38 protein-coding genes and 1 other RNA gene are annotated in these 42,272 nt (G+C 41.4%); 19 read left to right on the plus strand and 20 right to left on the minus strand.

All coding sequences use genetic code 11. The features are described 5' to 3' along the window. Positions 1–57: 57 nt before the first annotated feature. The 8 genes from scpB to mrdA all read right to left on the minus strand — a co-directional run bounded on the left by scpB (position 58) and on the right by mrdA (position 7,936). Positions 58–603 carry an SMC-Scp complex subunit ScpB gene (gene scpB / locus ACT3QP_RS06410; RefSeq protein ID WP_444524920.1) on the minus strand — a complete coding sequence of 182 codons (546 nt, stop codon included), beginning with the start codon at positions 601–603 and terminating at the stop codon, positions 58–60. Positions 604–721: 118 nt separating this feature from the next. Next, entirely contained in the window at positions 722–1,528 is an 807-nt protein-coding gene (locus ACT3QP_RS06415) for a segregation and condensation protein A (RefSeq protein WP_444524921.1), read from the minus strand. 61 nt (positions 1,529–1,589) lie between these two features. Continuing rightward, on the minus strand, positions 1,590–2,675 hold the full coding sequence (locus ACT3QP_RS06420) for a tryptophan--tRNA ligase (protein ID WP_444524888.1): 1,086 nt from the start codon (positions 2,673–2,675) through the stop codon (positions 1,590–1,592). Between the two features lie 125 nt (positions 2,676–2,800). Then, positions 2,801–3,892, minus strand: a complete 1,092-nt coding sequence (locus ACT3QP_RS06425; RefSeq protein WP_444524889.1) for a lysophospholipid acyltransferase family protein — start codon at positions 3,890–3,892, stop codon at positions 2,801–2,803. 289 nt (positions 3,893–4,181) lie between these two features. Then, positions 4,182–4,568: a 30S ribosomal protein S9 gene (gene rpsI / locus ACT3QP_RS06430; RefSeq protein ID WP_192518280.1), complete on the minus strand. Its 387-nt coding sequence runs from the start codon at positions 4,566–4,568 to the stop codon at positions 4,182–4,184. A 10-nt stretch (positions 4,569–4,578) separates the two neighbouring features. Next, positions 4,579–5,007, minus strand: coding sequence for a 50S ribosomal protein L13 (rplM, locus tag ACT3QP_RS06435; protein ID WP_192518281.1), 429 nt, complete (start codon positions 5,005–5,007; stop codon positions 4,579–4,581). Positions 5,008–5,260: 253 nt separating this feature from the next. Next, positions 5,261–5,938, minus strand: coding sequence for a 16S rRNA (guanine(966)-N(2))-methyltransferase RsmD (gene rsmD / locus ACT3QP_RS06440; RefSeq protein ID WP_444524890.1), 678 nt, complete (start codon positions 5,936–5,938; stop codon positions 5,261–5,263). Positions 5,939–5,974: 36 nt separating this feature from the next. After that, entirely contained in the window at positions 5,975–7,936 is a 1,962-nt protein-coding gene (mrdA, locus tag ACT3QP_RS06445; RefSeq protein WP_444524891.1) for a penicillin-binding protein 2, read from the minus strand. Between the two features lie 494 nt (positions 7,937–8,430). On the opposite strand from mrdA, the gene ACT3QP_RS06450 reads away from it, so the two are divergent. From ACT3QP_RS06450 to adk, 6 genes are all read left to right on the plus strand, one after another. Further along, a complete protein-coding gene (locus ACT3QP_RS06450; protein ID WP_444524892.1) occupies positions 8,431–9,765 on the plus strand; it encodes a hypothetical protein in 1,335 nt (444 codons plus the stop codon). Positions 9,766–10,004: 239 nt separating this feature from the next. Further along, complete coding sequence (locus tag ACT3QP_RS06455; RefSeq protein ID WP_444524893.1) at positions 10,005–12,035, plus strand: heme lyase CcmF/NrfE family subunit; 2,031 nt, start codon at positions 10,005–10,007, stop codon at positions 12,033–12,035. 5 nt (positions 12,036–12,040) lie between these two features. Continuing rightward, positions 12,041–12,691, plus strand: a complete 651-nt coding sequence (locus ACT3QP_RS06460) for a DsbE family thiol:disulfide interchange protein (protein WP_444524894.1) — start codon at positions 12,041–12,043, stop codon at positions 12,689–12,691. A gap of 11 nt (positions 12,692–12,702) precedes the next feature. Next, positions 12,703–13,251 carry a cytochrome c-type biogenesis protein gene (locus tag ACT3QP_RS06465; protein ID WP_444524922.1) on the plus strand — a complete coding sequence of 183 codons (549 nt, stop codon included), beginning with the start codon at positions 12,703–12,705 and terminating at the stop codon, positions 13,249–13,251. Beyond that, complete coding sequence (ccmI, locus tag ACT3QP_RS06470) at positions 13,248–14,528, plus strand: c-type cytochrome biogenesis protein CcmI (protein WP_444524895.1); 1,281 nt, start codon at positions 13,248–13,250, stop codon at positions 14,526–14,528. The genes ACT3QP_RS06465 and ccmI overlap by 4 nt, the downstream gene beginning before the upstream one ends. A 236-nt stretch (positions 14,529–14,764) precedes the next feature. Then, positions 14,765–15,421, plus strand: coding sequence for an adenylate kinase (adk, locus tag ACT3QP_RS06475; RefSeq protein ID WP_444524896.1), 657 nt, complete (start codon positions 14,765–14,767; stop codon positions 15,419–15,421). Between the two features lie 231 nt (positions 15,422–15,652). On the opposite strand, the gene secB is transcribed toward adk, so the two are convergent. From secB to rsgA, 4 genes are all read right to left on the minus strand, one after another. Beyond that, positions 15,653–16,108, minus strand: a complete 456-nt coding sequence (gene secB, locus ACT3QP_RS06480) for a protein-export chaperone SecB (RefSeq protein WP_192518317.1) — start codon at positions 16,106–16,108, stop codon at positions 15,653–15,655. Between the two features lie 143 nt (positions 16,109–16,251). Continuing rightward, positions 16,252–16,515 carry a glutaredoxin 3 gene (gene grxC / locus ACT3QP_RS06485; RefSeq protein WP_444524897.1) on the minus strand — a complete coding sequence of 88 codons (264 nt, stop codon included), beginning with the start codon at positions 16,513–16,515 and terminating at the stop codon, positions 16,252–16,254. A 395-nt stretch (positions 16,516–16,910) separates the two neighbouring features. Beyond that, positions 16,911–17,366: a rhodanese-like domain-containing protein gene (locus ACT3QP_RS06490; RefSeq protein ID WP_444524898.1), complete on the minus strand. Its 456-nt coding sequence runs from the start codon at positions 17,364–17,366 to the stop codon at positions 16,911–16,913. A gap of 139 nt (positions 17,367–17,505) precedes the next feature. Beyond that, a complete protein-coding gene (gene rsgA, locus ACT3QP_RS06495; protein WP_444524899.1) occupies positions 17,506–18,609 on the minus strand; it encodes a ribosome small subunit-dependent GTPase A in 1,104 nt (367 codons plus the stop codon). 344 nt (positions 18,610–18,953) lie between these two features. Here rsgA and orn point away from each other — a divergent pair, with 344 nt between their 5' ends. Further along, positions 18,954–19,541 carry an oligoribonuclease gene (orn, locus tag ACT3QP_RS06500; protein WP_444524900.1) on the plus strand — a complete coding sequence of 196 codons (588 nt, stop codon included), beginning with the start codon at positions 18,954–18,956 and terminating at the stop codon, positions 19,539–19,541. Positions 19,542–19,645: 104 nt separating this feature from the next. On the opposite strand, the gene ACT3QP_RS06505 is transcribed toward orn, so the two are convergent. Further along, entirely contained in the window at positions 19,646–20,500 is an 855-nt protein-coding gene (locus ACT3QP_RS06505; protein WP_444524901.1) for a UDP-2,3-diacylglucosamine diphosphatase, read from the minus strand. 102 nt (positions 20,501–20,602) lie between these two features. Beyond that, positions 20,603–21,118: a peptidylprolyl isomerase gene (locus ACT3QP_RS06510; RefSeq protein WP_444524902.1), complete on the minus strand. Its 516-nt coding sequence runs from the start codon at positions 21,116–21,118 to the stop codon at positions 20,603–20,605. A 275-nt stretch (positions 21,119–21,393) separates the two neighbouring features. Here ACT3QP_RS06510 and ACT3QP_RS06515 point away from each other — a divergent pair, with 275 nt between their 5' ends. The 5 genes from ACT3QP_RS06515 to ACT3QP_RS06535 all read left to right on the plus strand — a co-directional run bounded on the left by ACT3QP_RS06515 (position 21,394) and on the right by ACT3QP_RS06535 (position 27,032). Further along, positions 21,394–23,133, plus strand: coding sequence for a glutamine--tRNA ligase/YqeY domain fusion protein (locus ACT3QP_RS06515; protein WP_444524903.1), 1,740 nt, complete (start codon positions 21,394–21,396; stop codon positions 23,131–23,133). Positions 23,134–23,277: 144 nt separating this feature from the next. Further along, a complete protein-coding gene (locus ACT3QP_RS06520) occupies positions 23,278–24,036 on the plus strand; it encodes a phospholipase D family protein (protein WP_444524904.1) in 759 nt (252 codons plus the stop codon). A gap of 233 nt (positions 24,037–24,269) precedes the next feature. Continuing rightward, positions 24,270–24,908 (plus strand): peroxiredoxin, encoded by a 639-nt coding sequence (locus ACT3QP_RS06525; RefSeq protein WP_444524905.1) that lies wholly within the window; start codon positions 24,270–24,272, stop codon positions 24,906–24,908. 225 nt (positions 24,909–25,133) lie between these two features. Then, entirely contained in the window at positions 25,134–25,796 is a 663-nt protein-coding gene (locus ACT3QP_RS06530; RefSeq protein ID WP_444524906.1) for a glutathione S-transferase family protein, read from the plus strand. A 267-nt stretch (positions 25,797–26,063) separates the two neighbouring features. After that, the gene (locus tag ACT3QP_RS06535) at positions 26,064–27,032 is read left to right on the plus strand and encodes an META domain-containing protein (RefSeq protein WP_444524907.1); all 969 of its coding nucleotides are present in this window, start codon (positions 26,064–26,066) and stop codon (positions 27,030–27,032) included. Between the two features lie 353 nt (positions 27,033–27,385). Here the strand turns inward: ACT3QP_RS06535 and ruvC are convergent, their stop codons facing one another. Further along, complete coding sequence (ruvC, locus tag ACT3QP_RS06540) at positions 27,386–27,970, minus strand: crossover junction endodeoxyribonuclease RuvC (RefSeq protein WP_444524908.1); 585 nt, start codon at positions 27,968–27,970, stop codon at positions 27,386–27,388. A 259-nt stretch (positions 27,971–28,229) separates the two neighbouring features. Between ruvC and ACT3QP_RS06545 the strand changes: the two genes are divergently transcribed. After that, a complete protein-coding gene (locus tag ACT3QP_RS06545; RefSeq protein ID WP_444524909.1) occupies positions 28,230–28,853 on the plus strand; it encodes an FxsA family protein in 624 nt (207 codons plus the stop codon). A gap of 117 nt (positions 28,854–28,970) precedes the next feature. Here the strand turns inward: ACT3QP_RS06545 and ssrS are convergent. Further along, a non-coding RNA gene (gene ssrS, locus ACT3QP_RS06550) (6S RNA) lies at positions 28,971–29,166 on the minus strand. A 247-nt stretch (positions 29,167–29,413) separates the two neighbouring features. Between ssrS and gpmI the strand changes: the two genes are divergently transcribed. Further along, positions 29,414–31,051 carry a 2,3-bisphosphoglycerate-independent phosphoglycerate mutase gene (gene gpmI, locus ACT3QP_RS06555; RefSeq protein WP_444524910.1) on the plus strand — a complete coding sequence of 546 codons (1,638 nt, stop codon included), beginning with the start codon at positions 29,414–29,416 and terminating at the stop codon, positions 31,049–31,051. A gap of 236 nt (positions 31,052–31,287) precedes the next feature. Continuing rightward, positions 31,288–32,787: a S41 family peptidase gene (locus ACT3QP_RS06560; RefSeq protein ID WP_444524911.1), complete on the plus strand. Its 1,500-nt coding sequence runs from the start codon at positions 31,288–31,290 to the stop codon at positions 32,785–32,787. A gap of 78 nt (positions 32,788–32,865) precedes the next feature. On the opposite strand, the gene ACT3QP_RS06565 is transcribed toward ACT3QP_RS06560, so the two are convergent. The 3 genes from ACT3QP_RS06565 to ACT3QP_RS06575 all read right to left on the minus strand — a co-directional run bounded on the left by ACT3QP_RS06565 (position 32,866) and on the right by ACT3QP_RS06575 (position 37,228). Then, positions 32,866–34,560 (minus strand): sigma-54-dependent transcriptional regulator, encoded by a 1,695-nt coding sequence (locus ACT3QP_RS06565; protein ID WP_444524912.1) that lies wholly within the window; start codon positions 34,558–34,560, stop codon positions 32,866–32,868. Between the two features lie 208 nt (positions 34,561–34,768). Then, a complete protein-coding gene (locus ACT3QP_RS06570) occupies positions 34,769–36,496 on the minus strand; it encodes a sensor histidine kinase (protein WP_444524913.1) in 1,728 nt (575 codons plus the stop codon). A 96-nt stretch (positions 36,497–36,592) separates the two neighbouring features. Next, on the minus strand, positions 36,593–37,228 hold the full coding sequence (locus tag ACT3QP_RS06575) for a response regulator (protein WP_444524914.1): 636 nt from the start codon (positions 37,226–37,228) through the stop codon (positions 36,593–36,595). Between the two features lie 408 nt (positions 37,229–37,636). On the opposite strand from ACT3QP_RS06575, the gene ACT3QP_RS06580 reads away from it, so the two are divergent. Beyond that, positions 37,637–38,698, plus strand: a complete 1,062-nt coding sequence (locus ACT3QP_RS06580) for a serine hydrolase (RefSeq protein ID WP_444524915.1) — start codon at positions 37,637–37,639, stop codon at positions 38,696–38,698. 99 nt (positions 38,699–38,797) lie between these two features. Further along, positions 38,798–39,466 carry a thiamine phosphate synthase gene (locus ACT3QP_RS06585; RefSeq protein WP_444524916.1) on the plus strand — a complete coding sequence of 223 codons (669 nt, stop codon included), beginning with the start codon at positions 38,798–38,800 and terminating at the stop codon, positions 39,464–39,466. Positions 39,467–39,494: 28 nt separating this feature from the next. Here ACT3QP_RS06585 and ACT3QP_RS06590 read toward each other — a convergent pair whose 3' ends face one another. Beyond that, on the minus strand, positions 39,495–39,824 hold the full coding sequence (locus tag ACT3QP_RS06590) for a TraR/DksA family transcriptional regulator (RefSeq protein ID WP_444524917.1): 330 nt from the start codon (positions 39,822–39,824) through the stop codon (positions 39,495–39,497). Between the two features lie 454 nt (positions 39,825–40,278). On the opposite strand from ACT3QP_RS06590, the gene ACT3QP_RS06595 reads away from it, so the two are divergent. Together ACT3QP_RS06595 and ACT3QP_RS06600 are read left to right on the plus strand one after the other, a co-directional pair. Beyond that, positions 40,279–41,481: a phosphoglycerate kinase gene (locus ACT3QP_RS06595; RefSeq protein WP_444524918.1), complete on the plus strand. Its 1,203-nt coding sequence runs from the start codon at positions 40,279–40,281 to the stop codon at positions 41,479–41,481. Between the two features lie 256 nt (positions 41,482–41,737). Further along, positions 41,738–42,103, plus strand: coding sequence for a hypothetical protein (locus ACT3QP_RS06600; RefSeq protein ID WP_444524919.1), 366 nt, complete (start codon positions 41,738–41,740; stop codon positions 42,101–42,103). Positions 42,104–42,272 lie beyond the last annotated feature (169 nt).

Below are 42,272 nucleotides of genomic sequence, written 5' to 3' on the forward strand. Positions count from 1 at the left end.
TAAGATTGTATGGCTATCCCGATATTGTGCATTGAGTACTTTCAAAGCGTTGAAGTTCTAAGACATGGCTTTGATGGTCTCCATATCTGGCATCGGTGGTAGTTCATCTAAATCAGTGAGTCCAAAGGCATCCAAAAATTGTGGCGTCGTGTGTAGTAATGCAGGGCGACCTAAAGTTTCTTTATAGCCGTTTTCCTTGATCCAACCTTTATCAAACAGTTGACGCAAGATATTGCTCGATAACGTCACGCCGCGTACATACTCGATGTCGCTACGTGTAACCGGTTGCTTATAAGCGATGACACTCAATGTCTCTAGTAACGCTTGGCTGAGGCGCTCCTGACGCTGTGGAAAGATGCTTTGAATTAAGGTGCTATAGTTATCTGATATTTGTAGTCGATACCCACTAGCGGTCTCGTGCAAGCTTAGTACACCGCTATCTAATCGTATCTGCAATAAAGACAACGCTTGATTCAGTTCTTTGGTAGATAAAGACAGATGCTTCTTTAACGCGTGAGCAGTTAGCGGCGCTTCTGAGGCATGTAATAGCACCTCAATATCCTTACTGATACTCTCTAAGTGCTGACGTTGCTCATCGGTCAATGACAGTAGTGCTACTGATGATTGTTTCTCATGGCCTTGCTTTGAGTTGGAGGTATCTGTCATTACAAAGCTACTCTTTTTAAATGATGGTATGTATTAATAGTTAGGTAGATGATGGTTAGGCCAACCACTGCAACGTTAATAATTCCATTTGACGGCCTTGAACAGGGTCAAGCTCAGCAGTAGAAGTGTTTTTTAACTCAGTGTTTACCACACCAACCAACTGCCGTTTCATCAGCTCTAATATTGCGACAAAACTGACCACGACGCCTATTTTACCTTGGGCTTTATCTAATAACTCATAAAAAGGTCGTGCACCATCTGTGCTTAATTGCCGACTGATACTGGCTATACGGTCAGCGAGTGGAACGGTGTCGACCTTAATATTATGCATCTGATAATCTGGCTGTAGCTGCATCTTAAACAGACTATCAATCAATAAATTTGGCGAGTAGTTAGGCAGTTCACTATTCATAACATCTTGACTGGGCAGGCTCACCATCGCTAAAAACACATCACGTTCAAGACGAATCAAGTTGTCTAAGCGCTGACTGGCGACTTTGATTTGTGCATACGCCTCTAACCGTTCAATTAACTCTGCCTTTGGGTCTCGCTCATCGGTGGGTGCTTCTGGCCTAGGCAATAGCAATTCTGTTTTAATGGCAATCAATGTCGATGCCATCAGCAAATAGTCACCAGCCAACTCAAAGTGATCGGTATCCAACTCGTTGATGTAAGCCAAATACTGCTCAGTGATGGGCAGTATTGGCATTTGGGTCAAGTCAACGTTGTTTTTTTTGACCAAGTACAACAGAAAATCCAATGGCCCGGCAAATTGTTCTAACCAAATCGCAAATGCTTGCGGTGGCACGTACAAGTCTTCTGGCAAATGCTGCACTGGCGTCTGATAAATACGCAATGACATATCATGAGCGCTGGCAGCAGTCGCTGGAGCTTCTTTTAACAACTGACTTGTATCCAATGGATTATTTAAGCTTGGCAAGTGGTTTGATGCCAATGGCTCGGCGTGTTTTATCCAGTTGCTTGCGGCTATGACGACGTGCTTTTTCTGCGCCCATTTGCAAGATTTCTTCTAGCTCTTTCGGATTGGCCATCAGTTCTTGATAACGCGCACGGAAAGGCGCGATTTCATCATTTATTTTTTCAAATAAGGCTTTTTTTGCATCTCCCCAGCCTATACCAGTGGCAAAACTCTCACGCATGTCCGCTATTTCTTTAGGGGTTGCAAAGGCTTTATAAATCTCAAAAATAGCCGAGTCGTCAGGATTTTTCGGCTCATCAGGCAGTTGCGAGTTAGTAACGATTTTCATGATGGCTTTTTGCATTTGCTTTTCGGCACTTACTTGCGGATTAGAATCACCAAATAGAGGAATGGTGTTGTTATAGCTTTTACTCATTTTACGGCCATCAAGACCTGTTAATAATGGAATATCATCATCTACAACCGCCGATGGTAGTGTAAAGAGGGGTTTGTATCGATGATTAAAAGTACCTGCGATATCACGTGCCATTTCGATATGTTGTACTTGATCACGACCTACCGGTACATGAGTGGCATTAAACATCAATATATCAGCGGCCATCAGTACCGGATAACCGAATAGTCCCATGTTGATACCTTGATCTGGATCGACGTCTTCCTTTTCCATATTGATATCGACAGCTGCTTTATAAGCGTGAGCACGGTTCATCAAACCTTTGGCACATGAGCAGCTCAATACCCATGCTAGCTCTTGAATTTCAGGCACGTCTGACTGACGATAGAAAGTAACACGCTCTGGATCTAAGCCACAAGCAATCCAAGTTGCGGCAATCGCTTTGGTTGACTCATGGATGATAGCGGGATCGTAACAGCCAATAATACCGTGATAGTCTGCCAAAAAGAAAAACGCTTCATCGTCACTGTTTTGAATCGCTTGGATGGCTGGACGAATCGCACCAACGTAGTTACCTAAATGTAGGGTGCCAGTAGGTTTAATACCAGTCAGAACACGCTTTACAGCTGGTGCTTCGGTAGAGGTTTGGTTGTTAGGTGTACTATTACTAGTCATAGGAAATCCGTTATTTCGTTTATCAAATTATTATAAAAGTATTGTTATCTGTGTGCTGCTTACAATAAAAATATTAGCTGCAAAGTATAACAAATTTTGCCATCGCTTATTCTTTGGAATAAAAACTACTTATAGATACCTGTGCGACCTGTCGGCCCATGCTTAAAGCGCCGATGAAACCACATCCATTGCGTTGGATCAATACGAATGAGTCCTTCTAAGATTTCATTAATTTGAGTGGCATCAGCGACTTCATCATTACTGGGATAGTTATTTATCTCAGGCGTAATCGTCAGATGATAATGCGGACGTTTGCCCCTAGGTAAGTTATCAGGCGTTTGACGATAGGTATGTAGCGCCATAAACGCTGGTGGATGAGTCTTGTCACCCAATTTGGCCATACGTCGTGAGGCAGTAATGGTGGCTGCTGGCACACCAAAAAATGGCGCCATGACACCTTGCTTAAGACCATAGTCTTGATCAGGAGAGTACCAAATAACGTGTTTGGCCTTGATGGAGCTGACCAAGCTACGCATATCTCGACTGGAGATTTGTTTACCGAAGATATTGGTACGACCGTTATAAATGAACCAGTCAAGGAGTGGGTTATTTTGCGTACGATACATACAGTCTAAGGCAAAAAACTGGGCACAAAATAAGCCGCCTAAATCAAGCATGGTGTAATGCGCACCGAGTAAGATAACAGGGCGACCTTCATTCTGTGCGTTAACTAAATGCTGCAAGCCTGAGATAGAAACCGTGCGAGTAAATATATTTGGTCGAAACCAAGCGCACAAGGTTTCAAACACCCCGATTCCTTGATTGACAAAGACTTGCTTGGCCATTAATTCTCGTTCAATTTCTGGCTTTTCTGGAAAGGCTAGCTTGAGGTTGATCAAGGTATCACGTCGGCGTGAGCCCGCTATTTTATACAGTAAAGTACCCAGTTTACGACCTAGCCAAAACTGATAGCGTAACGGTAAATAAATCAGTGGCAAAACCAAAGCGAGTAATAACCATATACCCCAGTATTTAGGCAATAAAAACTGCCATTGAAAAGGTTTTTTATCAGCTTGCGCTGTACGCTTATGGGTTTGTCTAATAGTTGGCGTACCATCAGGTAGGGCAGGCGACTTCGCTGACGGCTGTATGCTTGGTGAGGGCATGCTGTCTTTTGAAGGTGGCTTACTGGGATCATACTGTTCGGGCGCTTTCATAATATCCTTTTGCAGCACTTATTATGGCATCGAATCATTGCTATTTTATCGCATTGAAGCTAATGATGAAAAGTTATTACGATAATGGGGTAGTGCTTACTGGTTTACAAGTTAGGTTTTGATACAGTGAGTCTGTGGTGAGTTATTGATATTGAAAGTTAGGCATAAAAAAACCTCACAAGCTGCGAACAGCTTGTAAGGTTTTGCAAATCTATTCTTATTATTTAATGCGATGACTGCCGCTCCGAGAAAAAGACAACAGCTGCAAAACAGTAAGAAATAGCTTTGATTAACGTTTTGAGAATTGTGGACGTTTACGTGCTTTACGTAGACCCAATTTCTTACGTTCAACTTGACGTGAGTCACGAGTAACAAAGCCAGCTGCTTTTAGAGCAGGTTTTAGAGCTTCGTCAGCTTCGATTAGCGCACGAGTGATGCCGTGGCGGATTGCGCCAGCTTGACCACTAATACCACCGCCTGCAACAGTTACATATAGATCATATGCGTTAACAGAGTCTAGTAGTTCTAGTGGTTGACGTACAACCATGCGTGAAGTTTCACGGCTGAAGTATTCGTCAAGTGGTTTACCGTTAACAACGATGCTACCAGTACCTTTTGATAAAAAGACACGAGCAGTAGAAGTCTTACGACGACCAGTTCCGTAATTGCGTTCCATAAGTGTATCCTTAGATGTCTAGTGCTTTAGGTTGCTGTGCTTCATGTGGATGTTCAGTACCCGCATATAGTTTCAGCTTCTTGATCATCGCGTAGCCGAGAGGGCCTTTTGGAAGCATACCCTTAACTGCTTTGTGTAGAACATCTTCAGGCTTATGTGCAAGCAATTTACTGAAGTTAGTTTCTTTGATACCACCTGGGTAGCCACTGTGACGATAGTACTTTTTATCTTGCGCTTTTTTACCCGTTACCGTGATTTTGTCAGCATTGATGACAACAATAAAGTCACCAGTATCAACGTGCGGCGTAAAAGACGGCTTGTGCTTGCCACGTAAGCGACTAGCGATTTCAGTGGCTAAGCGACCAAGGGTTTTGCCGTCAGCATCTACGACATACCAGTCATGGGTCACTTCAGCTGGTTTTGCACTAAGTGTTTTCATGATAAAACCTTAAAATTAGAATTCGTTGAGAGTTTAGCTGGGAACGGGGCTCTCAAAAAACAGACTGCACATTATAAGCAGTAGAGCCTACGCTTGCAAGCTGCATTAGGGTTTATTTTTGCCTTATATACATTTAACTGCAGCGTTTGGCCAGTTTTAAGCGGTTTTAGACATTTTTTAGTGATGTTAAATGATTTATCAAATGTGACAAATGACACAATCGTCAATGTTACGTTTGGTAATCACCGTGCAATTATGACGATGATAGACGATAAAGTCCAGCAACAACTTGTCCAACTTTGGTTTGTTTCAAGCATTCAAAGTCAATATTTTTTAGTGTTGCTTGTGGTTGAGACGTTAAATTTTCATTAAAAGTATCTGCTAGTTGCTGCAGTTGACTCTCTAGGTCTTTGTCAGCCTCTAAATAGATCAACGTTTCGGTATCAATTAATGATTGAGTTATGAGTGCCATCAAAATCGGCTGCCACAAGTCTTGAGCATACGGAGGATCAATGAACACAATATCGAAAGTATGAGGAGTAAACGATTCTTGTGTTAAGACTTGTTCTGCTGTGCCTGTGATGATTTGATGGTTGTCAGTATTGAGGCGTAATTGCTCAGCACTTTGCTGCAACATAGCGCTTTGAGCACGATTCATTTCAATAAAAGTACAGTGTGCAGCTCCGCGAGACAGCGCCTCAAATCCTAAGACACCACTGCCTGCGCAGCTATCAAGCACATAGGCACCATGAATGTCAGCGAGCAGCCAATTAAATAACGTCTCACGCAGTCGGTCAGGGGTTGGACGTAAACCTTCTGCATCGATGAAACTTACAATACGACGTTTAAATTGACCTCCAATGATACGCACATCGCCTGCTGCACAGACTTTTTTGGTTTGGGTGTTTTTCTTAGGTTTATGGCGGCTCATAGGTTTATTCATTATCTTATCTCACGGGCAGTCTTTTTACTCGGAGGTAGCGACTGCTGCTTCTTGTGCAGCCTCTTCTTTATCACGTAAGGCGTCACTCATGGCTTTTTCAAAGGCTTTTTGGCGTTTAATGACTTTTAATTCATCAGCAGTCGGTGGCAAAATAGGATTGCTCTTGCGTTGTAGTACCCAATAGTCAAATAATGCGCGGCCGATAGGAGCGGCAACCGTACTACCGCCACCACCATTTTCGACCAGTACTGCAAGGGCAATCTGAGGGTCTTCGACTGGCGCAAAACCATTGAACCAAGCATGATCCCAATGGCGTTTATCTATTGCGGATTTATCATAACGTTTGCCCTGTGCAATAGACTTTACTTGAGCAGTACCCGTTTTGCCGGCAATACGGTAACGAGGGGTGTAAATACCACGAGCAGTGCCGCTTTTCACGGTATTTTCCATAGCATCATGCATACGTAACCAGTCTGAAGGCTGACCATTATAATCAATTTTACCATCAGGTTTGGTGATGACGTCAACCTTGGCTTCACCGTTACTATTTTTGAGTAAGTGCGGGGTAATATGGTAGCCTTTATTGGCCGTCATGGCTGTGGCGTTAGCTACTTGTAGCGGGGTAGCCAAAAAATATCCTTGACCAATACTGACTGAAATGGTCTCGCCCGGTAACCAGTTTTTATCGTAGGTATCTTTTTTCCACTTTGGAGAAGGCATAATGCCTGGTTTTTCATTGGGTAAGTCAATACCAGTTTTTTCGCCAAACCCAAAGCGTACCATCCAGTCATGCAAACGTTGGATACCCATCTCGTAGGCCAGTTTGTAATAATAGGTATCTACCGACATCATAATTGATTTTTTTAAGTCGACGGTACCGTGTCCTCCTCGTTTCCAGTCACGAAAACGGTGTGAATCACCAGGTAAACTGAAATAACCGGGGTCGTAGATAGTGCTATCCCAATTACGTAGGCCGTAGTGGATACCGCCCAAGCCCTCAAAAGGTTTGATAGTAGATCCGGGTGGATACATGCCTTGGAGCGCACGATTATATAATGGTTGATCAGGACTATCTCGCAAGTCGCCATAGTCTCGGAAAGAGATACCTGAAATAAACGGGTTAGGGTCATAGCTTGGATTACTGACAAAGGCCAAGACATCGCCGTTCTTGGGATCGATCGCTACGATTGCGCCGCGTCGGCCATCAAGTTGTTGTTGAGCGATTGTTTGTAAGCCATAGTCCAGAGACAAGGTGATGTCATTACCAGCGATAGGTGGCTTGGTATCTAGTTGACGAATGATATTACCAAGAGCATCCGTTTCAACTGATTGATAACCTGGTTGCCCGAGCAATACATCTTCATAATAGTCTTCGATACCGATTTTGCCGATTAGATCTGTACCAGCGTAACGGTCTTTATCAATACGTTTGCTTTCTTTGTCGTTAATACGCCCTACATAGCCAATGACGTGTGCAAATAGTTCACCATAAGGGTAGTCGCGTGTTAACTTGCTTTGGATACTCACGCCACGAAAGAAGGGTTTACGTTCACTAAATTGTGCCAGCTGTGCATCAGTTACGTCAATTTTTATGGTCACAGGGTCATTTTTACTTCTGCTCAGACGCGCTAAAATATCAGTAATGTCTTTCGTTGTCAGATCGAAAATAGGTGCAAGTAACTGTAAGGTGCGTTCTGGGTCTTCAACTTCATCAGGGCTTATCATTGCGGTAAATACAGGCTGATTGTCTGCCAATATTATTCCATTACGATCGTAAATATAACCACGGCTCGGCGGTGCAGATATTAGCTTGATACGATTGTTATCGGCTTGTGTTGTGTATTTATCATGGGCATAGACTTGCAGATAACCATAACGCGTTATTAAGCCGCCCAACCCAATAAATATCAAAATACCAAAGACGATAATACGACGGGTAAAGATACGACTGACCTGTTCACTGTTGGGAGTTATTGGTTTATTCATATAAAATTAAAGCCTGAACGGTCAGATTAAGTCAATAAAATAAAAATAGGCGGGGTCGTTAACCAGTATGCAGTAAACATAAAGGATTTCAAACATATAGAAGTAATGGTTTGAAATAACAGCGAATCAATTTGTCTATGGATAGGCGTTGTCACTGAACCATAAATTATAACAGAACAAGTTAGAACACGCAGTACTTTGCTATTTGTTTTGTCTTTATTATTGCTACATCAATGATAGCTTATATTTAGGTCTTTTCTATCTGTGTAGGCTGATAAAGCATGTCATCTCTAGTCACAACTTGCCTAAGGTCTGCGTGTGCTAATACATAGCAAGTATGCTAAAATCAGGCGATTTATTTTATAGTAATAATTATGGATAGAGCGTGTTTTTGTGAAACGTTCTAATTTAGAAACGGCGCGTTATTAGTAACGACAATATTGGCAACGACAGTATTAGCAACGATAATCAACCTGTCAGGGACAAGATAAGTCATGGACCCAACTTCATTGTGGCAGACGATAGCTGAACACCCAGAATTTTTTGCCATGCTAACGATTCCTCCTGTGACAGCATTTGTCACATGGATACACGTGTGGATGGCACTTAAAATGCTGTTTTATCCCATTAAATTTTGGGGTATTCGTATTCCAAACCTACCTTTTTTTGGGTTGCCGGGTGTCGGCTGGCAGGGTATTGTTCCACGCAAAGCTGGTAAAATATCAGGTGTCATCGTTGATCAAACGTTATCAAAGCTTGGCTCGCTTGATGAGTTTTTTCAGGCGATGGAACCTAAGCAGATGGCGACATTTATCACGGATACTGTTGATAATAACCTCGAAGCGCTGATTGATGAGATCATGTTAGATCATTCACCAGCACTGTGGGGTAACTTGCCTTATGCAATCAAACGCCGTGTTTATGCCCAAGCGCATCAAGAATTACCTAGTATTATGCAGTCTTTAGTGACGGACTTGACCCACCACGTCGAAGACCTGGTTGATATGCGTCGAATGATTGTCAATACGATGGAGAGCGATCGTCGTTTGATGGTTAATATGTTTTTAAGAGTTGGTCAAAAAGAAATCGATTTTATTTGGCATATCAGTGCTTTGATTGGCTTGTTCTTTGGCATTACTCAAATGTTCATATTTTTGCTAGTGCCGCAACATTGGACAGTACCATTTTTTGCAGCAATTTGGGGGTTTCTCACCAACTGGATTGCGATTTGGATGGTGTTTAATCCAGTAGAGCCGCGCTTTATATCCTATGTGAAGTTTTTTTCTGTACAAAGTCATTTCCCTTTTATCAGACCACAGTTGCCACGTATTGAAAAATATCGTTTGCAAGGCGGTTTTATGAAGCGTCAAGAAGAAGTTTCTGAGGTTTTTGCTGAAATTGTTGTAAAAGATTTGGTCACGCTTGAAAACATCATGAATGAGATGATGTATGGCGATCGTGCTGTGCAAACGCGTGAGTTGATGAAATCACATTTATATACAGTGTTAGAGTCACCTGTTATTAGTACAACGTTGCGTGTGAGCTTAGGTCGCCGTGAGTACGGTCAATTAAAAAACACGATTATTGATAAGTCAATTGTAGCAACAATGGTACCACTGCGTGATCCTGAATTGAATGAAAGTCGTGCCAGTAAAATATTTGGACTGTTTCGTGATCGTATTCGTGCACTGACGCCAAATGAGTTTCAAAATTTATTACGTCCAGCTTTCCGCGAAGATGAAATGACATTGATTGTGCTCGGTGGGTTGACCGGATTTTTGGCTGGCTGGTTACATCTGGTGTTAGTGTTTTTCCCCGCAATTCAATAATAGGTGTCTTTTTATGTTTTTTACACACATCACATACAGAGTGGATACAAGAATGTGACAAGTTGGCGCTAATGTACCATGCTGTAAAGGTCTCAAATTACACAGGCTGGTGGCGATAATCATCGCAGTCATACATACAGCAGTCATAAATATTAGATGTTCTAGATATTTCAAACATCTTAAAATTCCAATCCCTAAAATAAACTATGACCGTATTAAGGTAAACAAGGTTAGACCGTATGTTAATCACAGAATTGGGTTATTTTGCCTTGCTGGCCGCCTTTATGTTGGCGATCTTGCAGGTGGTATTGCCGACCGTTGGCGTCATGCGCGACCATGTTGCATGGCAGCGTTTAGCACCAAGTCTAGCATGGGCACAGTTTGCTGCAATGATTACATCATTTGGCGCACTGATGGCAGGCTTTTATTACAATGACTTTAGCCTGGTCTATGTCACGCAACATTCTAATACGTTGTTGCCTTGGTATTATAAGTTGTCAGCAACGTGGGGTGGACATGAAGGTTCACTACTGCTTTGGATGACCATTATGGCCACTTGGTGTGCGTTGGTCTCTTATTTCAGTCGTGGTTTACCACTGTCGATGCGTGCACGAGTTCTGGTTATTTTGGCCGGTGTGCAGATGATGATGCTAGCGATGCTTATTTTTACCTCATCGCCATTTGATCGTACATTGCCTAATTTACCTGTTGATGGTGTAGATCTCAATCCTGTGCTGCAAGATTTTGGTTTGATTATTCATCCGCCTATGTTGTATATGGGTTATGTGGGTCTAGTCGTGCCATTTGCTTTTTGTATGGCCGCATTGTGGGAAGGTCGTTTAGATGCTGTATGGACACGCTGGTCGCGTCCATGGGCGCTCGCTGCTTGGGGGTTTCTAACAGTTGGTATCGCGCTTGGCTCATGGTGGGCTTATTATGAGCTTGGCTGGGGTGGTTGGTGGTTCTGGGATCCAGTAGAGAACGCCTCTCTAATGCCTTGGCTGGCTGGTACAGCACTGTTACATTCAATGGCAGTTACCGAAAAGCGAGGTGTATTTAAAGCATGGACGATTATGTTGGCGATTTTTGCCTTTGCGCTTAGCTTATTGGGTACGTTTCTTGTACGCTCAGGTGTTATCACTTCTGTGCATTCGTTTGCCGCTGACCCGACTCGTGGTTTGGTTATCCTCGTGATTCTGGGTGTGATTATCGGTGGTGGCTTATTTATGTTTGCTGTCCGAGGCTGGCGTTTGACTGTTGAAAGTCAATATCAGTTGATTTCACGTGAGTCTTTTTTAGTTATCAATAACGTCATTTTGTTGATCTCAACCTTAGTCGTTTTACTTGGTACGTTATATCCTATTATTGCGGATTCCTTTAGTTTGGGTCAGGTGTCAGTTGGTCCTCCGTATTTTAATGCGCTGTTCGTGCCATTGACTTGGTTGATATTGGTCGCAATGGGTATGGGATCCAATATTCGCTGGAAAAAAGACAGCCGCCCGCTATTGGGTTCTGGTACGGTTATTGCGGCAAGCAGCATTGTATTGGCAGCGATTATCACCTATTTTGTTAGTCCGTCTGCGATGCTCAATATTGGCGTGACATTGGCAGTTAGTTTTTGGGTCTTGTTCTGGATGGTAGTAGACTTTAAGGACAAAACCAAAAATGCGCCTAGTTTCTTCAAGGGTTTACGTCAATTACGTCTTAGCTATTGGGGTCAGCAGACCGCTCATATCGGTGTGATTGTAGCGGTTATTGGTGTTGCGTTTACCAGCACGTTGAGCATTGAGCGTGATGTTGCGCTTGGACCAAATGATAGTGTCCATGTTCAAGGTTATGACTTTACCGTCAAGGGTTTTAAGGAAATCAAAGGCAGTAATTTTGATGCTACGCAAGCTGAAGTCGACATCACCAAAAATGGTGAGGCTGTGACAACACTATATCCTGACAAACGTAATTATATTATCAGTATGATGCCGATGACCGAAGCAGCCATTGATGCCAGTCTGATGCGTGATGTTTATGTGGCACTTGGTGAGCCTATTGCCGAAGGTAGTAATGAATGGGCAGTACGTATATATGTTAAACCACTCATTCGCTGGATATGGCTTGGCGCGCTAATTATGGCGTTCGGTGCGCTATTGAGCATGTTTGATAGTCGTTATCGTATCAAGAAAATCAAGACGCCTGCACAAATAGCGGCGAATAAAGCAGGATTTTCGACTGTTGCCGATTTAGAAGCAGCCACTATAAAGGCGGGGGATAAGTAAGTAACATGAGTACATCAAACTACACCCCTGATCAGCACGATAAGAAAAGTAGTCGTAAAACCATGAAAAAAAAGCAACTTAAATTATGGTTTTTAATACCGCTCATTGTCTTCTTCGGATTGGTCGTTATGCTGTACATGCGTCTGGGTAAGCCGACAGAAATTGTGACTAATACCGCGCTTGAACGTCCAGTACCCAATTTTGAGCTACCGCTATTGTCAGATACCAGTCGTATCATGACCAATGCGAATTTGCCCAATCAGCCTTTTTTGATGAACATATGGGGCTCTTGGTGTCCTACCTGTATCATTGAGCATCCTTTTCTAATGCAATTAGAGGAGCGTGGTGTCAATTTAGTCGGTGTCAATTATAAAGACGATATTGGTGATGCTTTGGGATATTTGAACCGAGGTGGCGATCCTTTCTCAATGTCTATTCAGGATTTATCCGGTCAGTTTGCTTTAGATTTGGGTTTAACTGGTGCGCCCGAGACTTTCGTTGTTGATGGTGAAGGTATTATTCGCCAGCACATTATTGGTGAGATTAATGAAAGTAACTGGCAAAGCCGTATTACGCCTTGTTTGATGGTACTCAATGACGCCAATAATAACGACGTTACTCCAGAGTTAAGTCAGATTGAGGAGGCGTGTAAATGATTGCTTATCAAATGAAGGTAGGGTTGTTAACGCTAGCCGGTTTTATTATAGCTTGTCTATTGAGTGTGACCAGTTATGCTGCGATTGAGGTTTATGATTTTGATTCTCCACAGCAAGAAGCGCAATATCGTGGTCTCATTGAAGAGCTACGTTGTCCAAAATGTCAGAACCAAAACTTAGCAGGCTCTGATGCACCTATTGCTCAAGATCTGAAACAAAAAACTTATGACTTGATAAAAGACGGCCGTAGTGATGGTGAGATACGTGCTTATATGCAAGAACGTTATGGAGATTTTATCAGTTATAAGCCACCTGTACGCCCATCAACATGGATATTGTGGTTTTTTCCGCCATTATTACTCATCATTTTATTGATAGGCTGGTTTTGGCAAAGCAAGCGGCGCCAGCTTGTTGCTAGTGGTGAAAGTGGAGTGTCAGTGAATAATACTGCTACGGCACTGTCTACTGCCGAAAAAGCTGAACTGGATCGTTTGTTATCACGTGCTGATAGCAATGATAAGAAAGATCAGGACATCACAAGTCTCGAGGACAAAAAATGACCATATTTTCTACTGTGGGCTTATTTATCGCTATAAGTTTACTTATTGCCTTAATACTTGCTGTTATTGTTATCATGCCGTGGTTAAGAGCGCCTCGTTCTCAACAGAAACAGATAGACAATCAGCTGTTAGATATTAACCTTGCTGTATTTCGCGAGCGTTTAGCAGAGCTAAAAACAGATAAAGATAGTGGTACTATTGATGATAGTCATTATCAAAATCAAAAACTTGAGCTTGAGCGTCAGCTGCTAGATGCTCAACGTGATGTCACACCGATGGTTACACCCGGTATTAAAAGTCGACTGATTATTATCGTTTGGGTGCCTGTATTAACAGGTATGTCTTATCTGATGGTTGGCGACCGTACACCTGTATTTGAACTTTGGACAGCTGAAGACAAAGTTGCTCAGGTTGCCGATGATTTGTTGACGGGTAAAATTGATCAGCCACCTGCTTGGGCAGTCGAAAATGGTCAGCAGCTGATCAGTGCCATGCAGACTAATGTATACCGCCATGCTGATGACCCAGATCGTTGGATGCGTCTATCTGAGTTGTTCTTATCATTAGAAGCGACAGATTCGGCGTTAGAGGCATTGTCACGTGCTTATCGTCTATCGCCAGAAAATGAAGAGATTGCGACAACTTATGCACAAATTAGCTTTTTTGCTAATAACGGTCAGCTAGATGGTAATAGTCGCCGAGTATTAGAAGGTGTGTTGGCCAAAAATCCAGGTCATGAAGGCGCGCAAATGCTCATGGCAATGGGTGAAGCCCGTAGTAGTAACTTCGATGAAGCACAAGGTTGGATTACGCGTCTACGTGATAGTATTTCTGCAAAACCAGGTGACCATACCCAAGCGCTGGCAAGTTTGGATGAGTTAAGTGCTAGTGTGGCTGATCAGCGTGCGCAAGCGTCTGAAGGGGTTGAAGTCACTGTGAAAGTAAGTGCTAGCTTGTTACCTTTAGTCAAGGGTGATGACGTGTTGTTTGTGGCGATACGAGATGTTAATGGTGGACCACCATTTGCAGCTAAGCGCTTACCAATCAGTGTCATTAAGCAGGGCGAAGCCAATATTAGCCTAAGTGATTTAGATGCAATGATGCCTGAACGTACGTTAAAATCTGCACGAGATAATAAAGTTCAATTAGCCGTCATCGCACGTATTAGCCATAGTGGTACAGCCACTGCAGAGTCAGGAGATTTGTCAGGAAACCCTGTTGTGATTGGTCCTGAGCAAACTGAAGTCAATGTAGAAATTAATCAACAAATCCCATAATACAATCAATCTATTGTAGGTTTGTTTTGCTGTGAGACTCTATAATATAAGCGCTATCGCCAGATACAGTATCGTGCAAGTGTGTTATATGAACAGGTAAGTCATGGTCACGTATCATCGCAAATAATTAAAGTACTTGAGCTTTGCAAAGCCACAAGGTAAGGTAGCTTTGCAAACAACCAATCCCAACGTTGTATTAGTCCCAAAATCCTATCTATTAAGAGGAGAATCGTATAATGATGCGTATTATTTTGCTAGGCCCACCAGGGGCAGGTAAAGGCACTCAAGCCCAATTTATTTCGAAAGAATATAATATCCCGCAAATCTCAACAGGTGATATGCTGCGTGCAGCGATCAAAGAGGGTAGCGAGCTGGGTAAAAAAGCCAAAGATATCATGAATGCTGGTGGCTTAGTTTCTGACGACCTCATTATTAACTTAGTGAAAGAGCGTATCGCCAAGCCTGATTGTGTAAATGGCTGTATCTTTGATGGTTTTCCACGTACGATTCCACAAGCTCAAGCGCTTGCAGATGCAGGTGTTGCCATTAATCATGTGGTCGAGATTAGTGTGCCTGATGACGAAATTGTTAACCGCCTGTCTGGTCGTCGTCAACATCCAGGTTCTGGTCGTGTTTATCATATCCATCATAATCCACCTAAGCAAGATGGTCTTGATGATGTCACTGGTGAAGAATTAATTCAGCGTGAAGATGACAAAGAAGCCACTATTCGTGATCGCTTAGCGACTTATCATGAGCAGACATCAGCTTTGGTTGGTTTTTATCAAGACAAAGCAAAAGAAGGTACTGATGCGCCTAACTATGATAAATTTGATGGTACTCAAGGTATTGATGATGTGAAGCAACAAATTTTATCAGCACTAAAAGGCTAATCATTCATTTTAGATAATTGATGACGCTAGCGCAGACCCTGCCCATTATTTATTGGCAGGGTTTTTTTATACCTAGCGATTTCTATACCTAGTGATAAAAAAAGGCTGTTTCTATAAAGAATGAATGTCTAATAAAACACAAATAATAGAGCATAAAAAAGCCGCTAACTCATCCATAATAAGTCAACGGCTTTTAGATGCTGTTATCTTGATATATTATCAATCCAAGATCTAAGCGTTACCCTGAGCACCAACTTGTGCTTGCTGTTGGCTTTGCGCGTAAGCTTGATCAAAGTTTACAGGGGCAAGTAGTAGCTGTGGGAAGCTACCACGTGTCACGATATCACTGATGACCTCACGAGCATATGGGAATAGCACATTAGGGCAGTAGGCACCTAGGATTTGACCAATTTGGTCTTCCGGAATATCTTTCAATAGGAAGATACCTGCTTGATGAACTTCAGCGATAAACGCTGGTTCTTCAGCATTTTTTGCTGTAACGCTCACGGTCAAAATGATTTGATAATGATCGTCATCTAGTTTTTCTGCGTTGCTAGACAGGTTGATATCAAGCTCTGGGTTCCACTCCTTGGTAAATACGCCAGCACCTGGAACTTCGAGTGACATGTCTTTTACGTAAATGCGCTCTAGTGCCAATTGTGGTTGTGCTTGTTCTTCAGCCATGATAGTTCCTCTAAAATTGAATCAAATAATTAAGAAAATACAATTGTAATATAAATCGAGACTGAGTTTGGATATTTCATCTCGATATTTTTATCGCCAGTTCCACTACCTATCTTCATAATAGTTGAAGATGACAAAGTAGTAGATTAACCTGCTAATAACTCGTCTAGCTTACCTTGTTGGTTCATTTGATTGAGTTCATCAAAACCGCCGACAAAGGTATCGCCAATGAAGATTTGTGGCACAGTACGATAGTTATTGGTTTTTTTCATTAATGCTTGGCGCTCTTCTTTGCTTATGTCGTGCATACCAATCTCTTCATAATCGACACCTTTATTTTGTAATATTTTTTTAGCGTTTGTACAGTATGGACAAATAGGCGTGGTATATACTTTAACAGATACAGTCATGGTAAATCCTTATTTATAAGTGTGTATGAGGCAAGGGATTCATTATAATTAGTTTGGTAAAATATCATAGTTTACGCCTTGTTATAATATGTCATCCATAAGTAATGCCGTTCACAAAAATGAGTTCAGCAAGCAAAATGGGTGCAAATACTACACATGGTAGACTAGAGAATTTTGATACAGCTAATGGTGTTTTTAGGGTTAGTGTAAAGGGTAAATATATTTTGTGCTGCTTATTACTACAGTGGGGATGAGCATCGCGAATTCAAGATGTTGTCGCATAAAAGTACGGCAGATGAGCATAAATATCACAAAAAAAGACACCCATTGATAAGGTGTCTTTTAATTGCCATGACCAATCCACTATTAATAATTGATACTGGTAGAGTGCTATTCTACTTATGCAGGCTAGGCTTCGTTTTACCTTTGGTCTTTGATTTGGCTTTTGTCACACCGACCAACGGCATACCAGAGCTCTGCCAACCACCGACACCACCTTCTAAACGGTAGACATCATCTTTACCGATCATTTGAATCGCAGCACCTGCCTGCACGCCTATATCACAGATAATAATCACTGGCTGCTCAATCGCGCGAATCTCTTCTAGGCGATCTTTTAGCACAGTGAAAGGTATGTTACGACTGCCTTGGATATAACCTGATTCAAACTTCTTTTTTTCACGAATATCGATAAGCTGCGCATTTTGCGAGTTCACCATCATACCAAGAGTGTTGGGCGATATTTTTTTGCCGCTACGCTTGCTTTCAATCGTAAAAAACATGACGGCAAGTACGGCTAATATACCAAATAAAAACGGGTGATTGCCCAAAAAATCCAGCGCACGTTCCAAACCATACCTCCAAGAAAATAAGTGTTCTATTAAGCTGAGACATCAGCCTAACGATATTGAACAAGGCGCTATTATACCGATTAGACCATCCAGAGTAAACGTGTGATAGACAACCTAGCAGTTAAGCGTTAATAAGACCTTAATAAGGCTTGGTATCTGCTTCTTCTCTGAGAGTGACAAGGTTTTCGACACGGCGCTGTAATACCTCACCGTTAGCCACTGCTTGCCACAATGCACAGCCTTTACTGTTATGAGTATGACGACAATCACGGAACTGGCAATCACCTGCGAGTGGTGCAAGCTCTATGAAGCCTGAGATAATGTCGTCGGGACTTAAGTGCCAAATACCATACTCACGAATACCAGGGGTATCGACGATACCGCCTTGTGTCAAATCATTTGGGTGAAAAGGTAGTAAACGGCTGGTGGTCGTGGTGTGCTGACCGAGTTTTGAGTTCTCAGAAATAATATTGACGCTCTGTGCTGACTTTGGCAATAGTGCATTGATCAGGCTGCTTTTGCCGACGCCGGATTGACCAGCGAAAATAACCAGCTTTTTGTCTATATACTGCTTTAGTTCATCAAGTCCTTGCTGGTCAGTACTGTCTGCAATATTTTCGGGACAGTCTACTGACGTAAGCACGCTCTCATAACCGAGTGCGGCATACTGTGCTAGTAGTTCATTGGTATCGACGTCGTTTTCTGCTGCCAATAAATCAGCTTTGTTGAGCACCAATAACGGCTTTACACCAGCGTGGTGACAAACGACTAAATAACGATCAATAAGCGTTGGCGCTGCAGCAGGCAATGGGGCAAAAACAATGGCCAAAATATCAACATTGGCGGCGACAGGTTTGAGCTTATGATAGCGATCAGGACGGGACACAAGTGAGCTACGTGGTTTGACGGACTCAATACGTCCAAAACCTGTATTAGAGTCCGCAGTCCAGCGTACTTGATCACCTGCGGCCAACATTGGTAGGTTGGTACGTACGTGACAGCGCCAAATATCATTTAATTCAAGCGTCTGCCAAAACGGCTCAGGATCGTCAGGGGCAATCTCTGGCTGTAAAGGTATCACAGCCGGCAAGCTAGTGACCTGTACTTCCAGTTGTTTGCCATAATGCGCCATGACCACGCCATCCATCAAACTGTCATCGATACTGTCTTGACTGTCTAATTGTTGTTTATCGATGCGACGAATCTGTTGTTTGGTCAGTTTGCGCTGCCTGATTAATGCCATGGGTTTTGACCTATTAAAAAAATATTGCTAAGTGTAGCGTGAAAATTTGCTAACATACAGCCTAAAGCGCCTATACCAGACGGTGGTTTTGTAATGTTTTAATTTTTAAACACATTATAAATTAGCAAGCGCAAAATAACATCATTTGAGCATGACCATTTATAGATGGTTTATTTAGTTAAAATTGCGCTAACGTTGTACTATAGTCATTCCACTATAAAATTATTGCAGCGTTAACCTCGTTTGAAGTGTTAGATATACATCTACACTCGGCTGCCTTGTACTACTTTTAAATTGAATCGACTATAACATTGTGCCAAAATTTATTGACCATAGGACAAAATATGAGTACCGATGACCATCCCAATAAAATCAAAATCAGAAACCAAGGCAAAAAAGGGTTGGTATGGATTGACCTAGAGATGACCGGACTGGATACCTTAAACGATGAAATTATCGAGATTGCTACTGTTGTCACTGATGAAGATTTGAACGTACTTGCTGAAGGTCCTGTGTTTGCTATCAAAGTATCGGACCAAGTCTTAAATAAGATGGATGACTGGAACACCAAGCAACATGGTCAATCAGGATTGGTCGATCGTGTACGCCGTAGTACGGTGACATTGGCAGAAGCAGAAGCAGAGACCATTAAGTTTTTAAATAAATGGGTCGATAGTGGTAGATCACCAATGTGTGGCAACTCAATTTGCCAAGATCGCCGTTTCATGGCACGTCAAATGCCAGAGCTTGAACGCTTTTTCCATTATCGTAATCTCGATGTTTCATCAATCAAAGAGCTATGCTTCCGCTGGCGCCCTGATATTTTACGAAACTTTGAAAAAGGTGGCAGTCACCTAGCGCTAGACGATATTCGCGACTCTATTCGTGAGCTAAAGCATTATCGTCAGCACTTTTTTAAGTTGATTCCTTAAAACGTAAAGCGTTTTAGATACAAGCCAATAGTGACGAAATAAAAAGGGTCAACTCATAAGTGAGCTGCCCCTTTTCTATATCTGAAGTATACTTAAAACATATATCAAACAAGTGCTTTAAACTCAACCAATTCAAATTCAGCATTTTTACTACTAAAGCTATCATGTGTATTTTCGTCGCCTGTCACTGCGCCAATCACCGCACTGACTTTCGGTTTGCGCGTGTTTTTATCTAACAGTCGCCAATCGCCTAAGACATAACGTTTCTTATCAGCAGTCGCCTGATGAATGTCTGGACGATGCGTGTGCCCATGCAATAGAGCATCACTATCAGTTATTGCCTGTATTACAGCGTCTTCGTTGACATCCATAATATGAGTGGCTTTATTGGCATTATTCTGCTGGCTTTTTCGGCGCATTTTCTCAGCGATAGCCAAGCGCTTTTCTAACGATTTATTCAGTAGATACCACTGCGTTAAACGGTTGCGCATTATTTTGCGAAAAAACTGATATTTTTTATCATCGGTACAGAGCGCATCGCCATGCTCTAAGCGATAAGTTTGTTGTCCAATATTTAGGGTGTATGGCTCATAAATAAGCTCACCACCGAACAGATTACAAAATGAATAGTCCAGTAAAAAATCACGATTGCCATGCATTACCAAAACTTCGCAACCACTGATGCGGAGTTTTTTTAACTTGATAATAAGTGGTGTGAGCCAATTTTCTTGGCGCTCGTCTTCTGATAGTGATAAATAAACGTCATCACCGAGCCACGCCTCAAACCAATCGCCTAAAATAAATAAGCGTTCCAGCGCCGGTAGCGCAAGGCAGTCATCGAGCAGTGCCAAAAAAGCCTGCACTAAGGCAGGCTCTTCAGGCGATAAATGCAAATCGCTAATCAATACTTGTCGCACCTCATGAGGGCGGGTGGTAATTAGATGGTCAAAACTTTGCATTTATCCTTATCCTTGTGACTTATAAGAGTGCATTTTTTAAAATACTCTCTGAATAAGTGCTTACTGAATAATATCTATCAAATAACAATTAACTGTCAATTACTACTGAGAGACAATAGTCGCTGAGTTGATCACTACTGGCTCTTTTGGTACATCAGCATGCATGCCGAAACGACCAGTAGGAACGCCTTTCATTTTTTCGATGACGTCCATGCCGCTTGTTACTTTACCAAATACGGTGTAGCCCCAACCTTGCATGTTTTTGCCAGTGTGATTTAAGAAGCCATTGTCTTTTACGTTTATAAAGAACTGGCTAGTCGCTGAATGTGGGTCTTGTGTACGTGCCATCGCAATCGTACCAGCATCGTTCTTTAGACCGTTGTCAGCTTCGTTTTCAATTGGTGCATTGGTTGGTTTTTCGTTCATTTCAGCGTCCATTCCGCCGCCTTGAATCATGAAACCATCAATGATGCGATGAAAGATAGTACCGTCATACTGACCAGATTTTACATAGTTCAAAAAGTTTTCTACGGTTTTTGGTGCTTTTTCTGCATTGAGTTCGATAACGATCGCACCCATATTGGTGTCTAGTTCTACTACTGGTGGCATGTCTACCATGTGATATTCCTTGTTGGTTGCAGCGCCTCAAGTGACGCTGTCAAGTGGTGGCTAAAAGTTGGTGGTTAAAAAGTTATGGCTAGTCTAACGGCTTTTTTAGTCTGTGTCATGTATCAGGCTGTTAATGCCTTTGCAAAAGCTGATAGAATAACGCAACTTTATCCCTTTTTATTATAGTTTTTTGATGACCTGTTTTTAATGGTTTGGTTTGAATATTCCATGATGTGTGATGGCACGCATCGTGAACTGATAATTTGCGTTAGGAGCAATGCCCGATGAGTGATAACTCAAGCAACAATGCACAAAAAGACGAACAAAAAAACGATTTTATTCGTAATATCATTCGTGACGATGTCAATGCGCAAAAACAGCAACAAATCGTGACGCGCTTTCCGCCTGAGCCGAATGGCTACTTGCATTTAGGTCATGTAAAGTCTATCTGTTTAAATTTTGGTGTGGCTGAGGAGTTTGGTGGTGTTTGTAATTTACGTTTTGATGACACCAATCCAACTGCAGAAAAGCAAGATTTCATCGACAATATTGAAAATGATGTGAAATGGTTAGGTTTTGACTGGGCAGGTGACGCACACCATGCTTCAGGTTACTTTGATCAGCTACATGCATGGGCAGTACAGTTGATTGAGCAAGGTGATGCCTATGTTGACTTGCAATCGCCTGAACAAATGAAAGATAACCGTGGCTCATTTAATGAGGCTGGCACGTCATCACCACATCGTGACGCTAGCGTTGAAGAAAACCTAGCGCTCTTTAATGATATGAAAGCGGGTAAATATACTGAAGGGAAAGCGGTGCTGCGTGCCAAAATTGACATGGCAAGCCCCAACATGAACATGCGCGACCCTGTCATCTATCGCGTCATGCATCAAGCGCATCATCAAACGGGTGATAAATGGTGTATTTATCCGATGTATGATTTTGCACATCCGCTGTCTGATGCACTCGAAGGCATTACTCATTCATTGTGTACATTAGAGTTTGAAGATCATCGCCCATTCTATGACTGGGTCATCGAAAAAATTGGCTTTGATGTACCACCGCATCAATATGAGTTTAGCCGTTTAAATGTGGATCATACGTTGACCAGTAAACGCAAACTTAAGCAGCTTGTAGATGAAAATATTGTTAGTGGGTGGGATGATCCACGTATGCCGACTATCGCTGGTATGCGTCGCCGTGGCTATACGCCAGAAGGTTTACGTGATTTTTGTGATCGCGTAGGTGTGACAAAGGTAGATAGTGTGGTTGATTTTCGCTTATTAGAGTTTAGTATTCGTCAATCGTTAGAGACGACGACTGCACGTGGTATGGCAGTACTCAAACCGTTAAAGGTAACCATTACAAACTTTGCGGAAGCAGTTGGTAGTTGGGAATCGCTAAAAGCTGATGGCGTCAACGCGCGTTTTGATGATGCCGCGGAAACCTTATGGTTGACGCAGCCAAATCACCCTAATGTCGATATGGGCGAGCGTGAAATCCCATTCACTGAGGTCATATATATCGACCAAGGCGATTACGAGATTGTACCGCCAGCAGGCTACAAACGCTTGTCACCAGAAAAGCCAGAGATTCGCCTACGTAACACCTATGTGTTGGCAGTGACTGATCATATTACGGATGAAGCTGGCAATGTGGTCGAACTAAAAGCCACCATTGATCCGTCTACTTTGGGTCAAAATCCTGAAGGCCGTAAGGTTAAGGGTGTTATCCACTGGGTATCGGCTAGTCAAGGCGTTCCAGCAACCGTGCGTATGTATGAGCAGCTATTTAGTGTAGAAGACCCAAGCGGCGTCGCTGACGTCCATCAAGCATTGAATTCTAACTCGTTGACTGAACTAAATGCCGTGGTTGAGCCATCACTTGCCAATGCTGATGCTGGCACGCGTTTTCAATTTGAGCGTGAAGGCTATTTCATCTCTGATAGCGAAGACCACAGCACGGATAAACCGGTCTTTAACCAAATTGTTAGCTTACGTGATAGCTATAAACCTGTTTAATGCCGAGATAATCACTTACTTATCATTTATTTGATAAAATACTGAACAATAGTAGTTTTCAAGCATGCCCATTTCTAGTAGTCTAGAGATGGGCTTTTTTTGTGAATAAGCACAATTTTTAATAGTAGATGTTAGGAATGAAAAATGGCAAAGTTCTTAAATAGTAGTGGTACGACTTATCATTTAGAAGAGTTGATTAAAAACGCTTCTGATAGATTGATCATTATTAGTCCGTATTTAAAGCTGAATGAACGTATTAAAGAGCTACTAGAAGATCGTAACCGTCTTAAAATTGATATTAGAATCGTTTATGGTAAAAATGATCTACACCCTGAGGAGATAAATTGGCTCAAAAATCTAACCTTTATTCGTACTAGCTTTTGTAAAAACTTACATGCCAAATGCTATCTCAATGAAAATGAATGCATCATTACCAGTTTAAACCTTTATGAGTTTAGCCAAGTTAATAATAATGAAATGGGCGTGCTTATTTACCGTAATGAAGATGCTAAGCTCTATGCCGATACCTATGAAGAAGCGCAGCGTATTATTCGTATCAGTGAGGAGGTGCGAATGTCGCTTGAAAAAGTAACAGCAGCTGATGGTAGGAGTGATAATAAAGTCACCTCTAGTCATACTATGACTAATACAAATGTTAATACAACGGCGAAATCTACCACAGAAGTGGTGACACCAAATTATTCTAAACTAACGACGGCCAAGCTTGCTAAAGAATTGGGTCTTAAGACACAAGAGCTAAATGATAAATTGCTAGCAGCTGGGTATTTACAAGAACAAGAAGGTGATTTGCTACTTACAGAGGCAGGAAAAGCAGCTGGTGGCACAAGCAAACGAGGTAAATTTGGTGAATTTTGTTTGTGGGATGCAGGGATGGTGGTGTAATTAATTCTCTAAGTATATACTGGTTTAGTTAGTGATAAACAGAATAAGCGCATTACAATCCGTCACAAGACATTAATAACCAGTTTGTTAATATAAAGTGAGTTTTTGACTGGTATGCTTAGCATTATTTTGATAACTGAGTATATCAATGATGATAATAATAGAGTGAATTGATAGCCTTTTATAGCAATGGGTATCAAGGCTCACCAATAAACATAAATAAGGAATGAATCATGGCACATTTACGTTTAGGCGATATAGCACCAAATTTTGACGCGACCACCACAGATGGCGATATCAATTTCCACGAGTGGGCAGGTGATAACTGGGTTGTTTTTTTCTCACATCCAGCGGATTTCACGCCAGTTTGTACCACTGAGCTTGGCCGCGCTGCTGCACTGAATGGTGAGTTTCAAAAGCGTGGTGTTAAACCAATCTGCATCTCAGTTGATGGTATAGACGACCATCATGCTTGGGCAAAAGACATTGGAGAAACGCAAGGTACGGCGCTTAACTTCCCAATCATTGCAGATCCAAACAAAGACGTCGCTGAACTCTATGACATGATGCATCCCAATGCTGATAGCACGCACACCGTGCGTAGCGTGTTTATTATTGATCCAAGCAAAAAGATCCGTTTAATCTTAACGTATCCAGCCAGCTGTGGTCGTAACTTTGATGAGATTCTTCGTGTTATTGACGCGCTACAACTGTCTGATGAATATAACATTGCAACACCAGTAGATTGGAAAGATGGTGATGATGTGATCATTCCACCAAGTGTCAAGAACGAAGAAATTGCTGCTAAATACCCTAAAGGTTATACAGAGGTTAAACCTTATCTGCGTACCACACCTGCACCAAATAGATAAGGTGTAGCAGTCTTGTAATTAGAAATGATGAGCCCTGTAACGTAATGTTATGGGGCTTTTTACTATTTATATAACAAGCATTATCAGGTTTTGCTATGATGAGCATAGTAGGCTATAACTGTTATATAGCGTGTTGATATTCTGAACTATACGCTATAGTACGATAACCATAACAAAGTCTATCAGCGCTGAGTCGCTTTGAATCCAACTTACAAGGAGTTTGTCATGAAAAAATTATACGTCACTCGTACAGCACCGAACCCACGTAAGGCACTTATCTTATTAGCGTCAAAAGGCATTGATGTTGATGATATTGATGATATCAAGGTTATTGATATTGATTTCGCTGCTAATGAGCAGAATTCAGATGAATTTACTAAAATGAATCCGATGCGGACTGTACCAGTGCTAACCTTGTCTGATGGCACTGTGTTCAATGATTCCCAAGCAGTTTGCGAATACCTCGACCGCGTTTATGGTGAGCGCTCCGTGATGGGTAACGATGTCATACAACGTGCACAAGTATGTTCTATGCGCCGCATTGCAGAGTTTGAAGTATTATATAACTTCATGTTGGCGTTTCAACATAGCAATCCGGCTAAAGCCCAACGTATTGAGCAAGTGCCAGAGTTTGTCGCACCCTCTATCGCACGAGGGATCAAAACACTTGCGTATTTTGAAAACATATTAGAAGGCCGTGAGTATCTAGTTGGTGAGCAATTGAGTTTTGCTGATATTGTTCTATATATAGGTTTAGACTTTGGAAAAGTACTGAAAGTAGATCCTAATGAACAGGGTGAGAATCTTGCTCGTTTTTATCAAATGATGAATGAGCGCTTTAGTATTAAAAATATGGCGAAAGCCAAACTTGCTCACAAAGATGCATAAATAAAACGTTCAAGTTAACAAATGATTTATCGTCGTCAGCCTTGGTAGTCGATAGTAGTATCAACTATTCAAGGCTTTTTTATGGCGGTATATAGAATAATAGTTACTATGAAACTATAAAATCAAACACTTTGTTACAACCAAAATAGTCACTAGCGCTATAGTATGTAGGCATTTACACTATATTTAAGCTGGTATCATCAGTTATTTAGACTTATAAAAAAGGATAATTATGATGTATATGAATAGCTACAAGGTATGATTGTTATGGCATTGTCTGTTAAAAAACGACCTATTAGTTTGATCTGTGTGTCCAGTTTGTTGGCAGCCAGTGTGGCACTAAGTGCCTGTCAAGGCTCTTCTACACCCAGTGAAAGTATGGCAGTAGATGATGCTAACAAAGTCACGAGAAAGACAGATAATACTGATGCTATGGATGGTGACATCATATCTAATGTCATGGTTGGAGAAGATAAAGTAACAGTGAAAGAAATGAATGCTGAAGAAGCCATGATTCATAATCTTTCACGTTATCGTTGGACGCTTGTATCTGCAGCCGATAGTAGCGATCAACCACTAGATACATTGATGCAAATCACTAACCAAGTACGTTTGTCATTCAATCAATACCAAGGTCAAAACACCTTAAATTATAGTGTCGGGTGTAACACTATGAGTGCTGTGTATCGGCTTCAAGGTTCTGCCTTAACTATTGACGACAGCATGAGTACCAAGATGTCGTGTGGTGATCTTGATCAGGCCGAAAACAGCTTAAGTCAGCTGCTGCAAGGTGATAGTCAGCTAGTTTTTGCGACAGATAGTGATGTTTCTAAAGATGATACACCAATATTGACGCAAGTAACCAACGACTCAGTTACCTTGGTTTGGGAAGGTGAGCTCACACCACAAGCTAAGTATAATAGCAAGGGTGAGGCCGTATTTTGGGCGGTAAGCGCTGATATGATACCGTGTGCAGACAGTGACGCACAGATGTGCTTGCGAGTTAAACCGATTACTTATAATAATCAGGGTATTAAGATCAGTGAAGGCGAATGGAGTGTATTTACTGGTGAGATCGATGGCTACCAGCATGATAGCATGCATGATGAAGTATTACGTCTACAGCGCTACCGACTAAGTAACAGTGATGGAACAGAAGTCAATGCTTCAAATGCATCAGGTAAAGAATACGCTTATGTCTTGGACGCAGTTATTCAAAGCTCGGTAGCGGAGTAATCTTAAGTCTAGGGCGTGTCCTCAATCGATAGTCATCTAAATGGACTAAAAATGGCTAAATCTTGCCAAACGGTGTCAAATAGCTGACTAATATCTCGATATTATCTGCGCTATTTTCCTTGTTTGACGGCAATTTATCTCATTTTTATCACCATTTTTAAAATGAAGACACACCCTAGATTATATGAGTGTTTCGGTCAAACGTATTGGTTTTAACTTTTACTAAGTTTGCCGTTTAATTAAAAAACACGCGCTATACAGACGCGTGTTTTTTTGTGGTTGTTTATGGTCTATTGAACACTCAAATGTGGTGTTGGCAGCCCTAATATTTGAATGTTCAACAGTCTCTATATTTAACGTAAATTCCCCAAGTCTTCTTCGGTCAAACGCCAGCGGCCTTTTTTCTTAGAAGCACCGCGCCCACGCATAGCGCTGTTCAGTAGTAATTTATTCATCGAATGGCTTGAGTGCGCATGACAGATAGCGCAGGCAAGACCATCAGCGGCATCTTGCTGCGGTACCACATCTAAAGATAATATCCGGCAAACCATTTCCTGTACTTGTTCTTTTGCTGCTGCACCATACCCACAAACGGCTTGTTTAATCTGACGTGCGGTATATTCTGACACTTCTAAATCTAAGGCCACCATAGCAGCAATCGCTGCACCTCGTGCCTGTCCAAGCTTAAGTGCAGAGTCTGGATTTTCAGCCATAAACACCTGCTCAATAGCGGTATAAATAGGCTCGTCGGCATATTTCAAATGATGCTGTGTGATACGAGTTAAGCCATTAAAAATACGTTTAAGGCGTTCAGGCATCTCTTTAGTATCTGTACGAATCGTACCTGCGTCAATATAAGTGAGTTTGTCCCCAGTTTGCTGTACGATGCCATACCCCGTCATGCGTGAACCTGGGTCAATTCCGATAATAATTGCCATAATATTCCGTCTTACTTACATTGTGTTTTATATTTAATTCCATAGAAATCGGATAGGGTGTCAGACCCATTTAACTTACTATTTTTAATACTTTTACTTGTCTTATTTATATCCAAACAATATTGTACCGACTATACAGCTTAAAAATTAGCCTATAGTTTGATAGTATAGCAATCAATCCCCATATACATCATATGTTAGCCATCTTAATTTGCATGGCACTCAATTTATTGATTTTTATTTTAAAGGACGACACTTTATGGGTCAGATAGTTGGTATTGCCATCGTTTGGTTTATTATCGAGATGCTACTATGGTATTTGCTTGCTCAATTTATGAGCGGCTGGTGGGTATTCATGTGGTTTATTGTAGCCGCTGTCATCGGTATCTCATTAATGCGTAAAGGACTGGCCGCGCTTAATCCAATGGCACAGCAGATGAAAGCTGGTGGCATGATGAACCCATCAATGCGTCCGCAAGAATCGACCATGATTAAGAGTGTCGCGATGGCAGCAGCGGGTATTTTACTCCTTATTCCTGGTGTGCTCAGCGATTTTCTTGCGTTACTAGTTATATTACCACCAGTGCAAAAGAAGCTTAAAGACTTTGCCAATAATTACGTCATGAACAATCAGCAAAAAATGATGGAAATGATGGCCAAGCAGATGGGTGGGCAAATGGGCGGTGGGCAAAATCCGTTCGGCGGTATGGGTGGCCAGAACCCATTTGGCGGAGCAGGTGGCACGAATGGTCAAAATCCATTTGGTCAGAAACAACAAAACCCGTTTGGTGATGTTTTCAAACAACACACAACTGTAGATGGTACTGCCAAAAATATTCCTAAAGATGTGAAAAAAATCACTAAATCTGCCAATGATGAATAATGATTAACAGATAGGTATAAAAAAAGCCCCCTTTGTCATCGACAAAAGGGGCTTTTGTTGGTTCTAACCGATTAATTATAAGCTCATTCGTGATACTTAAAAAGGTCAAAACTGAATATAACAACCGAAGTGCCGCCGCAAGATGGTGACCCATGAACCGTGAAGTTCAGGGCGGATGCGTCATTGCCTCTGTAGGTTTCCTGATACACCGCAAGCGGTGCAGGCATACGCATTGAAACAATAGGTACCACATCCTGGTAAAGCATTATCGGCTCAGGGAATAAACATCTACTAGCCAACACTTCAGAATATAATTATCTTAACCAATGGTTTGGGTGATTGCAAGTACGATTTACAGATTGCTACTTTAGGTTTGATGTTAGGTATTATTGATGCTGATTTTTAAGCCTATTCTGAGTAAATGATCAGTGTTGCTAGCTTATAATTACGGGTTTGTAAGGGTGGTTTTTCAGCTATTTTAAGATGTGTGTTAAGATAGAAGGCTTTAGATATCCTAATACAGCATTATAGGCGTTCATTCACTTGAGGAGCGGTAATTCATGACCCATAATAACCATCAATCAGAATCTCTTAATGATAGTCAGGCTCAAATCAATAATAAAAAAATACCGCATGTCTTAATGATACTAGATGGTTTTGGAAATCGTGAAGAAGACAAAGATAATGCGATTGCGGCTGCTGATATGCCAAATTTAGATAAGATTTATCAGCAGTATCCGCATGGGCTAATATCAGCTTCAGGAGAAGACGTTGGTTTACCAGATGGTCAATTTGGTAATTCAGAGGTTGGGCATATGAACTTGGGCGCTGGCCGTGTTCTTTATCAAGATTCCACTCGTATTTCAAGCGAGCTGTCTAATCGTGAGTTTTATAAAAACGAAGCGTTGGTAAATGCTGTTAAAGCTGCAAATGAGCTTGGTGGTAATGTACACATCATGGGGCTATTATCAGATGGTGGGGTGCATTCTCATCAGGACCATATCGAAGCAATGTGTCATTCAGCATTGGTACATGGTGCCAAAAATGTCTTCGTCCATTGTTTTTTAGACGGGCGTGATACACCGCCGAAGTCTGCCGATAAGTATATAAACCGTCTACGCACGCATATTAATAAACTCAATGAGCATTATGAAGGTGGTCGAGTACAGATTGCGAGCATTATTGGTCGCTACTATGCGATGGATCGTGATAATCGCTGGGATAGAGTCCAAAAAGCCTATGAGCTTATCACTGAAGGTAAGGCCGATCGTTTAGCTACTCGTGCAGATGGTGCAGTGCAAGCTGCTTATAAAGCACGTGAGACGGATGAGTTTGTTAGTCCAACCACTGTGATTGGACGTGATGAGGTACCATATACTGTCGACGACAATGATGCGCTTATTTTTATGAATTTCCGTGCTGATCGTGCTCGTGAAATTGCCCAAGCATTTGTACTGCCAGATCATGAGTTTCCTGGATTTGCTCGTAATAAACAACCGAAACTTGCAGCTTTTGTGATGCTGACTAAATATTCAGATGTGTTGGCTGATAATTCAAAAACCAGTATCGCTTATTACCCAACATCCTTGACAAATACACTTGGCGAGTACTTGCAAGACCAAGGTAAAACACAGCTGCGTATCGCAGAAACAGAAAAATATGCCCATGTGACGTTTTTCTTTAGTGGTGGTCGTGAAGACGAGTATAAAGGCGAGACTCGTATTTTAGTAGCTTCTCCAGATGTGGCTACCTATGATTTACAGCCTGAAATGAGCGCACCTGAAGTAACAGATAAATTGGTAGAAGCGATTGAGTCTGGTCAATATGATACACTCGTAGTGAACTATGCCAATGGTGATATGGTTGGTCATACAGGTATATTTGATGCTGCTGTCCAAGCTGTTGAGGCGCTAGATGTATGTGTGGGTCGTGTGGCGGCAGCAGTGCGAGCAGCTGGTGGTGATATGCTTATCACAGCTGACCATGGTAACTGTGAGCAGATGCAAGATTATGAAAGTGGGCAAGTACATACGCAGCATACCACTGAATTAGTGCCTTTGATTTATGTGGGTGATAAGAAGTTGCAAGTGCGTAGTGGTGGTAAGCTGAGCGATGTTGCTCCTACTATTTTGGCACTGATGGATCTCGAAATACCAATTGAAATGACAGGTAAAAGTTTATTGCTTCCAGTGTCATGATCTATTGCTGAGTGATTTTAGTCTTTATATTCTGTCAGTATATTAGTATCGTTTATAGTTATAAAAAAGGAGAGATACCAGCTATCTTTCCTTTTTTTTCGATACATTTTGCCTAAATTACGTGCAATACTAGTCTAGTCTTAAGCCTATGCTTGGTGTTATGTTGTGAGACATATATCGATGAATACATCATTAACAATGATTTTGTACATTCTATTATTTAAATGAGTTATCTTATGCATCCTTTCTATTTTATACGCTCGTCTGTGTTTAAACGATTGGGCAAGCCAATGATAAGCTTATCAAGCGCACCTATTGTCTTTAAGCCTGTATTGATAATAGGTTTGCTTGGATTAAGTACGGTTAGTATGTACGCACAGGCAGCAACACTAGAGGCAACTGACACGACTCATAGTCCTACGGCAGGTCTACAGCTGATTAGTCTAAATGATGATGAAATAGCTACCGGAAATGATATTGGTAATTTATCAGATATTGCTGATATGCTCGAAGCTGCAGATGAGCCTGATGACTTGATAGATAGTATTCCAGATGAAACAGCCTTAACTGATGATATGGATGATATCGATACCAGTATTCCGCCTGAAGTTGCACAAGTATCATTAAATGCCATTTCTCCAGAGACGCTTAAGACGTTTGTCGCCGTAGTGGATTTAGTACGCCGTGAATATGTTGATACGGTGAATGATGAAGAGCTTTTTAGTAATGCAATGAGTGGAATGCTCACCAAGCTTGACAGTCATGCTGAATTTTTGGATGCTGAAGCCTATGAAAACCTGCGTGCTTTTACAGAAGGTGATGTCGGCGATGTTGGTATTAAAGTCACTTATCAATCCACATCTGGACACTGGGTAATCACAGAGGTTAGCGATAACTCACCTGCTGATAAAAAAGGCATTGCTGTTGGCGACTATTTGCATCAAGTTGATGAGTTTAAACTGGATGCAAACAAAGAAAGTAATGACGTCCAGCAGCTCCTAACAGGGATTGCTGGTACACAAGTAGATATTGTGACTTCAACTGCTGGGCGTCGTAAACACACGACTACGTTACAGCGTAATAATAGTCACCCTCAAGTCATTGAAGCAAAGCTGATCAACGGTATTGCCATTGTCAAGTTACCGGCTTTTCAAAACAACAGTCGTGAAAAACTGTTAGAAAGCTTAATTGATTTAGAGGCACCCATATGCGGTATCTTGTTAGACATGCGTGATAACCCAGGTGGCGTATTAACATCAGCGGTGAGCGTTGCTAGTTTGTTTATGACTGATACGGATGTAGTGCAAGTAAAAGCACGTCAAAGTGATTCACGTACGCTCTCGACTCAAGGTGCAGCATTACTTGAATCATTGCCATTAGTGGTGTTGCAAAACCGCTACTCAGCATCAGCAGCTGAGGTGTTGGCCAGCAGTTTACAGGCGCAAAAGCGTGCTACTATCGTTGGTGAAGTGAGTTATGGTAAAGGCTCGGTACAGTCAGTGATTCCACTAAATGATGAACAAGCTGTCAAGCTCACCGTTGCGAAATATATGACAGCATCAGGTAAAAAGATAGACGGTATCGGTGTAAAACCTGATGTGACCTTATCAGGTAATGAAGGTACTTGGGAGCAACAAGCGCTAACTCTCTTAGAAACCAGAGCATTAGCTTCGGGCATTCGTTTTGTTCGTAAGCCTGCTAAGGTTGATAAAATGATAGACAAAAAAAGTAGTTAAGTTCTGGTTGTTGACAGAGGGCCTGTGTCAACATTGCCAACCATGAATCGCTAACCATGAATCATAACGTTTGAGATGTTATGATTCGGATTGATCCTCGGCTATTTCTAATTTTTTCATGCGATAGCGTAAAGAGCGAAAAGTTGTGCCTAGAAGTTCAGCTGCCTGAGTTTTATTCCAACCAGTTTGTTTAAGTGCGGTGATAATTAACTGCTTTTCTTGCTCTTGTAGGTAGTTCTCTAGCCCTTCAGATGGCAGCTGTCCGTCTGGTAGTTCGTTTGGCCTGATTTGCTCGCCATCCTTTTTTTGCGTAGCTTGATGAATGGCGGTGTTGTGATCGCAATCCTGACTGCCTTCACTCAATGGTTCTATAGGATTACTAGTTGACGGCTGTATCATATTAGGGAAGTGTTGAATATTAGTACGATATGGATGCAAATTGGTCGTTGTTTGCGGGACCTGAGTAGTTTGTGCTGAATGGAGACGTGTTTCGCTACTTTCTAGCGTTTGATTGGCTGTTTTATGAGTTATTTCTGGTTCTGGTAAGTCTGCATTGTTTGTATTCTCAGGACTGTGCATATTTGTAATGTCCTGATGAGTGTCGATATCAGCAAGGCCTAAGTGAATGGTATCAATAGTTGATTTTTCTGCTAGCGTGACTGCACGTTCAAGAATATTACGTAGCTCGCGAACATTACCGGCGAAATTATGATGTTGTAAGCGCGTGCAGGCATCTACCGTTAAGGACGGTACCGTTTCTAACTGCCATTCACTAGCAATCATTGCCAAGAAATGCTCAGCCAAAACAGGAATGTCATCACGGCGAGCATTAAGCGTGGGTAGCTTTAGCTCTATCACATTAATGCGATAATATAAATCTTGTCGAAAGGCTCCGTCTTGTACTAGGCTGTTTAAGTTTTTATGAGTGGCGGATAGGATACGGATATCGACAGGTATCTCTTTAGTATCACCAATGGCTCGCACTGTCTTTTCTTGAATGGCACGCAGTAGTTTTACTTGCATTGCTAAAGGCAGATCTGCGACTTCGTCTAAAAATAAGGTACCGCCATTTGCTTGTTGAAACAGTCCTTGCTTGTCAGTAACAGCGCCTGTGAAGCTGCCTTTTTTGTGACCAAAAAACTCTGACTCTACTAGCTCTGAAGGAATGGCACCGCAGTTGACTGGTACAAAACTACCATCCCTACGAGGACTTAGGTCGTGAATCAGTCTCGCAACTACTTCTTTTCCCGTGCCTGAAGCGCCCGATAAAAATACAGGTGCTTGTGAGCGTGCTAGTTTTAAAATAGTGTTCTTAAGAGGGTGCATCACAGCAGAGTTACCGATAAGCCTACTGTTCAACATTTTTTGTTCAGCCGAAGATTCAGGTGTGCTGGTTGATTCACTGTCTTGATGAATAACCTTTAAAGCGTTCTCTACTAACTGTCGTAAACGCGGTAGTTCTAGTGGTTTGTTGACGAAATCAAAAGCACCTAACTTTAACGCCTCGATAGCCAAGTCCATACTACCATGCGCAGTAATTACAGCGACAGGGGTGCTAGAGCTGCCATTGATTTCTTTTACCAAATCTAGTCCTGAGCCGTCAGGTAGATTTAAATCGGTCAGGCAAAAATCATAATCATTATCTTGCCAGTAGGATTTTGCTTGTGACAGAGTATAAGCCACATCACTTTTTATCCCCATTTTAGTCAAAGTAATTTGCATTAATCTGCATAGATCTACTTCGTCATCAACGACTAGCGCGGTTGTTGTCATACATCATCTCATCGTATTTATGTCTACAAAATTTAAAAAAATAGCAATTTCTAGTTAGGACATGTTTGATATTTACAATATGTTGAATATTTACAAATAGGAACTGCTGATCATTAAAACGGCTCCAGACAAGGCGTAAAGTGATGGTAATGCTCGCGCCTTAACGAGGGGCAAACACGCCCTAAACAAACCTTACGTATAGAGCATTTTATCTCTCATTCATAATATTCTTACTAGAGCCCACAGAAGGCGCTATTAAGCGAAAGCAGGTTTTTTTATGTTCAGGAATATAAAGTAAGCGAGTCTGATTGGCCTCACAAAATGCTTGTGATAAATATAACCCCAAGCCAGTACCTTTTTGATCTGTGGTGAAAAACGGATTGAATAAGTGCTCTAAACTTTCGGTACTAACACCAGCACCATCGTCTAAAACATCGATTATAACATCGTTGTCGGCACAATAAATTTCGATTTCCACATAAGCATGAGGGTGAGCATAGCTACTATAGCGTAAGCCATTGTTTATTAAATTGATTAAGACTTGCTCTAATTGGTGAGTATCAAATGATATCGTGGGCTGTGCGTTTACTCGTAAAAAAACATCATGTCCTTGAAAGTAGTTCTCCAGGAATGTGGGCATCCATTCAGCCAGTACGATTGATTGCTGATTTGCTGCTTGCTGGCGAGACAGTTTTAAGACATCTTCGATAATGCGATTTACCCGTTTGGTTTGTGAAAATATCATTTTATAAAGTTCGTAATTATTATCGATATTATCATCTGCTGCATTTCTTTCCTCAGTTTCTGTCACGTCCTCCATTAATAGCTGACTGGCTTGAGAAATAGCTGCTAGCGGGTTTCTTATTTCATGGGCGATACTGGCCGTTAATTGCCCTAAAGAAGCCAGTTTTAATTGTTGAGCATTGGCTTGCTCACGGCGTAAATCTTCTAGCATGATGAGTTTGCTATCATCTTTTAAGGGAACGATTTGCACACGTAATTTACCGAATATAGAAGCATTTGCTACTGCTGGTAAGTCATAAGCAAAGGTGCATGATTGGCCTTCTGCTACTGACAAGCAGGCTTCTAATAACTGTGCATGCTGCTTACGGAGCTGTTGCTCAAAATTATCTAAGAGCTCAGTATGATTGTTGTTGCGTGCGTGGCTAGTGTTACTGGACAGGTTAGGTAACGGTACTGATACTGAAAAATTGTATGAAAGGCTAAGTAATTGATGGGCTGCAAGGTTAGCTAGGACAACACGCTGCTTATCGATGACGATGACACCATTCGCCATCTGTGTGATTACTTCTTGATTGATGACATTCAATCGTTCTACTTCTTTTGCTTGTCCTGCTGCCACTTTTTCTAGTTGCATTAGACGCTGCGAAATAGACCAACTTAAAAAGCCAACGGCCAAAAAGCTGACAGACATGAGTAGAGCATTGCCTAAGTTTGCCAAATTCATACTATTGGCAATGGCATAAAAAAACTGTTGATAAATAACAAAAATAATTGCAAGTAGGGTAACAATGAATGCTTGTGAGGCATTGAGCAGCATAAAGCTCGCTGCAACCACTACCATATATAGCATGGTGAGCTGTAAATCAGGAGCGCCAGCTGTATAAAGTAATAAACTCAATATCACAACATCTAATACTAAGCCAAAAGCGAGTTGACGTTGCATTTTTTTATGTACTACATAAAACAGTCCAAGCAAGATTAGACTCAGTAGAATATAAAAGCTGAGGGCAGTTTGTTGTAAAAAGCTTGGCAGAGAGATATTGTCATTAGCCTGAGCTGTGACATATCCCATCAACATGAAAAATGTACTAAGGACAAAGCGATAACTGCTATAGATGAGCCCTAACTTTCGTAGCTGTGTTTGTGGAAGGGTGTCATCGTGATGTAAATAGTGAGTAATAGCAGGCTTCATAAATAGACCGTGGTTGAGAAAGAGTGACTAGGGCGCGTCCTCATTTTTAGCCTGTTTAAATTTTCATGTTCAGACTGAGGACACGATCTAAATAGTTTACGGCTGAATCAAACCATGACGAATGGCCAGATGCGTCAATTTAACATCACTGTCAACGCCGACTTTTTCATAAATGCGATAGCGATAAGTATTGATGGTTTTGACACTGACAAATAGTTGATCAGCTATTTGTTGAGGACTTTGGCAGTTGACCACCATCATGGCTACCTGCTTTTCACGATCACTTAATAAGTCAAAGGGTGAGTTGGCATTATCTGATAATAAAACATCAGCCAATTGTTCCGCGACATCTTGGCTGAAATAGCGGCCACCTTGATAAATCTTTTTGATAGCTCGTATCATTTCATCAAGTGGCGTGCCTTTGGTAATATAACCATTGACCCCCGCTTTTATGAGCATTGATGGGTAGGGCTGTGCTGACATACTACTGACGGCTAATATCTTGATGCTCATATTCAACTGAACCAACCGCTTAGTGGCTTCGAGCCCGCCGATATTAGGCATATTAACATCAAGTAACACCACGTCAGGGCTCAGTTTTTTGGCCAGTTTAATAGCCATATCACCGCTGTCTGCTTCGCCGACCACTTCGATGTCGACACTATCTGATAGCATACGACTGATACCCATTCTTACCAAATCATGATCATCAACTACCAATACTTTAATCATAACTATACTCTTTATTATTCGTGAGAATGAAGGTTTTGACTGATGCTAAATGACAAGTAGGTTCCAGACATCTGAGTCATCTAAAGGTTGTGGTATTTAAAATATTGCTATTTAGGGCGTATTAAACATATTCTATATTGAATATGGATGATAGCCACATTCAAAATGAATGCATGTTTCTAAAACGTAAATCAATGTTTCTACAATATAAGTTGGTTGTAGAGAAATTTGAATTCGGTAAAAATAAACCGTTAAATCAGTTTGATGCATTAAACTTAAATGCAAACCATGATACACTAAAAATACAAAAACTCTATACGAGTACTTACAAACACATCTATAAAGGCTACGTACGTTCTTGGCGCCAGACAGTGTATAACTGACGTGATAACGACAGCAGGGGGCATAATGAGACAACTACCATTAACCAAACAGCAACTAATCGCTGCTATGATTTCATTGAGTTTGGGCAGTGCAGCACAAGCCGCACTTACGATTAATGGTAGCACTGATACTGGTTCTAGTGCTCGCATGAGTTGGGGCGGTGCTGATAGTCTGTCGGAAGCGCGTAATATCATGTACAAATCCAACAGCTCTACTATCACAAAAACTGATAATGGTTCTGGTGTGACTAACGCCAATAGTTTCGCTAGTAGTACCAATAGTTACAATACTACTTACAGTGGTAAGTTTGGTAGTAGTGATATGCTGCCAATCAGTACTGATTCGCGTAGTGTCGCGGTAATCGATGCTGAGACTGGTGAATCTATTTATGAAAAAAATGCTGATGCGGCGCGCCCGATGGCCAGTATCACAAAAATTATGACCGCGATGGTTGTGCTAGATGCAGGTCTTGACATGCGTGAAGAAATTACGCTTGATGCAGAAGATTTTGTTGGTCCTAAACGTGCTAGCTCTCGTTTGAAAGCTGGTGATCGTTTGAATCGTGCTGAGATGCTATTAATGGCATTGATGAAGTCAGAAAATCCAGCCGCAAAAAGTCTAGCGCGTAATTATCCGGGTGGCTATAGCGCCTTTATTCGTGCTATGAATCGTAAAGCTCAAGATTTGGGCATGACAACCGCTTTCTTTGGCGATCCAACAGGTCTTGATAAGCGCAATGTTGCTTCATCAAAAGATCTAGTAAAAATGGTACGTGCCGCTGGTAATTATGATGTCATTCGTCGTTTCTCCACCACTAAGAGCTACGACTTCTTTGTCTCAAACTATTCAAGTGGTAACCGTACTTATAAAGCCAACAACACCAGTAGTTTGGTGCGTGATGGCAGTTATCCAATTGGTATTTCAAAAACAGGATTTATCAATGAGGCAGGTCGTTGTGTTGTGATGGAAACTCGTGTGAATAACCGTCCAGCAATTATTGTTATCTTGGGTGCCAATAGTTCAGCCACACGTTGGGGTGATGCCAAAAATATTCTCAACAGTTTAGCGACACGCCGTACAGTGTAAGCTTATTGGTTTGGTGATTTTATTTAGTTTGATACTTATAAAAAGGCTGTTATGTGATATAACAGCTTTTTTATTGTGTTGATATTAAGGACACATTATATGACTCAGTCATCAAATTTTTCAATGCCCAAGCTGTACTTACTGACCAATGAAGATAAGTTTGAACTTCTTTATCAAAAATTAGAAGTAGCACTGGCAACTGAATGTATTGCTCTATTACAAATTCGCCGCAAGAAAACGCTTGCTCTACCTGATGGCGCCTCACAGTTATATAAAGAGGCGCAACATATAGTCGATTTGGCCAGTAAGTATAACGTGCCTGTTGTTATTAACGATGATATTAGCTTGGCAGCTAAGCTTGGCGTCGGTGTGCATCTAGGTCAAAAAGACGGCAGTATTAGCGATGCCAAAAAATATCTATCATCAAATCAAATCATTGGCCGTACTTGTCACTGTGAGTCGGAATTAGTTGCAGAGGCAAAAAAGGATGGCGCGAGTTATGCTGCGATGGGAGCAGTTTTTACGTCTACGACCAAGCCAAATGCTGATATTGTCTCTCATGAGCAGCTTGCCCAAGGTTGTCAGCAAGGCATAGATATGTGTGTGATAGGTGGTCTAACGGCTGAAAATATATCGAATCTAGCAGGATTACCTATTAAATATGTCGCGGTAGTAGGCGATATTATGGATTTACCTATCCCAGAAATAGCAAATCGCTGTCGTGAGTGGCAGCAGGCGTTTTCTGAGTGGGGAACACCTGTTTTATGATCTATTCTTCAGAAATAGCAGTAAATAGTTATTTAGCATGTTCCATACATAATGTAGCGTAGGGTAGTGCTTCTAAGCGCTTTTCTTCGATTTGCTTGTCACATAGCTCACATTCACCATAAGTGTTGTTTTCGATGCGGTTGAGAGCATTTTCGACATAGCTTAAGTTTTGACGCGCTTCGTCCATAAGGTTCTTGCGCATACCATTTTGGCGATAAGAAATCGCTTGGTCGTCCCAATGCTCATTGAGATCATCTTGTGGGTTTTGAATATGATCTTCTATTTTGTCAATTCTAATTTCATATTCGTCTTTAAGTTTTAACAGATTTTGTTTGGCAGTGTTTAGATTAATACCCATTGTATTCTCCTAATAGTTATAGTTATGCTGGCCTATATCTGTAAGCCTTTTTTTATTGATTGCAGTGATGCGAATTGTTTTATGATAAAGGACAGGTTTTTCGGAAACCACCACAGAATGTTAAGGTTTCTTATTCCAGTACATTCTCATGTCAAGTTTTTAATTAATATGTTGGTTATGAGCTGTTGACATAAACTGGTAGAATACATCGCCATCGATTTTGGTTCGTTAAATCACATGACTACTATAAATGAACCAAAACACGGTGCGGAATATAGAAAGTCTTTGTTATACGACTACCGAGATATATGTTATCCAGTCAAAAGTTAAAAATAAATAAAATGATTAAGGGTGCACATCCAGGAAATGATGGCGGGTGATTCTTATTTATAGCAACATTTAGCAATAACAGTAATCTTAAATTAACCAACAGATTGATGCATAGGAGCAGTTAATGAATTTTTTGCGTATGAGTGAGTTGAGCTTAACGGATAAAGTGGTATTAATTCGAGAAGATCTAAACGTACCTATTAAAAATAATAAAGTTACGAGTGATGCTCGCTTGCAAGCAAGTTTGCCTACTATTCAGATGGCACTAGAAAAAGGTGCTGCCGTTATTGTTTGCTCACATCTTGGACGTCCGACTGAAGGCAATCCAGAAGCAATATATTCATTAGCACCTGTTGCTGATTATTTGAGCGATAAGTTAGCGGTGTCAGTGAGCCTCAATCGTGAGTATTTGACTGAAGGGGCACCTATCAAAGCAGGTGAAGTCGTATTGTTAGAGAATGTACGTTTTAATGAAGGTGAAAAGAACAACGATACTGCTTTAGCAAAACAATATGCCGACTTATGCGATGTGTTTGTGATGGACGCTTTTGGTACGGCGCATCGTGCGCAAGCATCAACAGAAGGCGTCACTCAAGCCATGCGTCAAGCAGGAAAAATAGTCTGTGCGGGTCCTCTATTGGCTGCTGAACTTGATGCTTTGAGCTTAGCACTTGAAACACCCGCACAACCAATGCTTGCGATTGTAGGTGGCTCAAAAGTATCGACCAAATTAGAAGTCTTACATAGCTTGGCTGCAATATGTACACAGATTATCGTTGGTGGCGGTATTGCCAATACTTTCTTAGCAGCGCAAGGGCATAGCGTTGGAGCTTCGTTATATGAAGCAGACTTGGTGAATACTGCTCGTGATATTATGAGTAAAACCGAGATTTTATTGCCTGATTATGTCATTGTTGCTGATAAAAACGACATTAACTTTGACGATTTTACAGGCTCATTACAACAAGCTACTGCCACTGTTAAGTCTGTTGATGCGATTGGCAAAGATGACATGATTTTAGACATCGCGCCAGAAAGCGCAAAACAGTTGGCTGATGCTATTCTCAATGCAAAGACTATTTTATGGAATGGTCCAGTGGGTGTGTTTGAAGTAGATGCTTTTGGTCAAGGTACTCAGATAGTGGCAGATGCTGTCAAAAATAGCCAAGGTTTCTCAATTGCTGGTGGCGGTGATACTTTAGCAGCAGTTGATAAGTATCAAGTTGCTGATGGTGTTAGCTATATGTCAACAGGAGGTGGTGCATTCCTAGAGTTTGTAGAAGGCAAGGTTCTTCCTGCAGTTGCTGCGCTACAAATCGATGTTTAGTAAATTAACATTAATTAACAATTTTGAAACATTATTGGTACAATTTAAAACAAGTATTAAAAGTAAGCTATGCAAACTAATATGTCAGCTATGATTTCTGTTTATCTATTTTGGATAAACAAAGATGCGTAACCACTGATTATTAAGTAGCTATTATTTGTACATATACTGAAAATTGTTATTGCATGTCTTATTTGCACTCTATAAAATAGCGCAACCATGTATATTGACATGTTTTATTTATGAGAGGTTTATTATGTTAAAACGTCATTTGTTACTTGCTAGCGTACTTGCTGGTACTTTTGCAGTTACTGCATGTAGTCAACAAACAGAAGAGAATGCTGAAGCGGCTACTGAGTCTGCTGCTGATGATATCGCTGCAGAAACTGAAGCAACTGCTGCTGAAGCTGAAACTGCTGCTCAAGATGCTGGCACTGAAGTTGCCGAAGGCGCTGAAACTGCTGGTGCTGCTGCGACAGAAGCACTAGAAGATACTGGTAATGCTATCACTGAAGGTGCTAGTACAGTTGTTGAAGGCGCTGCTACTGCTGTTGCTGACGGTGCTACTGCTGTTGCTGACGGTGCAGAAGATGTTGCTGTTGATGCAGAACAACAGTACTAAGCAATGTAATGACTGGTTTGTTGATCTGCTACTGATTGGTAGGTAATCGATTAAATCAGTTATGGACATATTTTTTTTATTATAAGCCCTCAAAATTTTAGAAAAGCCTTGGTGATTGCCAAGGCTTTTTGCATTGGTTCTGACGTCTCCTCAACACACTCTAAACGTT

Source organism: Psychrobacter sp. AOP7-B1-24 (assembly GCF_052376215.1).
Classification (GTDB): Bacteria; Pseudomonadota; Gammaproteobacteria; order Pseudomonadales; family Moraxellaceae; genus Psychrobacter.

Bases quoted from the DNA above. Each gene is read 5' to 3' on its own strand.
- ACT3QP_RS06415 (WP_444524921.1), bottom strand. From the start codon at position 1,528: ATGTCATTGCGTATTTATCAGACGCCAGTGCAGCATTTGCCAGAAGAC.
- ACT3QP_RS06420 (WP_444524888.1), bottom strand. From the start codon at position 2,675: ATGACTAGTAATAGTACACCTAACAACCAAACCTCTACCGAAGCACCA.
- ACT3QP_RS06425 (WP_444524889.1), bottom strand. From the start codon at position 3,892: ATGAAAGCGCCCGAACAGTATGATCCCAGTAAGCCACCTTCAAAAGAC.
- rpsI (WP_192518280.1), bottom strand. From the start codon at position 4,568: ATGGAACGCAATTACGGAACTGGTCGTCGTAAGACTTCTACTGCTCGT.
- rplM (WP_192518281.1), bottom strand. From the start codon at position 5,007: ATGAAAACACTTAGTGCAAAACCAGCTGAAGTGACCCATGACTGGTAT.
- rsmD (WP_444524890.1), bottom strand. From the start codon at position 5,938: ATGAGCCGCCATAAACCTAAGAAAAACACCCAAACCAAAAAAGTCTGT.
- mrdA (WP_444524891.1), bottom strand. From the start codon at position 7,936: ATGAATAAACCAATAACTCCCAACAGTGAACAGGTCAGTCGTATCTTT.
- ACT3QP_RS06450 (WP_444524892.1), top strand. From the start codon at position 8,431: ATGGACCCAACTTCATTGTGGCAGACGATAGCTGAACACCCAGAATTT.
- ACT3QP_RS06455 (WP_444524893.1), top strand. From the start codon at position 10,005: ATGTTAATCACAGAATTGGGTTATTTTGCCTTGCTGGCCGCCTTTATG.
- ACT3QP_RS06460 (WP_444524894.1), top strand. From the start codon at position 12,041: ATGAGTACATCAAACTACACCCCTGATCAGCACGATAAGAAAAGTAGT.
- ACT3QP_RS06465 (WP_444524922.1), top strand. From the start codon at position 12,703: ATGAAGGTAGGGTTGTTAACGCTAGCCGGTTTTATTATAGCTTGTCTA.
- ccmI (WP_444524895.1), top strand. From the start codon at position 13,248: ATGACCATATTTTCTACTGTGGGCTTATTTATCGCTATAAGTTTACTT.
- adk (WP_444524896.1), top strand. From the start codon at position 14,765: ATGATGCGTATTATTTTGCTAGGCCCACCAGGGGCAGGTAAAGGCACT.
- grxC (WP_444524897.1), bottom strand. From the start codon at position 16,515: ATGACTGTATCTGTTAAAGTATATACCACGCCTATTTGTCCATACTGT.
- rsgA (WP_444524899.1), bottom strand. From the start codon at position 18,609: ATGGCATTAATCAGGCAGCGCAAACTGACCAAACAACAGATTCGTCGC.
- orn (WP_444524900.1), top strand. From the start codon at position 18,954: ATGAGTACCGATGACCATCCCAATAAAATCAAAATCAGAAACCAAGGC.
- ACT3QP_RS06505 (WP_444524901.1), bottom strand. From the start codon at position 20,500: ATGCAAAGTTTTGACCATCTAATTACCACCCGCCCTCATGAGGTGCGA.
- ACT3QP_RS06510 (WP_444524902.1), bottom strand. From the start codon at position 21,118: ATGGTAGACATGCCACCAGTAGTAGAACTAGACACCAATATGGGTGCG.
- ACT3QP_RS06515 (WP_444524903.1), top strand. From the start codon at position 21,394: ATGAGTGATAACTCAAGCAACAATGCACAAAAAGACGAACAAAAAAAC.
- ACT3QP_RS06520 (WP_444524904.1), top strand. From the start codon at position 23,278: ATGGCAAAGTTCTTAAATAGTAGTGGTACGACTTATCATTTAGAAGAG.
- ACT3QP_RS06525 (WP_444524905.1), top strand. From the start codon at position 24,270: ATGGCACATTTACGTTTAGGCGATATAGCACCAAATTTTGACGCGACC.
- ACT3QP_RS06530 (WP_444524906.1), top strand. From the start codon at position 25,134: ATGAAAAAATTATACGTCACTCGTACAGCACCGAACCCACGTAAGGCA.
- ACT3QP_RS06535 (WP_444524907.1), top strand. From the start codon at position 26,064: ATGGCATTGTCTGTTAAAAAACGACCTATTAGTTTGATCTGTGTGTCC.
- ruvC (WP_444524908.1), bottom strand. From the start codon at position 27,970: ATGGCAATTATTATCGGAATTGACCCAGGTTCACGCATGACGGGGTAT.
- ACT3QP_RS06545 (WP_444524909.1), top strand. From the start codon at position 28,230: ATGGGTCAGATAGTTGGTATTGCCATCGTTTGGTTTATTATCGAGATG.
- gpmI (WP_444524910.1), top strand. From the start codon at position 29,414: ATGACCCATAATAACCATCAATCAGAATCTCTTAATGATAGTCAGGCT.
- ACT3QP_RS06560 (WP_444524911.1), top strand. From the start codon at position 31,288: ATGCATCCTTTCTATTTTATACGCTCGTCTGTGTTTAAACGATTGGGC.
- ACT3QP_RS06565 (WP_444524912.1), bottom strand. From the start codon at position 34,560: ATGACAACAACCGCGCTAGTCGTTGATGACGAAGTAGATCTATGCAGA.
- ACT3QP_RS06570 (WP_444524913.1), bottom strand. From the start codon at position 36,496: ATGAAGCCTGCTATTACTCACTATTTACATCACGATGACACCCTTCCA.
- ACT3QP_RS06575 (WP_444524914.1), bottom strand. From the start codon at position 37,228: ATGATTAAAGTATTGGTAGTTGATGATCATGATTTGGTAAGAATGGGT.
- ACT3QP_RS06580 (WP_444524915.1), top strand. From the start codon at position 37,637: ATGAGACAACTACCATTAACCAAACAGCAACTAATCGCTGCTATGATT.
- ACT3QP_RS06585 (WP_444524916.1), top strand. From the start codon at position 38,798: ATGACTCAGTCATCAAATTTTTCAATGCCCAAGCTGTACTTACTGACC.
- ACT3QP_RS06590 (WP_444524917.1), bottom strand. From the start codon at position 39,824: ATGGGTATTAATCTAAACACTGCCAAACAAAATCTGTTAAAACTTAAA.
- ACT3QP_RS06595 (WP_444524918.1), top strand. From the start codon at position 40,279: ATGAATTTTTTGCGTATGAGTGAGTTGAGCTTAACGGATAAAGTGGTA.
- ACT3QP_RS06600 (WP_444524919.1), top strand. From the start codon at position 41,738: ATGTTAAAACGTCATTTGTTACTTGCTAGCGTACTTGCTGGTACTTTT.